The organism is Tahibacter harae (genome assembly GCF_024437735.1).
GTDB lineage: Bacteria > Pseudomonadota > Gammaproteobacteria > Xanthomonadales > Rhodanobacteraceae > Tahibacter > Tahibacter harae.
On record NZ_JANFQO010000002.1, the window covers coordinates 173,015 to 230,685 of the forward strand.

Sequence of the window (57,671 nt, forward strand, 5' to 3'; positions counted from 1 at the left end):
TGGAAGCTGACCGTGGCACCGCTGAGCGTGCAGATGCTGCTGGCGCTGGCGTCGATGCTGAGGCTCACCGTCAGGCCCGAGCTGGCCGTGGCCGCCACCGTATACGTCGCCCCGGCGACTGCCGCGGCAGCAGGCGCGGTCGAGGTGAAGGTCAAGGTTTGATTACCCTTGCCCACCGCGAAACTCTGCTGGATCTGCGGCGCGGCGCTGTAGTTCGCATCGCCGGCCTGGTTGGCGTTGATGACGCAGATGCCCACGCCCTGGAATGTGACCGAGGAACCCGCCAGCGCACACACGCTGCCCGCGCTCGCGTCGATGCTGAAATTCACGGCCAAACCCGACGTCGCAGTCGCCGCGACGGTGTAGGCCGCACCGCCGAACTGCGCATTGGAAGGCGCGGTCGAGGTGAAGCTGACGGTCTGGCTGGCCTTGCCCACGGCGAAGCTCTGCTGCACCTGCGGCGCCGCGTTGTAGTTGGCGTTGCCGGGCTGATTCGCGTTGATGACGCAGGTGCCCACGCCCTGGAATGTGAGCGAGGAACCCGCCAGCGCACACACGCCGGCCGCGCTCGCGTCGATGCTGAAACTTACGGCCAAACCGGACGTCGCAGTCGCCGCGACGGTGTAGGCCGCACCGCCGAACTGCGCATTGGCCGGCGCGGTCGAGGTGAAGCTGACGGTCTGGCTGGCCTTGCCCACGGCGAAGCTCTGCTGCACCTGCGGTGCGGCGTTGTGGTTGGCATCGCCGGCCTGGTTGGCGTTGATGACGCAGGTGCCCACGCCCTGGAATGTGACCGAGGAACCCGCCAGCGCACACACGCCGGCCGCACTCGCGTCGATGCTGAAATTCACCGCCAGACCGGACGTCGCAGTCGCCGCAACGGTGTAGGCCGCACCGCCGAACTGCGCATTGACCGGCGCCGTCGAGGTGAAGCCGAGCGTCTGATCCGCCTTGCCGACGGCGAAACTCTGCTGCACCTGCGGCGCGATACCGTAGCTGGCGTCGCCGGCCTGGTTCGCGTTTATCACGCAGGTGCCCACCCCCTGGAACGTGACCGAAGCGCCTGCGATGGCGCAGACGCCGGCCGCGCTCGCGTCGATGCTGAAACTCACCGGCAAGCCCGAGGTCGCGCTGGCCGCGACCGTATAGGCCGGGCCGCCGAACTGCGCATTCGCCGGCGCTGTGGAGGTGAAGCTGATGGTCTGGCTGGCCAGGCCTATGCTGAAGCTCTGCTGGGCCGGCGCGGCCGCGAGCCAGTTTGCGTCGCCGGGCTGGCTCGCATTGATGACGCAGTTGCCGGTGCCCTGCAGCGCAATCGTGCTGAAAATGCCGTCGAAACCGGTGATGGCGCAGACGCCGCTGGACGCGGCGGCGATGGCCACCGTCACCGGCAGGGCCGAGGTCGCGCTGACGCCGAGCTGGTACGGCGCGCCGCCGACCTGGGCGTTCGCCGGCGGCGTGGTGCTGAAGTTGATGCTCTGGCTGCCCTGGGCCACGCTGAGCGGATAAACGCGGCCGCCGCTGCAGCCGGCGCTGTCGGTCGCGGTGACGGTAATCAGATAGTTGCCGGCCAGCAGCGGCTTGCCGGACAGCTGGCCGTTTGCGCTGCCCAGCGTAAGGCCGCTGCCCGCAGGCAGGCCGCCGGTGACGGCGTAGCTGAAAGGCGGCGCGGTGTTGCTGTTGGCGGCGCTGAAACTGTGCGTATAGAGCGCGCCCACCATGGCCGCCGGCGGCGCGGTGATCGGCGCCAGCGACGTGGGTGGACAGTTGGCGGCCTGGGCGGCGCCGGTGCCGGCGAGCAAGGCGAGTGCGGCGAGGCGCAGGAGACTAGGGGTCATGATGCGTCCTCAGTCGACGGAGAATTGCAGCAGCTCGACCGGCGTCGTGCTGTTGAGTACGAGCAGGAAATGGTCGAGGTCTACCGCGTAGCCGGCCTGGCTGGCTGGGGCGCCGGTCTGGCGCAGGTAGCCGCGTATCTGCACGCTGGCGGCGGTGACGGGCGCGCCCGGCGGCACGAAGCCGCTGTCGGCCAGGCGGTTCCAGCTGCCGGCGACTACGCCCGGCGCGCTGAGGCTCTGCCCTTGCGTGCCGCCGGCAATGAAGCCGTTGCAGCCCGCGGCGGAGAACAGGCGTACTTCCACCGTGGCCGCGACAGCGCCGTCGGCCGGCGTGCCCGCGGGCAGGCGGAAGGCCATGCCGTAGTTGACGAAGCTCACCGGCGCGGGACCGCCGGCGAAGTCGAAGCATTGGGCAATGCCCGAGGCGGCGTTGGCCGCCGGCACAGTGGTCGCGATATGTATGAGGCTGGAGCCCGAGGCCGGGTTGCCGTCGACATCCGGTGCGGCCTGCCACAGCGGCGCGTTGCCGCTGCCGGCGGGATCCGGCGCGGCGGAAACGAAGCTCGCCCACGGCGTCAGCGCCGTATCGAGGTGGGCGTTGGGCACCACTGTCTGGGCCTGTGGGCTGGACATGCCGGCAAGCAACAGCAGCGCCGCCGCCGTCCCTGCGCCGCGGCGCAAGCTCGAAGACAGGCCGCCGCGACGGCGGTCAGGACTGGACATCGTGGTTTCCCCTATCCCATGGAAGCGCAAGCGGAGGCAAGAAATGCGCCATGCTGCAGAACGGCGGACATAATCTTCCCCTGCCGGCAGTAGCGCGAATTCGGGTCTTTGCCTATCAGGCTGGCGTCAGGGAATGGACGATACGGAATCGGCGCGGCGCGGCGGACGGCAGGTTTGTACGGCGGTCTGTCGGCCAGGAACAGTGCGCCGAAGAAGCAGCGCAGCAGCACGCGCGACTGCGCGGCCGATCGCCACGGTGCGCGCCGCGGCGGTGTGCGCGCGAGGCCGACGCTGCAAACGCTGCGGCGGCCCGGCCCTTGCGCCGCGCATCCCGCGCTACTGCAGATCCGCCGCCTGCGCCGTGGTGACGATCAGCCAGTCCACCACATGGCGCAGCGCCTCGGTGCGGCTGGCGCCGCGGGCACGGTGGCGGTGGTAGATCGCCAGTTGCGCATCGGCGCTGGAACCGGCGCGGGCGAGCTGGCGCAGATGGCGGATTTCCGCGGCGCAGTCCAGCGCGGCGATATCCGGTTCGATCAGCGCGATCAGCCGGTCCACGCTGTCGGCGAAGGAAACGCAGCGCCCCGCCGCCTCGTCGATGAACTGGGCCGCGGTGCCGTAGCGCTTGGCGCGCCAGCGGTTCTCGTCGATCACGCGCCGCGTCAGCGGCGTCCATTCCCGCGCCAGTCCGGGCCGGCAGGTGTAGGCGCGCACCAGGCAGCGGTAGGCCGCGGCAATGGCCAGGCTGTCGGCCAGGCGCGGGCAGGAATCGGCGATACGCAGTTCCAGCGTCGGATAGCGCTGCGAAGGCCGTATCGCCCACCACAGGAAACTGCCGTCCGGCACCGCACCGCAGCGCGCCAGCAGGGCGACAAAATCCGCATATTCGCTTTCGTCGCGGAAATGATCCGGAATGCCGGTGCGCGGCCATTCGTCATAGGCCGCCTGGCGGTAGCTCAGCAGACCGGTGCGCTGGCGGTTCCAGAACGGCGAGGACGTGGACAGCGCCAGGAACAGCGGCAGCCAGCCCATCAGCCGGTTCATCAGCACCACCCGGTCCACGCCGGCCGGCACCGCCACGTGCACATGCAGCGCGCACAGCAGATTGCGCCGGCCTATCATCTGGAAATCGTCGATCAGGGCATCGTAGCGCGGCTTGTCGGTATGGCGCTGCTCGTGCCAGCCCGCCAGCGGATGCGTGCCCGCGGCGACCACGCGCAGATCCATGTCCTCGGCCACGCGCACCACGCCGTGGCGCAGCCGCTCCAGCGTGGCGCGGGCTTCGTCGGCCGAGCCCAGCACCGGCGTGGAGATCTCCACCTGCGATTGCAGCATCTCGTGATGCACATGCGCGCCGTAGCGCGCCTGGCAGGTGCGCACCAGTTGCTTGGGCACCTGCGGCACGGCGTTGCGGGTGATCGGATTGACCAGGAAGAACTCTTCCTCGATACCGAAGTGGTAGGCGTAGCGCTGGTAGGGCATCGCTTCTCGCTGTTCGGGCGGACCGGCGGACACGTGCGCGCGCCGGCATCCGCGGGGCGGACGGCAGTACAGACGGCCGGAAGAATGAGTCGACGCGGCGACTCGGCGTGAACCCCGATCATTGTCGATGGCGTGTTCCCGATTCGTTAAGCACGCCGCGTGCGCAGCGGCGCACAGCGAACGCAGGCGTTGCGCGCACGGCGGGAATACACCGTTGCGCCAGGCCGGAAATCCGCGGTGCACATCCGCCACATTGTGATGGTTTGTGCAATTCCACCGCCGCGTTCGCGCCCGCGCCGGATCGTCGCCAGCGCAGGCTTGAGCGCCCCGCAGCGAACTGGCAGCATCGCCCGATGACCCGGCACGCCGACGCCACCGTACTGCGCGACCTCGCCCGCCTGCGCCGCGTGCGCGATCGCATCGACCGCGACTACGCGCGGCCGCTGGATGTGGAATCGCTGGCCCGCGACATCGGCATGTCGGCCGGCCACCTGAGCCGGCAGTTCCGCCTGGCCTACGGCGAATCGCCCTATTCCTACCTGATGACGCGGCGCATAGAACGCGCCATGGCCCTGCTGCGCCGCGGCGACCTGAGCATCACCGAGATCTGCTTCAGCGTCGGCTGTGCCTCCCTGGGCACGTTCAGCACGCGCTTCACCGAACTGGTCGGCGTCTCGCCCAGCGTCTACCGCCGCGACAGTGCGCAGGCGGCCGCCGGCATTCCTTCCTGCCTGGCCAAGCAGGTCATGCGACCGATCAGGAATCGAGAAGCCGCCGAGTCCTGACCCGGCTAGCATGCCTGCCGTCACCGCCAACCGCACAGGACCGCCATGGACATCACCATTCACGCCAGTTTTCTGCCGCACAACGATCCCGAGGCCGCACTGGGCTTCTACCGCGACGCACTGGGCCTGGAAGTGCGCAACGACGTCGGCTACCAGGGCCGGCGCTGGATCACCGTAGGCCCCGCCGGCCAGCCCGACACCAGCATCGTGCTGCACCCGGTCGACGCCATGCCCGGCCTCACCGAGGACGAGCGCCGCACCGTCACCGAGATGATGGCCAAGGGCACCCTGGCCAACCTGCTGCTGGCCACGCCGGATCTGGCCGGCGTGTTCGCCAAGCTGGAAGCCGCCGGCGCCGAGATCGCCCAGGAACCCGCCGACCAGCCCTACGGCGTGCGCGACTGCGCCGTGCGCGATCCGGCCGGCAACATGATCCGCATACAGCAGAAAGCCCGCTGATCCCCGCCGAGGACCTGCCATGAAATGGAACAAGTGGATAAGGCAGTTGCACCGCTGGCTCTCCGTCCTGTTCACCCTGAGCGTGATCGCCTGCTTCGCCGCGCTGGGCCTGGGCAAGCCGCCGGCCTGGGTGTTCTACCTGCCGCTGCCGCCGCTGGCCCTGCTCACTTTCAGCGGCCTGTACCTGTTCGCCCTGCCCTATTTCAGCCGCGGCCAGCGCGCGGCGGGCGGCGCCTGATTCCCTCCCGCCCAGTTCCGCCCGGCGCCGGCGCGGCGCCGGGCCTGGCGTGCCCGCCATTCCCTCCGCCGACGGAGCAGTCATGAGCAAGCCCAGGAAGACCGAAACACCGGCGGTTGCCGCGCACGCTGCCGACAGCCACGACCGCATCCGCGTGCACGGCGCCCGGGTCAACAATCTCAAGGACGTCAGCCTGGAGATTCCCAAGCGCCGCCTGACCGTGTTCACCGGCGTGTCCGGCTCGGGCAAGAGTTCGCTGGTGTTCGGCACCATCGCGGCCGAGTCCCAGCGCCTGATCAACGAGACCTACAGCGCCTTCGTGCAGGGCTTCATGCCGAGCATGGCGCGGCCCGAAGTCGATGTGCTCGACGGCCTGACCACGGCCATCATCGTCGACCAGCAGCGCCTGGGCACGGATCCGCGCTCCACCGTCGGCACCGCCACCGATGCCAACGCCCTGCTGCGCATCCTGTTCAGCCGCCTGGGCAAGCCGCATATAGGCCCGCCCAGCGCGTATGCGTTCAACGTGCCCTCGGTCAAGGCCGCCGGCGCGATCACGGTGGAGCGCGGCAGCAAGACCAGGACCGTGCGCGAGACCTTCACCCGCACCGGCGGCATGTGCCAGCGCTGCGAGGGCCGCGGCTCGGTCACCGATTTCGACCTGAGCCAGCTCTACGACGACAGCAAATCGCTCAACGAAGGCGCGCTGACGATTCCGGGCTACAGCATGGACGGCTGGTACGGCCGCATCTTCAGCGGCTGCGGTTTCTTCGATGCGGACAAGCCCATACGCAAGTTCAGCAAGAAGGAGCTGCATGACCTGCTCTACAAGGAGCCGACCAAGATCAAGGTCGACGGCATCAACCTGACCTACGAAGGCATCATCCCCAAGATCCAGAAATCCTTCCTGGCCAAGGATGTCGATGCGCTGCAGCCGCATGTGCGCGCCTTCGTCGAACGCGCCATGACCTTCACCACCTGCCCCGACTGCGGCGGCACCCGTCTCAGCGAGGCGGCACGTTCGTCCAGGATCAAGGGCATCAGCATTGCCGACGCCTGCGCCCTGCAGATCAGCGACCTGGCCGAATGGGTGCGCGGCCTGGACAAGCCGGCGCTGGCGCCGCTGCTGGCCAGCCTGGGCAAGACCCTGGATGCGTTCGTGGAAATCGGCCTGGGCTATCTCTCGCTGGACCGCCCCGCCGGCAGCCTGTCCGGCGGCGAGGCCCAGCGCACCAAGATGATCCGCCACCTCGGTTCCTCGCTCACCGACGTGACCTATGTGTTCGACGAACCGACCATAGGCCTGCATCCGCACGACATCCAGCGCATGAACGAATTGCTGCTGCGCCTGCGCGACAAGGGCAATACCGTGCTGGTGGTCGAGCACAAGCCCGAATCCATCGCCATCGCCGATCATGTGGTCGACCTGGGCCCCGGCGCCGGCGCCGGCGGCGGCACGGTCTGCTTCGAGGGCAGCGTGGCGGACCTGCGCGCGAGCAAGACCCTGACCGGCCGCCACCTGGACGACCGCACCCAGCTCAAGAAAAACGTGCGCAAGCCCTCGGGCAAGCTCGCCATCCGCGGCGCGAAAACCCACAACCTGCGCGATGTGGACGTGGATATTCCGCTGGGCGTGCTGACCGTGATTACCGGCGTGGCCGGCTCCGGCAAGAGTTCGCTGGTACACGGTTCGATTCCCGCCGACGCCGGCGTGATCGCGGTGGACCAGGGCGCCATCCGCGGCTCGCGCCGCAGCAATCCGGCCACCTACACCGGCCTGCTCGATCCCATCCGCAACGCCTTCGCCAAGGCCAACGCGGTCAAGCCCGCGCTGTTCAGCGCCAACTCCGAAGGCGCCTGTCCCAGCTGCAACGGCGCCGGCGTGATCTATACCGAGCTGGGCTTCATGAACAGCGTCGCCAGCACCTGCGAGGACTGCGAAGGCAAGCGCTTCCAGCCCGAGGTGCTCAAGTACAAACTCGGCGGCAAGGACATTGCCGAAGTGCTGGCCATGCCGGTGGCCGAGGCGGCGCAATTCTTCGGCGCCGGCAAGGCGCGCACGCCGGCGGCACAGGCCATCCTCGACCGCCTGGCCGACGTGGGCCTGGGCTATCTCAGCCTGGGCCAGCCGCTGACCACGCTGTCCGGCGGCGAATGCCAGCGCCTCAAGCTGGCCACGCACCTGGGCGACAAGGGCGGCATCTACGTGCTGGACGAACCCACCAGCGGCCTGCACCTGGCCGACGTGGCCCAGTTGCTCGCGCTGCTGGACCGCCTGGTCGATGCAGGCAAGTCGGTGATCGTGGTCGAACACCACCAGGCCGTGATGGCGCATGCGGACTGGATCATCGATCTCGGCCCCGGTGCCGGCCACGACGGCGGCCGCATCGTGTTCGAGGGCACGCCGGCGGCGCTGGTCAAGGCGCGCTCCACCTTGACCGGCAAGCACCTGGCGAATTACCTGGGCGGCTGAAGAGCAGAGCGGCAGCTTGCGGACGCGGCGTTTTTCTCGCAAGGCATCCACGCCGACTGCGGCTGCCGCGCAGCCCGCTGCAACCGCCGGCCGTGCCGCCGTATCTCCGGGGCCATCGACAACCCGCCCCAGGAAAGATCATGAAGCGCATCGCCCGCCTGCCCGCCCTCGCCGGTTTCGCCTTGGCCCTGTTCGCCGCCGCGGTCCAGGGCGCAGCACCATCGGCCGGTGCCGGCCCGCAGCAGCGGCTGCAGGCCGCACTTCCCGCGCTGCTGGCGCAGCAGCGCATCGCCAGCGTCTCCATCGCGCATATTGAAAATCGCCGGCTGGTTTTCAGCATTGCCCAGGGCGAGGCCGGCCCTGGCAGCGCTGCCACGCCGGCGACGCTGTACAACGTCGCCTCCCTGGCCAAGCCGCTCTCGGCCGAGACCGTGCTGCGGCTGGCCGCCCGGCAGAACGTGGATCTGGACGAGCCCATGTACACGCACTGGCTGGATCCGGATATCGCCGGGGATCCGCGCGCGCGCCTGCTGACGCCGCGCCTGTCCCTGAGCCACCGCACCGGATTTCCCAACTGGCGCGACGGCAAACTGGCCTTCCAGCAGCAGCCCGGCACGCGCATCGGCTATTCCGGCGAAGGCTTTGAATACCTGGCCCGCTTCGTCGCCAACAAGACCGGAACGCCGCTGGACCAATGGGCGCAGCAGCTGGTGTTCGGGCCGGCCGGCATGCAGGAGACCGCCTACACGCGCCAGCCCTGGTTCGACGGCCGCCTGGCCTTGCCTCACGATGGCGACGGCAAGGTGCTGCCCTTGCAGATCCGCACGCAGGCACTGGCTTCCGACGATGTGTTCTCCACCCCGCGCGACTACGCCCGCTTCCTGATCGCGCTGATGCAGGGCCAGGGACTGACGCCCGCGCTGGCAGCGGAACGCGCGCGCATCCAGTCCGACCGCCGCGCCGACTTCTGCAAGCCGCCGCGCGCGAACGACTGCCCGCAGGAAATAGGCTTCGGCCTGGGCTGGGAATCCTTCCTGATCGACGGCCGCCGCTACCTGCTGCATACCGGCAAGGACGAAGGCACCTTCACCCTGGCCTACTTCTCGCCGGATAGCGGCAACGGCACGGTGATCTTCACCAACAGCAACAACGGCGCGCAGGCGGTGCTGCCCGTACTCGACCTGATCGGCCAGGATGCGGCGTTCGTGGCGCTGCTGCGGCGCATGGCGGGTTGAGCCGGGATCCGGGATTCGTGGAAGCCCGCAATTCACGGCGCTTTTGCCAATCCCGGATCATGAATCCCGTCGCTGCCGCAAATCCCGAATCGCCAATCCCGAATCCCGTCGCTCACTGCTACAGTCTCCGGCCCAGCCAGCCCTCAGCGAGCGACCCAGCCCATGACCGAACACGCTTTCTATCCCATCGGAACCCCCGGCCAGCCCTGGGGCGCGGCGGAAAAGGCCGAATGGCTGTCGCGCCAGCAGCGCCAGCGCAGTTATGCCGAGGATGTGCTGGCCGCGATCGAGCCGCTGCGCGCACGCTTCGATGTGAGCGAATACGGCCGCCTGGATTACGCGCCCGACACCTATCCCCTGCTCGCCGTGCGCAGCCGCGACTGGCGCGAGGAACTGCCCGTGGTGCTGGTCACCGGCGGCGTGCACGGCTACGAGACCAGCGGCGTGCACGGCGCGCTGCGTTTCCTGCGCGAGCATGCGCAGGACTATGCCGGCCGGGTCAACCTGCTGGTCGCGCCGTGCATCAGCCCCTGGGCCTATGAGCGCATCCACCGCTGGAACCGCGATGCGGTCGATCCCAACCGCTCGTTTCGCCCCGATAGCCCGGCCGGCGAATCCGCGGCGCTGCTGCGCCTGGTCGCACCGCTGCAGGGCCGCGTGCTGGTGCATATCGACCTGCACGAGACCACCGACAGCGACGAGAGCGAATTCCGCCCCGCCCTGGCCGCCCGCGACGGCAAGCCCTATGAGCCGGACAGCATTCCCGACGGCTTCTACCTGGTCGGCGACACGGACAATCCGCAGCCCGAGTTCCAGCAGGCGGTGATCGCCGCCGTTGAAAAAATCACCCATATTGCACCGGCCGATGCGGCCGGCCAGATCATTGGCTCGCCGGTGGTCGCGCACGGCGTGATCAACTATCCGGTGAAACAGCTGGGCCTGTGCGCCGGCATCACCGACGCGCGCTATACGACGACGACCGAGGTCTATCCCGACAGCCCGCGCGCCAGCCCCGAGCAGTGCAATGCCGCCCAGGCCGCGGCCGTCTGCGCGGCAATCGACTTTGCGCTGGCGCGGCAGGGCTAGCGCCCACGCCATGGAAACCACCGCGGCGGCGGCCATCCGATACCGCCGCCGCGACGCCAGGCAATCCGTGCCGTCACAGCATCGCATGCCGGCGGACTGAAACCCGCGCAACACCAGGCAGGCCGGCGACCGCCGCATGCCCCGGGGCGCGCAAGCGCCGGAGAACAGCGTGCCTGGGATGGCCGTCGCGCCGGCGCGGCCCTGCCCTGGCCGCGCGCAACTACGGCGCCGCCTGCCCCAGCTTTGCGCACAACAGCGCCAGCGCCTGCTCCAGGCACTGCTGCGCCGCGCAGGCGATATCCGGCGTCACGCCGCGGCCTTCCCAGTTGCCGCCGGTCAGGCGATGGCGCGGGCTGAGGTAGGGCACGCTCAGCGCAAATCCCTGCGGCAGTTCCAGCAAGCGCGTGGGATTGGCCGCACCGCCGCTGGTCTCGCCCAGCAGCACGGCGCGGCCGTAGGCCTTGAGATCGTAGGCCAGCGCCTCGCCGCCGGAAAACGTCTGCGCGGAAATCAGCACCGCCATCGGCGCCGGTTCGGGCAGATGCCAGCCGGGCCGGTCGCTGGCGATGCGGTTCTCGCCGACGACCTGGCCGCGAGCCAGGAAATCCATGCTGACGAAGGCCGGCCGCGCGAACAGATAGCCCTGCAACTGCGCCACGCTGAGCGGGTCGCCGCCGCGGTTGCCGCGCAGGTCGATCAGCAGCGCGCGTGCGCTGTGCAGGCTGGCCATGGCGGCCGCGTAGGCTTGGCGGCTCTGCGCCGTATCGGCCGGGAAATGCGCCAGCACCAGCCGGCCCACGCCGTCGCCGTCGACCCGCGCCTCCAGGATGCCGCTGGCCGCGGCCGCGCCGGCTTCCTCCGCCGCGGCGGCGGGCGCGCCTGGCGCCGGCGCCGCGGACGGTGCCAGATCGGCTTCGCGCAGGACGCGGAAATGGCGGTCGCCGCTGATCTCGCGCAAGGTGGCGGTCAGGACGCGGCTCAGCCCGGCGGCGTCGAAATGCTGCTCCGGCCGCGCCGCCTGCCAGGCCTGCAGCGCCGCGGCAATGCGGCGGCCCTCGTCCGTATCGAAATGGTTGCCGCGGATCTGCGCGGCGGCGGCGTTCACGACCTCAGCCACCTGGGCCGGCGTCAACGGCGGCTCCGCCTGCACCGGCGGCAACAGGCCGGACAAGAACACGCTGCACAGGAGGACGCTGCCGCAACGGCGCAGCAGCAGGGACGAAAACAGACGCATGACGGCTCGCAGGACAAAAACGGGGCGTGAACTGTCGCCGCGCCGCGGCACGGCGTCCTGACGGAATGCTTACGAAAAGCTCCGTGCGCGGCGCGGCCGCCGCACGGCCCGGGCTCCGCCCGCCTGCTACACTCGCCCGCCGCCGTCAGGTGCCTGCACTGCGCCCGGCGGTACTTGCAGAGGGATGCCCCATGAGCGGATTCAGCCGGCGTATCCGCGCCGATGTCGAGCACGAGCTGGCCCTGGCGCAACAGGCCGAACAGGCCGGTGCGGCGGCACGCGCCTTCCGTCATCTGGAGCGCGCCCATGTGCTGGGACAGGCCTCCACCCGCCATCACGTGCGGGTGCACTGGCGCATGCTGTGCTGGGGCTGGCGCCGGCGCGACTGGCGCGAATGCTGCGGCCAGCTGCTGCGTCTGGCCGGCGCGGCGGGCAAGACCGCGCTGGGCTGGGTGCCGCGCGGCAATACCGGCGGCGCGAACATCAGCCCGTTCAAGCCGCTGCCGGTGCCGGCGGATCTGGCGGCCACAATTGCGCGGGCGCGGCGGCGCTGAGTCCAACGCCGATTGCATTTCGCCAACGGTGGGCGATGCGATGCGTACCGGTCCGGTATCAGGCCCGCGCCATGGGCATGCCCGCTACGGCGCTATCCGCGTTATCTGCACCGCCACCACGCGCCATTCGCCGTTCTCGCGCACATAGGTATCGATATAGCGGTAATGGCTGGTGAAGGGCTTGCCGTCGTAGCGGCCGGTCATGCGCGTGCTGCCGCTCAGCAGCGCGGTGTCGCCATACTGGCGGACTTCCAGATCGGGCACGGTATACGGATCGATCTGCAGCCGGGCATCCAGCAGCGAGGCGACGAATTCGGCGCGCTCGTGGCGCGTGCCCTCGCCGTCGATCTGGAAGAAACGCGCGTGCAGGTTGTTTTCCACTGCCGCGCGGTCCTTGCGCACGATGGCCTCGTCCCAGGCCGCGGCCTGGGCACGCAGCGCAGCGGCCGCGTCGTCGGCCCGGGCCGGTACCGCCGCAGCGAACAGGACGGGCAGGAACAGCAGGCGTCTTGCAGACATGGCAGGTTTCCGTAAAGGGCGGCCGGCGGATTCTTCCACGCCGTCGCCGCGCCGGCCATGCAATGGCGGCGAACGCGCCAGCACGGAGAAACCGGCGCGATCCTGCGTATACGGGTTCATCACCGGAGAACGCCCATGTCCGCACCGCTGCCCGCCGCAACCACCCTGCTGCTCGCCCTGCTCTGCACCCCGGCGCCGGCACAGGAACCGTTCTGCGGCCGCGCCACGCCGCATCCCATTGACCGCGAACTGGCCGAAGCCTCTGCCCGCAGCGGCGGCGTCACGGTCGATCTGCGCGATGCCCAGTCCGCCGCCTACGCCGCCTGGGACAAGGAACTCAACCGCGTCTATGCCGAACTGCTGCGGGCCGCGGCGCCGGCCGACCGCGAGCTGCTGCGCAAGGCACAGCGCGCGTGGCTGGCCTTCGACCAGGCCCAGGCCGATTGGGATGCCAGCGGCTCGCGCCACGGCAACGAAGGCACCTCGGCCGCGCTGAATATCGCCGACGCGGCGCTGCAACGGCGGCGGGCGCGGGTCTGCGACCTGGAAGGCGATCTGCACGGCCTGCGCGAAATGGCCGAATGAAACCGGCGCGGCGCGAAATCCGTGTCAGCTTTGCGCCGCAAGCGCGCAAGTCCGTCGCAGGACCCTGCCTGCGGAACCCACCATGCGCCGCCTCGCCTTCTGCACCCTGCTCGCCCTGCACAGCACCGCGGCGCCGGCCGCCGCACTCCTGGTGGATACGACCAGCGACAACGGCAGCGCGCCGTTCCAGCTCTGCGACGGCGACGGCAGCAACGGCAACGGCTCGCTGCGCGGCACCACCCTGCGCGCGAATGCGAGCAGCGGCGCCGACACGATCACCTTCGCCATCCCGGCCGCCGATCCCGGCTATGTCGCCGCGACCGCGCACTGGGCATCGCCCCGGCCAGCAGCCTGCCGCCGATTTCCGACGACCTGAGCATCGACGGCTACAGCCAGCCCGGCGCGCTGCCAAACACCCTCGCGCCGGAGGCCGGCGGCAGCAATGCGCAGCTGCGCATAGAACTGCACGGCTACGGCAACACGTCCCAGGCCGGGCTGGACGTGGGCAACGGCAATCCGCGGCTCAGCCTGCGCGGGCTGGCGATCAACAATTTCCGCACCAACCTGCAACTGCTCTCGGCCGGGCCGCACCGGGTCGAAGGCTGTTTCATAGGCACCGACATCCGCGGCCAGCTGGGCATCAGCGCCAACGCCACTGCGAACGGCATACGCCTGCGCGGCGCGGCGCCTGCCGCGCCGCCTACGAAGCCGGGGGCTGCAATCCGTCCTTGAAGATGCGGTCGCCGGCTGCAGCGAAACTGCCGCTGTTGGGGTCGTATTCCTCGGTCGCGGCGATGGCGATGGTGCCGGTACTGCGCCGGCCGCCCACGATCAGCACGCGGCCCGAGGCAAGCAGCGTCGCCGTATGGTTGTAGCGGCCCAGCGCCAGCCCGGCGACATTGCGCCAGGTTGCCGTCGCCGGGTCGTACACCTGCGACAGGATGGCGCCGTCGCCGCCGGCGATCAGTACCTTGCCGGAGACCAGCAGCGTTGCCGTCTGGATCACGCGCGTGGTGGAAAGCGAACTGGCCGCGCTCCAGCTGTTGATGGTCGGGTCGTAAAGCTCGGCCGACGACTGCGGAATGACATTGGAACCGGCCACGGCCAGCACCAGCCCCGAGGGCAGCAAGGTAGCCGTATGGCTGGCGCGCGGGCTGATCAGGTTGCCTGCCGCGTTCCAGTTGCCTGTGGCAGGATCGTACAGCTCGGCCGTGGCCAGCGCGGCGGTGTTGCTGCCGCCGCTGCCGGTGCGGCCGCCGGCCACCAGCACGCGGCCGTTGGCAAGCACGGTCGCAGTGTGCTCGTAGCGCGCATTGGCGAGCGAGCCGGTGGTGTTCCACTGGCCGGTGGCCGGATCGTACAACTGGGCAGTGGCCAACGCCGTGCCCGAAGCATTCGCGCCGCCGGCCACCAGCACGCGGCCGTTGCCGAGCAAGGTCGCCGTATGCGCCGAACGCGCCGTGGTCAGCGAACCGGTCGCGCTCCAGCTGGCGCTGGCCGGGTCGTAGAGTTCGGCGCTGGCCAAGGCACTCTGGTTCTCATTGAAGCCGCCGGCGACCAGCACCTGGCCGGACAGCAGACGGGTCGCGCTGTGATTCTGCCTGGCCGTAATCAAGGCCTGTGCCGCCGCCTCGCCGGCTGCGGCCGCGGCGAACAACCACAGCGCCAGCGCCGCGGCACCGCGGCGCAATGGAATCCGCACTAGGGTAATCGCTTTCACATCGGCTCCCCTGGACGCGGCGCGTCCGCAAACTGCGCATCAGCCGGGGAGCAAAGCGGACAAGTAGCCGCTGGACAATCATCGCCGGCCACCCCCGGCACTCCGGTGCGGCGACAGCGCATGCCGTGCAAAGCCGCGGAGGGTACCGGACAGGAATGGACGCCTCTTGCCACGCGGTGCAGCACCGGTGCGAGCGGCGGCGCCGCCGCATGCACATCGCGGCGCCATTGTGCCGCGGCGGCAACGGCACGGCGAATGCGCTGCCGCGGCGCCACCGCCGCCGCGAGGTTACTTGGTGGTATAGCCGCCGTTGATCAGGATGGTCTGGCCGGTGATCCACCAGCCCTCCGACACCAGGAAGCGGATGAAGGGCACGACGTCCTCGATATCGGTAAGGCCCGTGCGCGAGAAGGCCGACAGCGCCGCCGCTGTCCTGTGATAGGCCACCGCATCGGCGCCTTCGGCCGGATAGAAGAACGGCGTGTCCATCGGCCCCGGGCCTACGGCGGTGACCGAGATGCCGCGCTCGCCGAACTCCTTGGATGCGGCGCGGGTGAAATGTTCCACCGGCGCCTTGGTGCCTTCGTAGGCAGCGTAGAACGGCGTGAACGCACCCAGCAGCGAGGTGACCAGGGTGCAGACCTTGCCGTTGTCGTTGACATGGCGCCCGGCCTCTTTGAGAAAGAAGAAGGCCGACTTGGCGTTCACCGCCGCCATTTCGTCGTACTCGGCCTCGCTGATCTCGACCAGGGGCTTCTTCAGCACCTTGCCGACAGTGTTGATCGCGATATCCGGCCGGCCCACCGCGGCGACCGTATCCTTGAACAGCTTCTCCACTGCGCCGGCCGAGGTCAGGTCGGCCTGGAACGCGACTGCCTGTGCGCCGGCGGCCTGGATCGCCGCGACCGTGGCTTCCGCGTCGGCGCGGCTGGACGCGCTGTTGTAGTGGATGGCCACGGCCCGGGCGCCATGCCTGGCCAGATCGCGTGCGATCAGTCCGCCCAGATTCTTGCCGCCGCCGGCAATCAGCACAACCTTGCCAGTGATGGAATGATTGGCCATGCGCGTCTCCTCGGTTCAGTAGGAGCCGCATGCTAGCAACCGGCATGATCGCGTTTGACTGGCTGTGGCGGGATGGATCGTCCAGGAATTCTTATCAATCGGGATTGGAGATTGGGGACTCGATGGCGGGACCTCGCCAGGCGGCGGCCGCAAGCGGCCGCTGCGCCGCGCGAGCCAGCGGCGCAAGCTGCTTTCGCGCGGCATACGGCCGCGTCTTGACCCGCCGGCCGTTGGGCATTGTGATTATTGGAAAAATTTCAATGCAACGTCCGGGAGCGGCAGGATTTACTTTGGCAGCGCCCGGGATGGAATTCGTGCCGTTGCAACGCTGCCGATCCGCAGCGAGTGCGGCATCTGTCGTCATGTGGGGCCGCCGCGGGACTGCGGCGGGACCCGCGCGGCCGCTGCACCGGCCATTGCTCAGTCGCCGCCGAAACCGGCAATGGACAGCGAATCGCCGCGCAGTTTCGCGGCGTCCTGGTCCAGCGCATGCGCTGGCCGGGCGCTGGTACGGTGCGCGGAATCCAGGCTACCGCGGCGGTGCCAGGCCCGCTCCGCACCGCGGCCATGCGGTCGCGCCGGCCTTCCGCGAGCCGCAGCAACGCCGCGGCGCAGCCCGCCGCGCCGCGGGCGGGATCAGACCAGCCAGTCCGCCCGGCGCCGCTGGCGGTAGCCGGCGATATCCGGCTGCGCGCAGTCGATCGTGGCGATATAGCTGTTGCGTTCGTCCCAGAACACTTCCAGGTCGTACAGGCAGAAGGAATAGCGCGACGGATCTTCCACCCAGCCGTCGCCGGTCAGCACCGACACCGAGTTGAACAGCTCGTTGTCGTTGGCCCACCAGGCCAGGATCAGGTAGTGGCAGGAAGCGCCGTGATGGAAAATGGCAAAATGCGGCGTTGTCGGCCAGGGGACGGCGCGCGCGGCCTTGACCGCGGCCAGGCGGGCGCGGAACACCGCCTGCGCCACCGGCTCGGCCGAGGTGGAGATCGTATACAGCTTGATGCCGTCGTCGGCCGGCCAGTCCCGGGAGGTGCGCACGGTGCGGGGAACGAACATGGAGGTACTCGCTGGGGAACGGATGCATGCGGCGGCCGGCGCGGCCGCCGCGCGGCTCAGGCTGCCGGATGGCTGTGCGCGCCAGCCATGCCGACGAGGATCTTGCGCTCGCCGGAGAACGGCTGGCGCCCGTGGGTGTAGAGCATGTTGTCCAGCAGCAGGATGTCGTCCTTCTGCCAATCGAAGTGATATTTCTCCGCATCGTAGACGGCGCGGATACAGTCCAGGTCGGCCGCATCGATGGCCGAGCCGTCGCCGAAATACACGTTGCGCGGCAGCTCTTCCTCGCGGTAGGCGGCGAGCAGATCGCGCGCCACGTCCTGGCCCAGGCCGGAGACATGGAACAGGTGCGCCTGGTTGAACCACACCCGCTCGCCGGTGACCGGGTGCTGCGCCACCGCCGGCGTGGTCTGGCGCGTACGCAGGCCGTTTTCGCCGATCCATTCGAAGGCGATGCCATGGCTGCGGCAGAAGGCCTCGACCTGGGCGCGGTCCTCGGTCTGGAACACTTCCGACCAGGGCAGATCGATGCTGCCGTAATTGCGCACGTACTGCAGCTGCTTGCGCTCGAACTTCTCCACCAGCTGCGGCGGCAGCCGGCGCAGCACGGCGCGGCTGTCGGCGATGGGCGTGGCGCCGCCGGCGCCGGGCGCCGGCGCGATCAGGCAGAAAAAGCCGATGCGCATGGCCCAGACGCTGGCATACGAGGATTCGTTGTGCTGCGGAATGGTCTCGCTGGGGTGGTATTCCGTCGCGGTGTAGACATTGCCGCCCAGCTTGGTGCGCGGCGTGGAGCGGTAGCTGTACTCGGCAAGGCCCTCCTCGAACAGGGCTTCGAGGAACTGTCCGAACTGGCGCGTGCTGTGGAAGCGGAAGCCGCGCAGCAGCAGCGCGCCGCGCTCATGCAGCAAGGCCTCGACCTCGCCGCGGTGCTGGCGCGCCCAGTCCAGCGGGCGCAGCGGGGAGTGCTCCAGATTGAGCAGGATGTCGCGGCCGGCGACGGCGCCGAGCGCCGCGGCGATCGGCCTTTCCAGGGTTGCGGTGTCCATGTCGGTGACCTTTGGTAGGAGTTCGCTGGGAACGCTGTGGCCGGCGCCGCTCAGCCGGCTTCGGCCTGCGCCAGGCCGGTGCGCGGCGCGCGGAGGCCGATCGCGCCCAGCAGTTCTAGGATGCGCAGCTTGTGCGGCTGGATGAAGAAATGATCGCCGTCGAAGACGTGCTCGTCGTAGCCGTTGCCGGCGAGGCCGGCCCAGGCGTGCAGGTCCTCCAGCGTGACCTCGGCATCGCCGCTGCCGCCCAGGGCGGTGAGCGGGCAGGCCAGCGGCGCCCCGGCGCGCCAGGCATAGGTCTCGCAGATGGCGAAATCGTCGCGCAGCAGCGGCAGGTAGAGCTGCATCAGCTCGGCGTCCTGCAACAGCTCCCTGGGCGTGCCGTTGTACTCGCCTATGCGCTGCAGGAACTCGGCATCGGCCAGGCCGTGTATGGGTTCGCGCCGGCGCGGCTGCGGCGGTGCCTGCATGCCGGAGACCACCAGGTGGAACGGCGCGGCCCCGCCGGCGGCCTGCAGCCGCCGGGTCAGCTCGAACGCGGCCAGCGCCCCCAGGCTGTGGCCGAAAAAAAAGAACGGCTTGTCCGCCAGCGCCAGCACGGCGCCGCGCACTGCCTGCACGTAATCCTCGATGCGGTTCAGGCGCGGCTCGGAGAAGCGGTTTTCGCGCCCCGGCGGCTGTATCGCCACCAGCTCAATGCTGCGCGGCAGGTAGCGCGGCCAGTCGCGGAACGCCGAAGCGCCGGCGCCGGCATAGGGAAAACAGAACAGCCGCATTGCCGCGCCCGGGTTGGGCGCGGCGATGCTGGTCCACTTGTCTGACTTGATTGCCACGTTGGTTTCCTTGCTCTGCGCCGCGGTGGCGGCACGCCGCGGGGCGCCCTGCCCCGCGACTTCCAGGACGTAATCCGGCGGCGCGTCCGCGCAGCTCAGTCCTGCACTTCGTACACGATGGTTTCCTGCGCACCCTTGGCGGAATTGATGATGCCGTTGCCGCTGTTGCGCAGCATCAGGCGCAGCCAGCAGCCGCCGTAGCTGCGGCCGAAGCCGAACACGCCCCAGATCACGTCGTGCTCGGCATAGCCCTCGTCGCCGTACTGGCCGTAGAACGGCAGCGAGGCGCAGTATTCCTGCGCCAGCCAGGCGCCCTCGCCCAGCGCGCGCGTCACGATGCCGCGCCAGTCCGCGTCGCTCTGGTAGCGGCCGACGAACACGTCGTTGCCCTGGGCGCCGTTGGCGATCTTGACCACGAAATCGGCGCGGCGCTGCAACAGCAATTGCTCCATGTCCCAGCGCCGGCCATCGAAGTCGACGCTCTGCGCACGCACGGTTTCGCACCAGGGCACGAATTCCTCGATGATCGCGCGCTCCTGCGGCGTGAACAGGCCCGTGTCCCGATGCCGGTAGACAATGGCCAGCGCGCGCTTGTCGCCGAGCACGGAAACGAAGGGATTGTCCGGCCAGTACACCTGCCCGCGCAGGTAGGCACGGTACAGTTCGTGCGGCAGCACCATGTCGGTGTTGAAGTGGTAGGACACCAGGGTGCTCAGGCGCCGGCCGCGCAGGAATACGCCGCTGTGGCGGTATTCCACCGCGCCGATGCCGACCTCGAAGAAGATCTCGCCTTCCACGCCCGCATCGGCCAGGGCCTGGTAGTAGAGCTTGCGGAAGGTGTCCTGCATGGCGTCGTTCATGAAGCCGTCGTCGACGCTGAACATCACGTTGACCCGGCCCTCGTCCAGCGCACCGCCGGCGATGGACTGGTCGACCAGATGGCGCATGTAGCCCAGCGGAATGTTCTTGGAGCGGCACTCGTTCGCCTCGAAGAACGGCATCAGCTCGGGCTGCTTGCGGTACTGCTGGTCCATCCACTGGATCTGCCAGCCGCCGATGTTGGGACCGGCGTTGACTTCCATGATCTTGAGGCCGCGCGCGGTCATCACCGCATCCATGCGCAGCATGACGTGGTCCAGGTTCAGGCCCGAATCCAGGAAAATGCCGGCGAGGATCTCCTGCATGCGGAAGAAGGCGGCGAAGCGCGCCGCGTCGTCGCGGAACTCGGCGCGCAGCGCCCGGTAGATCAGTTCCGGCACGCGGCAGGCGCAGTCCTGCAAAGTACGGCGCATGTCAGCGGCGATGAACCAGGGCCAGGCGTGCAGCGGGTACGGGTAGTTGCGGAAATAGACCGGCAGCGAATCGTCCAGCAGCGGCAGCCGCTTGAGACAGCGCTGCTGGTTGACGGAATAGTCGAGGAAGCGCACCGCGCTGCGGGAGGTGGCCAGGTGGTTGTTGACGATTTCGGGGTTCATATCCATTGATACCTGCGAACCGGTGGGGCGGCGCGGCGCGAACAGCCGCACCATGGAAAAGCCGGCGGCCGCGGGCGGCCGCCGGCGCGGGCTCAGGTGGTGCGCAATGCCGCGTTCGGATCCAGGCGGCTGGCCCGGGCCGCCGGCAGCCAGCAGGCGGCCAGCGAGACGGCCAGGAACAGGAAGGTCACCAGGACAAAGGTGAACACGTCGGAAGACGAGATGCCGTAGATCAGGCTGGCCAGCAGGCGGCCCAGCAGCAGGCTGCCGACCATGCCCAGCACCAGGCCGACCGCCACCAGCACCAGGCCCTGGCCCAGGATCATGCGGCGCACGGCGTGCGGTTCGGCGCCCAGGGCCATGCGGATGCCCAGCTCCTTGGTGCGCTGGCTCACGGTGAAGGCCAGCAGGCCGCTGACGCCGACCATGGAAATCGTCAGGGCGAGGAACGAGAACAGGCTGAGCACCTGCGACAGCATGCGCGGCGTGCTCAGGGTGTCGGACATCACCCGCGCCAGCGTGGTGACCTTGGTCACCGGCTGGTTGGCGTCGACGCGCGCGACGGCGGCCTTGACCAAAGCGCTGACCTTGTTCGGCGCGGCCTTGGTCCTGAGCAGCACGTTGACGCTCTGGCTCGGACTCTGCGCATAGGACACGTAGTACTCGTCGATCGGCGGCTTGTCGAAGCCGGCGCCCTTGATGTTCTGCACCACGCCGACGACGGTGAGCCAGGTCTTGCCCTGGTCGGGCGAGATGCGCTTGTTGAGCGGGCTTTCGCCGGGCCAGTACTTCTCCGCCATGGCGCGGCTGAGTACGGCCACGGGCGTGGCGTTCTCGTCGTCGCTGTCGCTGATGTAGCGGCCGGCGACCAGCGGAATGCCGAGCAGCTCGAAATAGTTGCCGCTGACGGTACGGAAATTCACCCGCTTGCCGCCGCCGGCGTCCGCGGCGCGGTCGTCGAAGCTGATTACCGCCGTGCCCAGCGATACGCCGATGCCGCTGCCGAAAGGATAGGCCGTGGTGAACGCGACGCCCTGCACCTCGGGCGAGCCTGACAGGCCGTTGCGCAGCTCGCGCACGAAATTGCGGATCGCACCCGGATCGTACTTGTTCCAGTCCAGGGGGATCGTTGCGATGGCGATATCGTCGCTCCTGAAACCCGGATCGATACGCTGCAGCGCCACGAAGCTGCGGATCATCAGGCCGGCGCCGGTGACCAGCATGAAGGCAATCGCGATCTGGCCGACGATGAGCAGCTTGCGCACCTTCTGCCGCTGCCGGCTCAAGGTCGCATGGGCGCCGCCTTCCTTGAGCGCGGTGACGATGTCCTGCTTGCCGAATACCGGTGCCAGGCCGACGATCAGGCCGGTCGCGACCGAGACCACCAGGTTGAACGCCAGGGCCTGGCCGTCGATGGAAACCTCGCTGGCGCGGCTGGTGAACGTGGCCGCGAAGGAAGTCAGCAGGTCCAGGCTGAAGTACGCCAGCAGCAGGCCGCCGGCACCGCCGGCCAGAGCCAGCATCATGCTTTCCACCAGCAGCTTCTTGGCGATGTCGATGCGGTCGGCGCCCAGCGCCGCGCGCACGGCCAGCTCCTTCTGCCGGCGCGACTGCTGCGCCAGGGTCAGGTTGACCACGTTGGTGCAGGTGATGAACAGCACCAGCAGGCTGGCTGCGAGCAGCAGCAGCAGCGAGGGCCGGATATCCTTGGTCAGCTCGTTCTGCAGCGACAGCACCTTCACGCCGAACCCGGCTTCGGCCGGATAGTCGGCCGGATAAGTGGAATGCAGGCGCTTGGCGACCATGTCGAGGTCGCTGCCGGCCTGCTGCAGGCTGACGCCGGGCTTGGTGCGGCCGTACATGCTCATCATGCGCGAGCTGCGCGTGTTGATGAACTCCGCGTCGCCGCGGGTCGGACAGCCCGAGGTCGGCATGTAGATGTCGTTGACCTCCGGGAACTGCGGCATGCGCGGCAGCACGCCGACGACGCGGTTGGCCTTGCCGTTCATTTCAAGCGTCTTGCCGACCACGTCCGGATCGGCGCTGAAATGGCTGTTCCAGAACTCGTGGCTGAGTATCACCACGGGCTCGGCGCCGACCGCGTCGTCGCTGGCGACGAAGCTGCGCCCCAGCGCCGGCTTGACGCCGAGGAAATCGAAATAGTTGGCCGAGACGATGCCGGACTTCACCAGCGCCGGCGACTGCCCGGCGATGAAGAAGTACATGAAGTGATATTCGATCACGTCTTCCAGCGAGCGGTTCTGCTCGCGGAAGTCCTTCACGTCCAGGGCCGAGGCACCGGTGTTGTCCACGCCGGCCTTGATCGCGGTCTGGCGGATCTCGACGATGTCGCCGCCGCGCTTGAACGGCAGCTCCTTGAACAGCACGCCGTTGACCAGCGAGAAGATCGACGTGTTGACGCCGATGCCGAAGGCCAGGGTGAGAATGATGATGAGCGTGGATCCGGGCTGCGCCAGCAGGCGCCGGAACGCATAGCCCATGTCGCGGATGAGGGCTTCCATCAGGCGGCTTCCACCTGGGCGGCCAGACTGTCGGTGACGACCTTGCCATCGAGCAGCTTGACCACGCGCTTGGCGTAATTGGCGTAGCGGCTGTCATGGGTGACGATGCAGATCGTCACGCCTTCGCCGTTGAGCTGGGCCAGCAGGTCCATCACCGCGTCGCCGTTCTTGGAATCCAGGTTGCCGGTGGGTTCGTCGGCGAGAATGATCGAGGGCTTGCCGACCAGCGCGCGGGCCACCGCCACGCGCTGCTGCTGACCGCCGGAGAGCTGCGCCGGATAGTGCTCCGCACGCTGGGTCATGCCGACCTTTTCCAGGCAGGCCATCACGCGCTCGCGCCGCTCGGCCTTGCCCATGTCGCGGTGGGTCAGCGGCAGCTCCACGTTCTGCGCCACGGTCAGGTCGCCGATCAGGTTGAAGTCCTGGAAGATGAAGCCGATCTCCTTGTTGCGGATCCTGGCGCGCTGGGAGGCGTCGAGATTGGCCACATTCATGTTGTTGAGCACGAATTTTCCGCGGGTCGGGCTGTCGAGCAGGCCGAGGATGGACAGCAGGGTCGACTTGCCGCAGCCGCTGGGGCCGGAGATGGAGACATAGTCGCCGCGGTTGATGGTCAGGTTGAAATCCGACAGCGCGTGGGTCTCCATGCGCTCGGTCTCGAATACCTTGCTCAGGCCTTCGATGGTGATGACGGCAGACTTTTCCATGGTGGTGTGCTCGCAAAGAAGTCGGCCACGCCGGCGGCCGGACATGAATGAATTTTTCCCGCGGAATTCAACCCGGCCGCGCGCCGGTCCCTGTGGTCACTTGAGCTGGAATTTTTCGACGCCGGACAGCTCCGACACGTCGGAAAGCACGATGCGGTTGCCCTCCAGCAGGCCGCCGACGACTTCCACCGTGGAAGAGGAGGTACGCCCCAGCTGCACCTCGGTCAGCGTAGCCACGCCGGAATCGTCCACCTTGAACAGCCTGACCTGCGCGTTTTCCTGGGCCTGGGCCGGCTTGGCGATGTAGAGCACATCCTTGAGGCGGTCGATCTCGATGGTGCCGTTGACGCGCAGGTTGGTGCGCGCACCCTGCGGCAGCTCCCCGTCGAAGGTCACGTCCACGATGACCGTGCCGTTGATCACCGAGGGGTCCACGCGCGCGACCGTGCCGGCCTCGGTACGGTTACCGACGTCGATGGCAACCTTCTGCCCGACCACGACCTCGCGCGCCTGGCTTTCGATGACGCGGATCTCGGCCTTGAGGCGGTCCTGCCGCGCGACCAGCGCGAGGATCTCGCCCTGGTCCACGCCCTGCCCTTCCTTGACCCGTATCTCCTGCACGATGCCCTCGATGCCGGCCTTCACCGCCAGCGACTGCACCAGCTTTTCCTGCAATTCCATCTGGCGCTGCAGCAGCGAGATCTCCGCCGCCTTGGCACTGCGCTCGGACGCATTGAGCTGCGGGATGGCCTGCTCGCGCTTGATCTCGATTTCGAGCTGGGTCTTGAGCTGCTCGGCGGTGAGCTTGGATTTCTTGTGCTGCAGCTCCGAGACAATGAAATCCTTGATCAGCTTGGATTCGTACTCGACCTGCAACTTGGCCGCCTCGTACTGCGAACGCACCGTGGCGACCTGGGATTCCTGGTTGAGCAGGTTGTCATTGAGGCGCTCTTTCAGCGCCTCCAGTTCCGCCAGCGCGACCTGCAGCTTGAGCTTGGCCTCGTCGTACTGCTGCATGATCAGCGGATTGCTCAGCTGCAACAGCACCGTGTCGGGCTTGACCACGCTGCCGGGCTGGATCAGCACGCGCTCGACCTGGGCCTTGGGCAGGATCGACGGTATCAGGCGGTTCTCCACCGCGACCAGCACGCCGGGGCCGCTGATCTTGCGGATCATTTCGCCGCGCTTGACGGTATCGATCAGCACCGAGTCCGAGGTGACCTTGGGCAGGGCCGGCGCCATCTGCCAGATGCCCAGGATGCCGGCCGCGGCCAGCGCGCCGAGGCCGATGAACTTCTTGTTGTTGCCCCAGCGCTTGCGGGCAGGTTCGCGCATTACGTCCATACGAAACGCTCTTGATGAATTGAATTGCAAAGATCCCGGCCGCGGCCGGGACATAGCTACCAGTCCTGCACGATCTCCGCCGCCGCGCTGCCGTGCCGCACCGCCGGCACGCCGGCCTGCTCGACCAGCATGCTGGCGAGGAAGCCCGGCGCATATGCCTGCAACAGGTAGAGTCCGGACGCCGCCGGCACGGCCGCGCCGGCCAGGAAACCGGAAAAGTTGATCAGCGGATCGCCGCACAGGCAGTGGCCGATCTCCGGCGAGAGATCGGTGTAGAGCTGGTCCTCGGCCAGGCCCAGCGTGGCCGCGTTGAACTTGGCCAGCGGCCTGAAGAAATTGGTCGCGAACACCTTGCGCACGTTGGCCAGGGCGACGCCGCCCTGGGCCAGCACGTCGCCGGTCACCTTGCCCAGCAGCGCGCGGCGGCTGGCGAAGTCGTCGCCACCGCGCATGCCGGCGAGGTCGGAACGGTGGGCATAGCCGCGAATGCGGAATTCCAGCGGCAGCTCGGCCGAGACCACGCAGGCTACGGCCGCATCGCTGATCACGCCGAAGGACTGGATGCGCTGGGCCTCGCTGCGTGCCTTGTCGTAGCAGACCACCAGCACATTGCGGAAGGCGCCGCCGGCGACATAGCGCCGCGCCATGTCGATGGCCGAGAGCAGGCTGGTGCATTCCTGCGAGGTGACGGTCATGGGCAGCGCGGCATCGAGGCCGCACTGATGCAGCAATTCGGGGATCAGCTTGCGCGCGGCGAGGTAGTCCACGTCCGCCGCGGCGATGATGAACAGGTCCACATCGGCGGCGGCGAGGCCCGTATCGGCCAGCGAGGCGGCGATGGCGCGGCAGATCGGCTGTTCCGCCGGCTCGGTGCATTCATGGAAATGGCCGTAGCCCAGCAGGGCCGGGTTCATCGGCAGCTTCTGCGCGCGGAACTGCGCGGCGGCGTCCTCTATCGATTCGACCGCGCGCTTGCGGTCGCCGAGTTCGATGCGTATGCCGCCCCAGCCCGGAGCCCTGTCGACCTGTGCGTCTGCCATGACCATCACTCGTCCCACCGCCTTTCGTCGCGAGAGCCACTTCCTGCGACCGCTGCCGGATGCCGGCACACGCAGGCAAGAGCGCGGTCGCGCAGGCCCGGCACGCAGGCGCGCCGCAGCACGAGCGCGGCGCCGCTGGCGCCGGAGACGGCCGTTGCTTGTTGCCCGTATGCGGCAGGACGCGCCCCCCGGCGCCATCGTGCCCGGACCTTGCCGCAAATCCCTTCCCGCCTGCCGCCGGCGCTGCCGGCGGCGCTCCGTGCCGGCCGCACCGGCCGCCGTTCGCGGTGGCGAGCGGAAGCGGAGTCGGCGGCTACGAAATTGCAAAATTTGGATTGCGTGCCGGATAAAACAAAATGAGCTAATCCGACAAACGAGTATAAGGATTTTTCCATACCAGGTTCAATTGAAATCTAGTGTGCCTTGGGAATGCTGCAAAACGATAAACCCGCGCCCCGGGCCGCCCGGAACCGCAGCGGCCGGGGCGCGCCGGATCAGACGCCGCAGGCCTCGGCCACGCCGTCGTACATGCCGTAGAACAGGTCGCAGGTGCGGCGCACGGCCTCCAGCGCCTCCTGCTGCATCTTGACCGTGTCGCAGATATGTGCCACCAGGCTGATGCCTTCCTTCACGTGGCCGACGTCTTCCTTCTGGTGCACGGAGAAGAACTGCAGGTCCGTCTCGGTCAGGTTGTACAGGCGCGGCAGCAGGTCGTGGCGCGCTTCGCCCGCGGCGGTTTCGAGGTTCTGCCCTTCGCTGGCGATCATCACGGCGGCCGCGCCCATGTGGAAGGTGCGGCGGTCGCGTACCAGGTCCATGCGGTAATCGATCAGTTCCCGGGTCCGCGGCAGGGCGACGGCGCGGTCGCGCTCGGCGTCGCTGATGCCGATGGCGCGGATGAAGTTCTCCATCAGCGTGACGTGGTTGTCGGTCTTGGAGAAGCGGCCGGTCTCCTCCTCGAACATGTTGAACAGCAGGCGGCGCTTGTGCTTGCCGCGCGGGCAGTGGTGGTAGAGGGTCTCGATGTATTCGAGGAAATGCTTGGTCAGCTGGTAACCCTGCAGGGTCATGAAACGCAGCAGATCCCACTTGGGCTCGTCGGCGAGCAGGGTCTTGACCAGCGGATGGGTCAGCGTGATGCGGCTTTCCAGTTCCTCGCGCAGCTTCAGGCGGAATTCCTCGTTCGGCAGGAAGCGCGGTGCCGGCTGCGGCGCGGCAGGCGGTGCGCTCAGGCGCTGCTTGAGTTCGGCCGTGGGCTGGTACATGAACACGCCCGGGTGCGAGACACCGTCGACCCGGGCGTAGTCGCCGAGCACGCCGTAGGGCTTGAAGCCTATGCTGCTCCAGATCTGGTGCGGCACCGAGTTCTCGCGCACGTCCAGCGTGATCAGGTCGTGGCCTTCGCGCTCGCAGTGCTCGGCGATGCTCAGGAACGCGGTCTTCATCAGGCCGCTCTTCTGGAAATCCGAGCGGATGATTCCCTTGGACAGATTGGCGATGTGCTTGCAGTTGGGCATCTCGCTCGCCGACAGAATGGCCATGCCGACCAGATCGTCCTCCTTGCGGATCGCAAACAGCGAGATTGCGTTCTTGTCCAGCGAATCGCGCAGCGCATCGACAACCTTGCCGCCCGCCTCCTCGTCCAGCGGCGCGGTGTAGCCGATCACCGTGGTGGACTTGATCGCATCGTTGTACAGCGCGACCACACCGGCGCCGAGCTTGGCGTCGATGGACTTGGGCCAACTGAATTCAACATTCATTGCTTGCTATCTCCCTAGCGTTGGTTTCGTGTCGTGCGGCCTTGGCCGTTGAAACAGGGTGCTGCGCCCGCGCCGGCAGCAGGCTTTCGATGGTGCCGGCGAGGATGGCCTCGACCGCCGGGCGCGGCAGCCGCGCCAGCGGACCGCCCTCCTCCAGCAGCCCCGCGGTCATGGCCTTGAGATCGTCCTTCATGGAAAACACCGGCCAGTCGCTGCCGAAGATGATCTTGTGGTTGATGCCCTGGGCGAACAGGTCGGCCAGGTGCGCGCGCCAGCCGCCGGGTGCCATCACCGCGGGAAAGCCGGAAATGTCCAGGTACACGTTCGGCCGGTAGTTGCACATCAGCTTGGCCTGCTCGACGAAGTTCACGCCGCCGTGGGCCAGGATGAAGTTGACCGCGGGGAAGCGCCGCGCGGCGCCGTCGATAAGGCTGGGGGCGGCGGTGTCGAACTGCAGCGTCGGCGTGGTCGGCCCGGTATGCAGCAATACCGGCAGGCCCTTCGCGGCGCAGATCTCATACAGCGGGAACAGCACGGCGTCGCTGGGCGAATAGCCGCAGGGCGGGTAGATCTTGAGCCCTTCGAAACCGTACTCGTCCACCGCCTTTTCGAAGTAGTCGCAGCCCTGCCGGCCCCAGCGCGGATCCACGCCGAGGAAGACATGAAAGCGCCCCGGATGACGCGCGCGCACGGCGGCATGCTGCCGCGCCACGTCCTCGTAGCTGTACTGGGCGTCGAACACGTGGCTGAAATCCGGCGCCAGCAGCACAGTGCGTTCTATGCTCGCCTCGTCCATCTTGGCCACCAGCTTGTCCGCATCGTGATCCTCGTACTGCGAGATCAGCATGCGGGTGAGCTTGTCCAGATCCGGCGGCGGCGCATGGCGCGGCATCTTGCGCGCGATGTTCTGCGCCACGCCGAGAAAGAAGCCGTGCGGTATGCAGCGGCTGGAGGCCAGATGGCAGTGACCGTCGATGACCCGCGGCAGCGGAACCATCTCAGCGGCCAGCCCGCAGCGAACCGATGAAGCGCGCGGTGTCGCCCACGGTCTGCAGTTCGATCAGCGCCGGCATGTGCTGCTCCAGGCTGACGCCGAACTCCTGCTCGACCAGGGTCATCAGCATCAGCCGGTTGACCGATTCCAGGCCCAGGTCTTCCACGAAGCGCGAACCGGCCGAGATCGCGTACCCGGCGGGCAGGTCGTAGGCGACCTGCTGCACCAGGCCAATGAGCGCCGGCAGTTCCGCGGCGTTGTCTTGTATCGTCGTCATGGATTCAGCCCTGCTGTTCGATTTCGGCCTGGAACAGGCGGTAGACGCCCTTGCGGTCGTACTTGAGATTGCGCGTGAGCATGCCGTTCTCGATGCTGGGCAAGGTCTCGGTCAGCACACGGCGGTGGATGCTCTTGTAGCTGGGCGCGGCGGCGTTGATCGCCTGCACGCCGTCGTCGACCAGGCGCGTCGCGGCAGCGTCCTTGCTGTCGGGCACCACCAGCACGGCGACCAGGCGGTTGTCGTTGCGCGACATCAGCACCACGGCATGGCGCACCACCTCGATGGAGGCCAGCGAACGCTCTATTTCCTCGGGATGGAACTTGGTGCCGCCGCTGGTGACGATGATTTCCTTCTTGCGTCCGCTGAGACTGAGATAGCCGTCGGCGTCCAGCGCGCCTATGTCGCCGGTGGCGATGGCGCCGTCGGCGAGGAAGGTATTGCTGCTGTCGCTCTCGCTGCTGTCGAAATAGCCCTTGGACAACGGGTGCGGACGGCGGATCACGATTTCCGATTCCGGCGTGAAATGCAGCTGTTCCGGATGGATGGGCAGGCCGACCGAGCCTATGCGCTGGTTGCGCGGCGTGTTCCAGGCGATCATGCCGGTCTCGGTCACACCGTAGGCTTCGAGCAGGCGCAGGCCGAGCTGGTTGAAGGCCGTGAGTATGGCGCCGCGGATCGGCGCCATGCCGGTGATCATGAAGCGGATGTTGCCGCCGAGGAAGGCGTTGAGCTTGTCCTTCGCATCGGGGCCGCGGCCGTACTGCGCGTAGATGTTCTCGTAGATCGCCGGCGGTGCGACGATGAAGCTGGGCTTGTAGCGGCCCAGCTCCTGGAATACGGCGGTGTGCCGCACCAGCTTGAACGACGCGCCGGACCACAGGCAGCCGTATACCGACAGGCGCTGCTGATAGTTGGACAGCGGCAGGAAGATCAGGTGCGAGTCGCTGGCGCACAGGCCGAACGCGGCGACGAAGTCGGATACCAGCACTTCGGTGCCGCGGCGGCTGATGTTGAGCCCTTTCAGATAGCCCGAGCTGCCCGAGGAATACACGCGCGAATGCAGGTCGGCGTCGGCCAGCGCGGCGGCGGCGGCATCCAGCGGCAGCGTGCTGCCGTCCAGCGCCGCGGCCAGCGGCACCGCATTGGCCACGCCGGCGAAGTTCTCCGCCTTCTCGTAGACCCACAGCGCGACGTCGCGCTTCTCCACCAGGCCCGCCACCTTGTCTGCCGGCAGGTCTTCCGGCACCGCCTGCAGCACGGCGCCCAGCGCGACGGCGGCCAGGTCCCAGACCAGGTATTCGTAAACATTGGGCGCCTGCAGGCCGATCTGCATGCCGCGCACCAGTCCGGCCGCACGCAGCCGGCCGGCCAGCCGTTCGGCGCTGTCGATGAAATCGGCGAAGCCGACGGCGATGTCCTCGCCGTCGCTGCGGCGGGCTTCGATGCGGCCGCCGGCATGGGCGCGCGCGGTTGTCAAAAGCGTTGTGAATTCCACGGTGCGGATTCCGTTGTCAATTGAAAGATTCGGCAGGCAGCGCGGCGGCCGCGGACGGTGCGGCCGCCAGCAGGCTGCGGTGCAGCTGGTCCAGGGTGGCCTCGATATGCGGCGCGGCCAGGATGTCGGCGTCGTCGGGCAGGCCCGGCGCGTGTTCGAACACGCGCAGCCGGCCGCTGGTGAGGCTGTTCCAGTCGCACCATTCGCGCGGGGCGAGGGCAACGGCCGCGGCCGAGCGCACCTGCTTGTACAAATCCACGCCGACGCGGGATTTCGGCGCGCGGTAGCGCCGCGTCGCGCTGCGCGTCATGCACAGCGATTCCAGCGAGCGGCGGATCCAGGCCGTATCCGTCTGGCTGGACACCAGGCCCAGCGCCACCAGCTCCGCCACGATGCGCGCGCTGACTTCGGCCAGCGGCAGCGCCTCGAACGCGCTCCAGTCCAGGTGGGCCAGATTCACCTCGAAGCGCCGGTGGAGGTAATCGCACAGGAACAGGTATTGCTCGCGCTCGGCCGGATCGAAACCGACCAGCCCGTGCGAACCGAACATCACCACCTGCGCTGCGTCGCCGTCCAGGCTGAGCTGGCAGGCAGTCTCGTAGGCGATGGGGCCGCCGGAGCAGGAACCGAACAGGAGATAAGGCCCGGCGGGCTGTACCGCGCGGATCACTTCGACATGGAATTCCGCCAGCGCCGGCAGACTGGAAAACGTTTCGCCGGCGTGGATCAGCGGATCTTCCAGGCCGTACAGCCTGGCGCTGCCGGCGAGTCTCTGCGCCAGCAGTTCGTAGGGCTTGAGGCCGCCGCCGGCCGGATGCAGGCAGAAGATGGTCAGGTTGGCGGTCGACTGGTTCAGTTCGACCAGGGTAGGCAGGTGAGGCATGGTCTGGCTCATGTCAGTGGGTCCCGTAGTGCAGGACGGAATGTGTACAGCGCCACAGTCATGCCTCCTGCGCCGCGGCGACCAGCTGCCGCGCCCGCTCATGGATACGATTCCACTCCGCCACATCGACCAGTGCCGCGTTGGCCGCCAGCAGCACGCCTTCCGCCCGTCCTTCCTGCAGCAGCAGTCCGGCGCGGAAAGGCGCGCCGGCCGCGGCTTCCGCCTCGCGCTGCAGCGTTTCGGCCAGGGCTGCGCGCGCCGCCTGTGCGTCCTCGCCCGGCGCGAGCTGCTGCACGCCGACGATGCGCCTGAGCGCGTCGCGGTCCAGCTCGGCGGCGCGCAGCACCAGGCGGCCGTCGATGCGGTCGGACTGCTGCGCCAGCGCGGGGAATTCCCGTCCCAGCGTGCGCACCAGATGACGCAGCTGGGTCTCGGTGAACTCCGCCGCCGGGGCGAGTTCGGCCCGGTGCGCGCCCTGCTCGCCGCCCTCGCCGCCCGCCGCCGTCCAGGTCGCGCCGCCGGAGCCCGCCGCCAGCGCGGCCGCGCTTTCCTCGGCGTTGCGCAGCGCCAGCTCGGCCAGGCCGGCAATGGTCGGCGTCTTGAACAGCTGGCCTACGCTGATGGTGATGCCTGCACTGCGCGCAGCACCGACGATCTGCACCGTGCCCAGCGAATTGCCGCCAAGTTCAAAGTAGTTGTCGTGGATGCCGATGCGCTCCAGCCCCAGTACCTCCTGCCAGATGCGGCAGAAGGTCTGCTCCCACAGCGTGCGCGGCGCCACGTATTCGCGCCGCTGCACATCGGCGCCGGCCGGGCTGGGCAAGGCCTTGCGGTCGGCCTTGCCGTTGGCGGTGACCGGCATCTGCGCCAGCTCGACGAAAATGGCCGGAATCATGTATTCCGGCAGTTTTTCGCGCAGCTGGCTGCGGTAGCGCGTCTTGCGCGCATCGGCATCCGCGGCATCGACCGGCCCGGCCGGCACCACGTAGGCGACCAACTGGCGCGCCGCGCCGGCGCGTGCATCCAGCGCGCGCGCCAGCACCACCGCCTCGCGGATCTCGGGGCATTCCATCAGGCGGCTTTCGATCTCGCCCAATTCGATGCGCAGGCCGTTGAGCTTGATCTGGTTGTCGATGCGGCCGAGGTACTCGACCTCGCCGCGCGCGGTCCAGCGCGCCAGATCGCCGGTGCGGTACAGGCGCGGGCCGGGCAGCCCATGCGCTTCGCCCAGGTGATTGGGCACGAATTTCTCGGCGCTGAGCTGGGCATTGCCGATGTAGCCGCGGGCCAGCCCCACGCCGCCGATATACAGTTCCCCAGCCACGCCAGTGGGCGTCGGCTCGCCGTGAGGATCCAGAATGTAGATCTGGATATTGTCGATGGGCCGGCCGATGGGAATGGTGTCCACCTCGGCATGCCGCGCGCAGTCCCAGAAGGTGACGTCGATCGCCGCCTCGGTCGGGCCGTACAGGTTGTGCAGCTTTGCCGTGGTGCCGCTGCGCCAGTAATCGGCCACCAGGCGCTTGTCCAGCGCCTCGCCGCTGCAGAACACCTGCCGCACGCTGCGGCATTCGGCCCAGTCCACCGCGGCCAGCATGCCGGCCAGCATAGAGGGCACGAAATGCAGGGTGGTGATGCGCTCGGCGATGATGACGTCGCGCAGGTAAGCCGGATCGCGGTGGCCGCCGGGCCGCGCCATGACCAGGGCCGCGCCCTCGCCCAGGGTCCACCAGAACTCCCACACCGACACGTCGAAGCTGTACGGCGTCTTCTGCAGCACGCGGTCGCGCGGCTCCAGCGCGTAGGCCTTCTGCATCCAGTGGATGCGGTTGACCAGGGCCTCATGCTCGACCATCACGCCCTTGGGCCGGCCGGTGGAGCCGGAGGTGTAGATCACGTAGGCCAGGCTGCGCGCGTGCAGGCCCAGGCTGGCCGCCGCAATATCCGTATCCGCCTGCGCCTGCAGCTGCGCCGCCGTGGCGGCAGCGTCGATCTCGATGACCTGGACCTGGTCGAAGCGCTGGCCCGGCAGCAGCGCCGCGGTCTTGATCAGCAGCGGCGCCTGCGCGTTCTCCAGCATGTAGGCAATGCGCTCGGCCGGCAGTTCCACATCCACCGGCAGGTAGGCGCCGCCAGCCTTGGTCACCGCGACGATGGCCACAACCATGTCCAGCGAACGTTCCAGACACAGCGCCACCGGCGTATCGGCGCGCAGGCCCAGTGCCAGCAGGTGGCGGGCCAGCTGGTTGGCGCGCCGGTTCAGTTCCGCATAGCTCAGGTGCTCGCCGGCGCAGACCACGGCGATCGCGTCGGGCTGCTGTGCCGCGCGCGCCTCGAACTGCTCGTGGATCAGGCGTCCGCGCGGGAAATCCGCCGCCGTGGCGTTGAATTCACGCAGCAGGCGCGTGCGTTCGGCCACATCCAGCAGCGGCAGGCGCGCGGCCGGTTGCTGCGCATCGGCCACCATGGCATGGAGCAGGTTGAGCCAGTAGCCGGCCCAGCGCTGCACCGTGGCAGCGTCGAACAGGTCGCTGGCGTAGTCGATGCTGCCGGCCAGGCCGTCGCCGGCGGCGCCCAGGGCCAGGGAAATGTCGAAATGGGTGCTGCGCCGCTCCAGTCCCAGCGGCTCCAGCTGCAGGGCGGTATCGGCCGCCGGTGCGGCCGGCGGCGTGTTGTCCAGCGTGAGCATGGCCTGGAACAGCGGGCTGTGGCCCAGGCTGCGCTCGGGCTGCAGCGCATCGACCAGTTGGTCGAACGGCAGATCCTGGTTGGCATAGGCCTGCGCCGCCGCGCCGCGGATCTGCGCCAGCAGCTGCGCCACGCTGACATCGCCGCCGCTGCGCACGCGCAGGGCCAGCGTGTTGACGAAAAAGCCGATCAGCCCTTCCAGCTCCAGCCGGCCGCGGTTGGCCACGGGCGTGCCGACGACGACATCGTCCTGGCCGCTCAGGCGCGACAGCAGCAGCGCCCAGGAACCCAGCAGCACCATGAACAAGGTGCAGTCGTGGCGCTGCGCCAGCGCGCGCAGGCCGGCGGCGAGCGCCGCCGGCACCTGCACCGGCACCTGCGCGCCGCGATAGCTCTGCGTGGCCGGACGCGGCCGGTCCAGCGGCAGGGTGAGCAGGCCGGGCGCATCGCGCAGGTGTTCGCGCCAGAACGCGAGCTGCCGCGCCAGCGCCTCGTCCTGGACGCGCTGGCGCTGCCAGGCGGCGTAGTCGGCGTACTGCAGCGGCAGCGGCGGCAGCGCCACGGCCAGTGCCGGCTGCGCGAAACCGGTGTACAGCGCGCTGACTTCGCGCACGAACACGCCGACCGACCAGCCGTCGGACACGATGTGATGCTGGGTCAGCAGCAGCACGTGCTCATCCGCCGCCAGCCGCAGCAGGCGGCCGCGTGCCAGCGGACCGGCGGCCAGATCGAAGGCCGCATCGCTTTCCTCGGCCATGTGCCGCTCCAGCAGGGCCTGGCGTTCGGCCTCGCCGAGCGTGCTCAGATCGGCCCGCTGCAGCGCGAAGGGCTGGGCCGGACGGATCACCTGCACCGCGCGGCCTTCCTGATTCAGGAACACCGTGCGCAGGCTTTCATGCCGCGCCACCAGCGCGTCCAGCGCTGCCTGCAATGCGGCCGCGTCCAGCGCGCCGCGCAGGCGCAGCGCGATCGGGATGTGGTAGGCACGGCTCGCGGCCGGATCCAGCTGCGCCAGGAACCACAGGCGCTGCTGCGCCCAGGACAACGGCAGGGACTGGCCGCGGTCCACCGGGTCGATGCGCAGCTGCTGCGCCGGCGCGGCGGCGGCGATCGCGGTGGCCAGGCCGGCGATGGTCGGCTGCTCGAACACCGCGCGCAGCGGCAGTTCCACCGCCAGCCGTGCGCGCACCTGCGAGGCCAGCTGCACCGCCAGCAGCGAATGGCCGCCGATCTCGAAGAAATGATCGTGCCGGCCGACCTCTTGCACGCGCAGCAGCTGGCGCCAGATCGCGGCCAGGGTTTCCTCCACCGCCCCCTGCGGCGCCGCGTAGACGCGGCTGGCCAGGGCCGAGCCGTCCGGCGCCGGCAGGCTGCGCCGGTCCAGCTTGCCGTTGGCAGTCAGCGGCAACTGCGCCAGGCTGACGTAGGCGCCGGGCAGCATGTGCTCAGGCAGCTGCGCGGCAAGCTGGGCGCGCAGGCTGGCCGCGTCGGGCGCCGCGCCGGGCAAGGCGGTCGTATAGGCGACCAGGCGCTTGTCGCCGGGGCTGTCCTCGCGCACGACGACTACGGCCTCGCGCACGCCGGGCAGGCTGCCCAGGCGTGCCTCGATCTCGCCCAGCTCGATGCGGAAGCCGCGCAGCTTGACCTGGAAGTCGCAGCGTCCGAGGTATTCGATGCTGCCGTCGGCGCGCCAGCGGCCCAGGTCGCCGCTGCGGTACATGCGCGCGCCGGCGCGGCCGGCGAAGGGATCGGGCAGGAAGCGCTGCGCCGTGAGTTCGTCGCGGCCGAGGTAACCGTGCGACACGCCGATGCCGCCGATGTACAGCTCGCCGCTGACGCCGATGGGCACCGGCTGCTGCAGTTCGTCCAGGATGTAGACGGCCACGTTGGCCAGCGGCCGGCCGATCGGCACGCTGCGCAGGCTCTCGCCGTTGCAGTCGAACACAGTGGAGCAGACCGTCGCCTCGGTCGGACCGTAGGCGTTGAACAGGCGGCAGCGCGCCGCCCATTGCGCAGCCAGCGCCGGTGCCAGCGCTTCGCCGCCGGCGATCACGCAGCGCAGCGCCGGCAATTCCGCCTGCAGCGGCAGCGCAGCCAGGGCCGAGGGCGACAGCACGACGTGACTGATGTCGCGCGCGCGCAGCGTCTGCACCAGCGGCGCGCCGGGCAGCAGTTCCTCGCGCGCGGCCAGGTGCAGGGTCGCGCCGGCGCACAGGGCCAGGCAGATTTCCCACACGCTCGCATCGAAACTGCACGAGGCGAACTGCAACATGCGGCTGTCCGGCCCCAGGCCGAAGCGGACGATGTTGTCCTGGATCAGGTTGCTCAGGCCGGCGTGGTGATTGACCACGCCCTTGGGCTGGCCGGTGGAGCCGGAGGTGTAGATCACGTATGCCGGCTGCGCTGCGGCCAGGCCGGATTGCGACGGCGGCACGGCGCTGTCGTCGAAAGCGGCGAGATCCAGCGTGTCCATCAGCAGCGAGGGGCCGGCGAAGCCCAGCGCGGCCTGCACCGAGGCCTGCGTGATCAGCAGCGCCGGCGCGCAGTCCTGCAGCATGTAGTCCAGGCGCTCGCGCGGATAGGCCGGATCCAGCGGCACGAAGGCCGCGCCGGCCTTGAGCACGCCGAGCTGGGCCAGCACCAGGTCCACGCCGCGCTCCAGGCAGATCGCCACGCGCGCACCGCGGCCCGCGCCCTGCTGCGCCAGCAGGCGCGCAAGCTGGTTGGCGCGGCGCTCCAGCGCGGCATAGCTGAGCCGGCGGGTCGCATCCACGACCGCCAGTGCATCGGCGCGCGCGGCGGCCTGCTGCGCGAACAGGTCGGTCACGAGCAGATCGCCGCGGTGCGGTGCCGCGGTCGCGTTGAACGCCGCGAGCGCGGCCTGCTCCTGCGCATCCAGCAGCGGAATCGTCGCCACGCTACGCCACTCGTCCTGCAGCATGCCCTGCAGGACGCGCTGCCAGCAGGCGGCAAAGCGCGCGGCGGTGGCGGCGTCGAACAGGTCGCTGGCATAGCCCAGGCTCGCGGCCAGACCGTCGCCGAAATCGGTCAGCGCCAGCGACAGGTCGAAATGCGCCGTCGCCGCTGGCGCCGCGACCGGTTCCAGCACCAGCTCCGGCAGTTGCAGCGCCTGGTCGCGCGGCGTGTTGTCCAGCGCCAGGGTCACCTGGAACAGCGGGCTGTGGCTCAGGCTGCGCGGCGGCTGCACGGCCTCGACCACCTGCTCGAACGGCAGTTCCTCGTGGCTGTAGGCATCGAGCAGGCTGCGCTTGACCTGGGCCAGCAGCTGGCCGGTGTCGGGCGCGCCGTCGAAACGCAGGCGCAGGGCCAGCGTGTTGACGAAGAAGCCGATCAGCGATTCGACCTCGGTCTGGCGCCGGTTCGCGACCGGCGTGCCTATGACGATGTCGTCCTGGCCGCTGAGGCGCGACAGCGCCACGCCCCAGGCGGCCAGCAGCACCATGTGCAAGGTGACGTCGTGGCGCTGCGCCAGTGCGCGCAGGCCGCGGTCGAGTTCCGGCGCCAGGGTGAAGTCGAAAGACGCACCGGCGAAGCTGCGCACCGGCGGACGCGGCCGGTCCGTGGGCAGATCGATCAGCACCGGCGCGCCATCGAGATGTTCGCGCCAGAACGCGATCTGCGCCTGCAGCGTCCCGCCCTGCAGCCACTGGCGCTGCCAGGCGGCGTAATCGCCGTACTGGATCGGCAGCGGCGGCAGCGGATCGGCCTCGCCGGCGACGAACGCGGTATACAAGGCCGCAACCTCGCGCACCAGCACACCCAGCGACCAGGCGTCGGAAACGATGTGGTGCTGGGTGATGAGCAACACATGCTCATCCTCGGCCAGGCACAGCAGGCGGCCGCGGATCAGCGGCCCGCGCGCCAGGTCGAAGCGCTGCGCGGCCTCGGCCGCGGCGTGTTCGGCCACGGCGCCGGCCTGCTGCGCGGGATCGAGTCCGCGCAGGTCGTGTTCGGCCAGGGCGAAGCCCTGCCCGGCCGGCGCAATCGCCTGGTAGGGCTGGCCTTCGTGCGTGGGGAAACCGGTGCGCAGCGCTTCGTGGCGGTCGACCAGGCGGTCCAGCGCGGCCCTGAGCTGCGGCCGCTGCAGCGCGCCGCGCAGGCGCAGGCCGGCGGGAATGTGGTAGGCGGCACCCGCGGCCGCGTCGAGCTGGTCGATGAACCACAGCCGCTGCTGTTCCCAGGACAGCGGCAGGCGGCCGTCGCGCGCAACCGCCGTGACCGGCGGACGCTGCGCCTGCCCCGCCCCGGCGATGGCCTGGGCCAGGCCGGCGACGGTCGGCTGTTCAAACAGGGTGCGCACGGCCAGCTCCACGCCCAGCGCGCGGCGCAGGCGCGAGACCACCTGCACCGCGCGCAGCGAATGTCCGCCGATCTCGAAGAAATTGGCCTGTATGCCGATGCGCTCGACGCCGAGCACCTCCTGCCACACCTGCGCGATCTGCTGCTGCAGCGGCGTGGACGGTGCGACGAAGGCTTCGTCGCTGTGGTAGTCGCCCAGGCCCGGATCCGGCAGGGCTTTCTTGTCGACCTTGCCGTTGGGATTGAGCGGCAGACGCTCCAGGCGCAGCAAGCGCGCGGGCTGCATGAATTCGGGCAGGCGCTGCTGCAGCGCCTCGCGCAGGCCGGCGAGGAAGGCGGCGTCGTCGGCCACATCCGGCGCGGCCACATAGGCGACGACGAACTTGCTGCCCTGCTGTTCGCGCACCACCGCGACCGATTCCTTGACGCCGGGCTGCAGGTTGAGGGCGGATTCGATCTCGCCCAGCTCGATGCGGAAGCCGCGCAGCTTGACCTGGTTGTCGGCGCGGCCCAGGTATTCCAGGCTGCCGTCGGGCAGGTAGCGCACCAGATCGCCGGTGCGGTACAGGCGCGCGTCCGGGTCCGCGCTGAACGGATCGGCGACGAATTTCTCGCTGCTCAGCGCCGGCTTGTTGAGATAGCCGCGGGCCACGCCGGCGCCGGCACTGTGCAGTTCGCCGATGGCGCCCGGCGGCATCAGCTCGCCATGGCGCGACAGCACGTAGTTGCGCGTGCCCTTGAGCGGGCGGCCTATCGGCACCGGGCGCTCGCCGCTGAAGCTGCGCGGCACGCGGTGGCAGCAGGTGAATACCGTGTTCTCGGTAGGGCCGTAGCCGTTGATGACGACGATGGCGGGATTGGCGCGGTGGACGCGCAGCACCGCCGCGGGACTGACCACGTCGCCACCGGCCAGCACCCAGCGCAGCGGACCGGCCACCGGCGTCTCGAAGCTCCACTGCTCGAACAGGCTGGCGGTCAGCCACATGGTATTGATCTGGTGGGCGGCGACCTGCGCGTTGATCACCGCCGTGTCGATATGCCGCTCCGGATAGATCACCAGCTTGCCGCCGTTGAGCAGCGCGCCCCAGATCTCGAAGGTGGACACGTCGAACGAGGGCGAGCTGGCGTGCAGCATCACGCAGTCCGCATCCAGCGGCACGTATTCGGGCGCGCTGACCAGGCGAGCGATGCCCAGGTGCGGCACCATCACGCCCTTGGGCAGGCCAGTGGAACCCGAGGTGTAGATCAGGTTGGCCAGGTCGCGCGCCGGGTCGGCGTCGGCGGGCAGCGCGAGGTCGGCATCGTCCTGGGCGGTCAGCAGGCCGGCTTCGGCGGCGCCGTCGAGCAGGAACAGCGGCAGCGCCGGCGCGCCCAGTTCCGCCACCAGGCTGCGCTGCGTCAGCAGCACGACCGCGGCCGAGTCGGTCAGCATGTAGGCGATGCGGTCGGCCGGATAGTTCGGATCCACCGGCACATAGGCTGCGCCGGCCTTCAGGATCGCGAGCATGGCCACGATCATGTCCAGGCCGCGCTCGGTGCACAGGCCGACCGCACTGCCGCGGCCCACGCCCTGCGCCTGCAGGTGGCGCGCCAGCCGGTTGGAACGGCGATTGAGTTCGGCGTAGCTCAGGCTGGCGTCGCGGCAGACCACGGCGATGCGTTCCGGTGCCGCCTGCGCCTGGCGGTAGAACAGCTCGTGCACCAGGCAGTCGCGCGGAAAATCCTCGGCGCCCGCGGCCCAGCCGTGCAGCAGCGCGCGGTCGGCCTCGGCCACCAGCGGCAGGCGGCACAGCGGCCGGGATGGATCGGCGACGATGCCGCGCAGCAGGCAATCGAAGCTCGCGCCCAGGCGCTCTATCGTGGCTGCGTCGAACAGGTCGGTGTTGTAGGTCCAGGTGAGTTCCAGCCCGCCGTTCCATTCCGCCACGGAAAGTTCCAGCTCGAACTTGGCCGCCGCGGCCGCCGGCGCGACCGGCGCCAGCACCAGGCCGGGCAGCTCCACTGCGCCGGTTTCATTGTTCTGCAGCGAGAACAGCACCTGGAACAGCGGACTGTAGGCCAGGCTGCGCTCGGGCTGCAGCGCCTCGACCAGGGCCTCGAACGGCAGATGCTGGTAGGTGAAGGCATCGACGATGGAGGCGCGGTTGTTGCGCAGCGCCGTCTCGAAGCTTTCCGCATCGTCGAACTGGCTGCGCAGCGCCAGCGTGTTGACGAAGAAGCCGGCCAGGCATTCCACCGCCTGGTGCGCGCGGCCGGCGATGGGCGTGCCGACGACGATGTCGTTCTCGTTGCTGTAGCGGCTCAGCAGCAGCGCGAACGCGGTCTCCAGCGTGATGAACAGGGTTGCGCCGGCGCGCTGGCACAGCGCGTTTATGGCGCCGCCGAGTTCCGCGTCGATGCGCTGGCTGTGGCGCGCGCCGGCGAAGCTCTGCTGGCGCGGACGCGGCCGGTCCAGCGGCAGCGCGTGCACCGGCGGCGCGCCGTGCAGGCGCGCGGTCCAGTAGGCCAGGTGGCGCTGCAGCACTTCATCGCGCAGCCAGTCGCGCTGCCACAGCGCGTAGTCGGCGTACTGCAGCGGCAGCGGCGGCAGCGGGTCGGCCCGGCCGGCGGCGAAAGCCGCGTACAGCTGCGAGAACTCGCGTATCACCACGCCGTAGGACCAGGCGTCGAACACGATGTGGTGGAAATTGAAGCTCAGCAGGTGTTCGTCCGCGGCGAGCGTGAGCAGGGCCACGCGCAGCAGCGGCGCCTGCCCCAGGTCGAACACCGCCGCGGCCTCCTGCTGCAGCCGCTCGGCCGCGGCCTGCGCACGCGCCGGCGGCGGCAGTGGGCTGAGATCGAACTCGCGCAGCGGCAGTTCCACCTGGGCGTGGACCTGCTGATAGACCTCGCCATCGGCGCTGTGCAGGCTGCTGCGCAGCACCGCGTGGCGCTCGACGATGCGCTGCAATGCGGCGCGCAGCGCCGCCTTGTCCAGCGTGCCGCTCAGGCGCACCGCGCCGGGCATGTTGTAGTGGCTGCTGCCGCTTTCGACCTGGTCGAGCACCCACAGGCGCTGCTGGGCGAAGGACAGCGGCGCGCGCTCCGGCGCGCCCGCGGCGACGATGGGGCTGAGGCGGAACTCCGGCTCCGCCGCGCGCCGCGCCACACCCTTGAGGTAGTCGACGATGCCCGCGCGGTGCTCGCGTATGCGCTGGCGCAGCGCGTCGGGGAGGCCGCCGCTGGGCGCCTTGTACTTGAGCGTGTCGCCATCCAGATACAGGTGCACGTCGCTGCGGCCGGCGGCGTCCAGTACGTCCTTGATCGTCATCAAACTTCTCCTTCCTCGACTTCCTGCAGCGAGCCCAGGTAGGCCTCGCGCTGCTGGCTGCGCCGGGCGAACTGGCGCGCCTGGATCAGCGCGGCCAGGGCCTGGATCGTGGGCATTTCAAAAAATTCCCGGATGGACAATTCCACCTGGTCGGCCAGGAAGGCCTCGCGCACGGCACTGAGCAGGCGCGTCATCAGCAGCGAATGTCCGCCCAGCTCGAAGAAATCGTCCTGCGTACCCACCCGCTCGACCTGCAGCAGCTGCTGCCAGATGGCGCACAGGACCGCCTCGACGTCGTTGGCCGGCGCGACGTAGCCGCCGCGCGGCCGCGCCGCCGTCTGCGGCGCCGGCAGGGCCTTGCGGTCGATCTTGCCGTTGGCGGTCAACGGCAGCGCGTCCAGCAGCTGGAAAATCGCCGGCACCATGTAGTCCGGCAGCTCCGCGCGCAGTGCGGCCGTGGCCTCGCGCACGCACTCGTCCAGCGCGGACGGGCTCAGCGCGGCATCGCCGGCGGCCACCACGTAGGCGACCAGACGCTTCTCGCCGTCGGCACCGGCCCAGTCGCTGACCACGCAGTCGCGCACGAACGGCAGCTGCAGCAGGCGCAGTTCGATCTCGCGCGTCTCCACGCGGAAGCCGCGGATCTTGATCTGCTGGTCCAGGCGTCCGCCGCATTCGAGCTGGCCGTCGGCGCGCCAGCGCGCGCTGTCGCCGGTGCGGTACAGGCGCAGCGGCGCGGCGGCCAGGCCGGCGACCGCGACGAAACGCTCGGCGCTGAGATCGTCGCGGCCGTGATAGCCCTTGGCCACGCCGGCGCCGCCGATGTACAGCTCGCCAAATACGCCGGCAGGCTGCAGCTGCTGCGCGGCGTCGAGCACGAACAGGCCGGTGTTGCGCACCGGGCGGCCTATGCCGATGGGCATGCCGTCGGCGTGGATGCGCGCGCAGGACGACCACACCGTGGTCTCGGTCGGTCCGTACATGTTCCACAGGCTTTCGGCGCGCGCGAGCAGGCGGTCGGCCAGGGTGCGGTCCAGCGCCTCGCCACCGCAGAGCATGCGGATCCGCCGCGTACCGTTCCAGCGCGGGCTGGACAGCATCAGCTTCCAGGTCGCCGGCGTGGCCTGCATCACCGTGATCGCCTGCGTCTCCAGCAGCCCGACCAGCGCCTCGCCGTCCAGGCATTCGTCGCGACTGGCCACGACCACGCAGCCGCCGCTGACCAGCGGCAGATGGATCTCCAGCACATGGATGTCGAAACTGACCGGCGTCACCGCGAGCAGGCGGTCGTCCGCGGCGAAGCCCGGCTCGGCCTGCATGCCGGCGAGGAAATTCACCACATTGGCCTGGCTCACCGCCACGCCCTTGGGCGTGCCGGTGGAACCCGAGGTGTAGATCAGATAGGCCGTGGCCGCCGCCTCCTGCGCCAGCGCGGAATCAGTATCGGCCTGCGCGGCCAGCGCGGCGGCGAATTCCGCCGTGTCCACGCACAGCGACGGTTGCGGCAACTGCAGCGCGTCGCGCACGGCCTGCGTGGTCAGGATCGCGGCAGCGCCGGCGTCGGCGATCATGTAGTGCAGGCGCGCCTTCGGATAATGCGGATCCAGCGGCAGGTAGGCGCAGCCGGCCTTGAGTATGCCCAGCATGGCCACGACCATTTCCGCCGAACGCGGCAGACACAGACCGACCACGGCGCCGGGCGCCAGCCCCTGCGCCTGCAGCTGGTGCGCGTAGCGGTTGGCGCGGGCGTTGAGGGTGGCGTAATCCAGCGTCTGCGCGCCGCACACCACAGCCTGGGCCTGTGGTGTGCGCTGTGCCTGCCGCTCGAACAGGCGCGCCACGGTCGCCGCGGCCGCCGGCGCGGCTTCGCCGCTGCACGACTGCGCGACAATGGCGCGGCGGTCCGCCTCGCGCAGCAGCGGCAGTGCCGCGCAGCGCTGCTGCGGATCGGCCAGCACGCCGTCCAGCAGCACTTCGAAGCTGCGCGCCAGCTGGTCGATGAAGGGCGCGGCGAACAGGTCGCGGTTGTAGGACCAGTTCAGCACCAGGCCGTCGGCGTCCTCGGCGCAGATCAGCTCCAGGTCGAACTTGATCAGGTCCGCCGGCCGCGCTGCCGGCGCCAGTTGCAGGCCCGGCAGCTCCAGCGCGGCCTGCTCGTTGTTCTGCAGGATGAACATGAGCTGGAACAGCGGCGCATGGCTGAGGCTGCGCTGCGGCTGCAGCGCCTCCACCAGCATCTCGAACGGCAGGTGCTGGTTGGAGAAGGCACCCAGCACGGTTTCGCGGTTGGCGCGCAGCAGATCGGCGAAGCTCGCATCCGCATCCACCCGCGTGCGCAGCACCAGGCTGTTGAGGAAGCAGCCGATCAGCGGCTCCACATCCTTGTGCGTGCGGCCGGCCACGGGCGTGCCGACGACGATGTCGGCTTCGCCGCTGAAGCGGCTCAGCAGCAGTGCGAACACGGTCTCCAGGAACATGAACAGGGTGACGTCGGCGCTGCGGCAGCAGGCCTTGACCGCCGCGAGCCGGGCCGCGTCGAGGCGTCGCAGCTGCGCGCTGCCGCGGTAGCTCGGGTGCGCGGGGCGCGGCTGGTCCAGCGGCAGGCTGTGCAGCGGCGGCACGCCGGCCAGCTGCGTGGTCCAGTAGTTCAGTTGTTCCGCCAGCACCTCGCCCTGCAGCCAGCGCCGCTGCCACTGGGCGAAATCGGCGTACTGCACGGCCAGCGGCGGCAGCGGATCGGTGCCGCCGCTGCGGAAAGCCGCATACAGCGCAGAGAACTCGCGCAGCAGCACGCCCATGGACCAGCCGTCGGAGGCGATGTGGTGCATGTTGAACAACACGCGGTGGCGCCGCGGCCCCAGCACGATCAGCTGCGCGCGCAGCATCAGGTCCTGGCGCAGGTCGAACGGCCGCGCCAGCTCCGCCTGCAACAGGCGCTGCGCGGCGGCGTCCTGTTCCGCCGCGTCCAGGCCGGCCAGGTCGGTGATGGTCAGCGGCAGCTCGAAGCGCTCGCTGATGTGCTGGAACACCTCGCCGTCGCGCTCGGCGAAGCGGGTACGCAGTACTTCGTGCCGGCGCAGCACGGCTTCCAGCGCGCGCCGCAGCGCGGCGACATCCAGCTCCCCTTCCAGCTCGAACACGCTGGGCATGGTGTATTCGAGACTGGCGCCGCCGGCCAGCACGTCGAGGAACCAGATGCGCTGCTGCGCATAGGACAGCGGCAGGTCGCCGTCGCGCCCGGCGCGCAGCAGCGCCGGCACGGCACTCGCGCGGCCCTCGCTGCGCAGCACGCCCGCCAGTTCGGCGATGGTCGGATGATCGAATAGCGTGCGGATCGCCAGCTCCGCGCCGAAAGCCTCGCGCACGTGGCTGATCAGGCGCAGTGCCAGCAGCGAATGCCCGCCGAGACTGAAGAAATTGTCGTGGATGCCGACGCGCTCGCGCTTGAGCAGCTGCGCCCAGATCGCGCACAGCGTTTCCTCGTTGGCGGTGCGCGGCGCGGCGTACTGCTGCTGCACCGTGTCCTGGCCGCGGGCCGAGGGCAGGCGGCGGCGATCGACCTTGCCGTTGTGGGTCAGCGGAATCGCATCGAGGAAGACCAGGGCCGCGGGCACCATGTAGTCCGGCAGCGCCTGTTCCAGGCCGTGGCGCAGTTCGCGCCGCAGTTCGGCCAGGCCGCGCCAGCGTTCGGCCTGCAGCGGCGGCAGCGGCTGCACCGGCTGCGGACGCCGCGCATACAGGTTGTACAGCTCGGTGCCTTCGAGATCAGCGTCCTGGTCCAGCACCACCTCGAAGCCGTGCGAGCGCAGCAGCCCGCTGACATAGGCGATGGCGCCGTCGGTGTCATGCACCTCGATCACGACCTGGCGTATCTTGGCCCAGTCCGCGGGTTCTATCCCCCGCAGCACATCCAGCTCGCTGCGCTCCACATCGATCTTGAGCAGGTCGATGCGTGCGATGCCGTGGCGGCGGATCTGCTCGGAAACGGTCGACAGCTGCACCTTGACCCGGCGCGTCTGCATGCGGTCGGCGGCGAGCACCTCGACCATCTCGTCGCTGAGGGCGTGGTCGGCGCTGCCGGCGACCGCCTTGTTGGCCAGGAAGGTACGCACGATGTCGATGTTCTCGGCCCTGCCCTTGTCCAGGCCCGAGTACAGCGTCACATTCGGGTAGAAGCTGAATTCGGTTTCCTTGGCGCAGTCGGAAAGGCCCAGGCAGTGCGGCACGATCTTGCCGGCGCCGAACATGCGGCCATTGGCCTGCAGACGGCGGTGCACGTCGGGGATCGGCTCGTAGCTGTAGACCGTGAGCTGCTCGAAGCGCGTGGCCAGGAACACGCTGAAAGCGCCAATGTTGGCGCCTACGTCAAACACGCAGTCGCCCTCGCGCACGCTGATGCCGTGGCGGTCATAGACCTTGTGCACGAAGATCTCGTCGTACAGGTATTCGGTCTCGGCCTTGTTCAGGCCGTACAGCTCCATGCCGTTGCCGATGCGGTACAGGTGCGCGGGCTCCAGCTGCTGCTGCGCGATCAGCGCCAGCGCCGCCGCCGCGGCCGGTGCCGCCGCCGCATCCAGCGTGGCGTAGGCGATCAGCTGGCGGTCGGCCGGATCGGATTCGTCCACGACGGCAACGGCGTCCTGCACCGCGGGAGCGGCGCGCAGCGCATTCTCGATCTCGCCCAGTTCGATGCGGAAGCCGCGGATCTTGACCTGGCTGTCGGCACGGCCGAGGAATTCCAGCTGGCCGTCGGCCAGGCGCCGCACCAGGTCGCCGGTGCGGTAGAGGCGGTCCTGGGCCTGGCCCGGCAGCGGACTGGCGACGAAGCGTTCCTGCGTCATCGCGGCCAGGTTCACATAGCCGCGCGCGACGCCGGCGCCGCCGATGTACAGCTCGCCGATGCAGCCGTCGGGCTGCAGCCGGCGCTGTTCGTTCATCACGTAGAGCTGGGTGTTGCTGAGGGGGCCGCCGATGGGCACGGCCACGCGCCGCGCCGCGTCGAGCACATCGCCCGGACGCACGAAGCAGGTGGAGCAGCCCACCACGGTCTCGGTCGGGCCGTATTCGTTGACGAAGGTCGCCCGCGGCAGCTTCTGCCGCCATTGCTGCAGGTTGTGCGTGGTCAGTTGCTCGCCGCCGACGACGATGCAGTGCGCCAGCGTCGCGTGCGTCGCCGACGGCAGGTGCGCCAGCGCCTCCAGATGCGCCGGCGTGATCTTGAACAGGCGCGCCGCGGCGGATTGGAACAGCCGCGCGGCCAGCGCTTCGAGCAGACCGTCGTCGCCGGCCAGCAGTTCCACCTCGCCGCCGGCGTACAGCGGCGCCAGCAGCGAGGTGATGGTCGCGTCGAAGCACAGCGGCGAGCTGACCACGGCGCCGCCGATGCCGGGCAGATACTGCGCCGCGGCGTAATCCAGATAATTGGCCAGGCCGCCGTGCGTGATCATCACGCCCTTGGGCCTGCCGCTGGAGCCGGAGGTGTACAGGATGTAGACCAGGTCCTGCGCCGCGCGCGCGGGCGGCGCCAGGCTGCCGCCGTCGGCATATTCGGCCAGCCACTGCGGATCGTGCGCGGCCTCGTCCAGCAGCAGCACGTCCACGCCTTCCACGTCCAGCGCGTTCAGCTGCGCGCTCTTGAGCAGCACCAATTCAACGCCGGCGTCGCGCACGATGTACTGCACGCGCTCCTGCGGATGGCTGGGCTCCAGCGCCACGTAGGTGGCGCCGGCGCGGGCTACGCCCAGGATCGCCACCAGCATTTCGCTACAGCGATCCAGATAGATGCCGATGCGCGCCCCGGGCCGGGTGCCTATGTCGAGCAGGTAGTGCGCCAGGCGCCCGGATTTCTCGCGCAGCTCGCCATAGCTGAGCTGCTGCGCGCCGCAGCGCACGGCAATGCGTTCGGGCCGGGCCTCGGCCTCGCGGTCGAAGCGGGCGATCAGATCGGGCTGCAGCGCCGGGTCGACGGTGGGGCCGCGCAGCACCAGCGACTGCGCCGCGTCGGTGCCGGCGATGTCCAGCACCTGCAGCGGCGCACGCGGGTCGGCCACCGCGCTGTCGAGCAGGCAGTGGAAGCTCGCGGCGATGCGCGCGATGGTCGCGGCGTCGAACAGGTCGCTGTTGTAGGCCCAGGTGAGGAACAGTTCGTCGCCGGCCTCGGTGACATTGAGTACCAGCTCGAAATGCGCGGTGGCCACCTCCTGCGGCAGCACCGAGAACGCCAGCCCCGGCAGCTGCATCTGCACTTGTTCGTTGTTATGCAGCGAGAAGGCCACCTGGAACAGCGGGCTGTAGCTCATGCTGCGCTCGGGATTGAGCGCCTCGACCAGGGTCTCGAACGGAATGTAGTCGTGGCGGAAATCCTCCAGGATGTCGCGCCGGCAGCGGGCGAGCAGGTCGGTAAAGGACGGATTGCCGGAGAGATCGGTGCGCAGCACCAGGCTGTTGACGAAGAAGCCGATCAGCGGCTCCACCTCGCGATGGCTGCGGCCGGCGACGGTGGTGCCCAGCACGATGTCCGTCTCGTTGCTCCAGCGGCCCAGCAGCACGGCCAGGGCGGTCTGCAGCAACATGGCCAGGGTCGTGTCGGTATCGCGGCAGAGCCGGCGCAGCTGCACGCCCAGGGCCGCCGGCAGCATCTGGCTGTGCGCCGCGCCCGCGTAGCTGGCCTTGGCCGGGCGCGGCCGGTCCAGCGGCAGGCCGTGCACGGCCGGGATGCCGTCGAGGCGGCGTTTCCAGTAATCCACGCCCTGCTCAAGCGCAGCGGCGTCCAGCCAGCGGCTCTGCCAGCGCGCGTAGTCGGCGTACTGCACCGGCAATGCGGCGAGCGCCGGCGCGCGGCCTTCGGCATCGGCGGCATAGCACTCGCCGAACTCGCGCACCAGCACCCCCATGGACCAGCCGTCCGAGGCGATGTGGTGCATGTTGAACAGCACGACATGGTCCTGCCCGCCGCGCCGCAGCACGGTCACGCGCAGCGGCAGGTCGCGGCGCAAGTCGAACGGCGTCTGCAGATCCAGGCGGCACAGACGCGCCACCTCGGCCTGGGCTTGGTCCGCCGGCAGCGCAGCCACGTCCAGCCACTGCAGCGGCAGTTCGTACTGCGCGCGCACGCGCTGAAACACATCGCCGTCGCGCTCCACGAACTCGGTGCGCAGGACATCATGACGTTCGAAGATCGCGCGCAGGCTGCGTTCGAAACGCGCGCGGTCCAGAGCACCGGCCAGGTGGAACGTGCCCGGCATGTTGTACTGGATGCTGCCGCCCTGCATGCGGTCGATGAACCACAGGCGGCGCTGGGCGAAGGACAGCGGCGCTTCGCCGCCCGGCACCGCCTTCTCGATCGGCGCGAGCAGGCGCGCACCGCCGCCGGCGTCGATCAGCGCAGCAAGGCCGGCCACCGTGGGCTGGGCGAACAGATTGCGCAGTTCCAGTTCAAAGCGGAATTCCTCGCGCACGCGGCCGATCAGGCGCAGGGCGAGCAGCGAATGGCCGCCCAGTTCGAAGAAGTTGTCGCTGGCGCCGATGCGTTCGCGCTTGAGCAGCTCCTGCCACAGCGCGCACAGGCGCTGCTGGGTCGGGCCTACCGGCGCGACATGGCTGTCCTGCGACAGGCCGGCGCCGTCCGCCGCCGGCAGGCGCTTGCGGTCGATCTTGCCGTTGGCGGTCAGCGGCATTTCCTGCAGCACCACGAACGCGGCCGGCACCATGTACTCGGGCAGAGCCGCGAGCAGGCGGCCGCGACAGCGCGCGGCGATGCCCTCGGCCGCGTCCGGCCGGGCCGGATCCAGCACGAGATAGGCAACCAGCTGCTTGTCCGCCGTGCCCTCGCCCGCCGCGGCGACCAGCACGGTCGCCTCGCGCACGGCGTCCACGCCGCGCAGCTGGCTTTCGATCTCGCCCAGCTCGATGCGGTAGCCGCGGATCTTGACCTGGTCGTCCGCGCGGCCGATGAATTCCAGGTTGCCGTCGGGCAGCCAGCAGACCAGATCGCCCGTGCGGTACAGGCGCGCGCCCGCCGCGCCGAACGGATCGGCGACGAAGCGGGCCGCGGTCTCGGCGGGAAGATTCACGTAGCCCTGGGCCACGCCGGCACCGCCGATGTACAGCTCGCCGACGCAGTTGAACGGCTGCAACTGGCGCTGCGCATTCAGCACGTACAGCTGGGTGTTGCTTATGGCCTTGCCGATGGCCACGGCCGGGCGCGCGGCCAGCGCGGCCCGATCGTACGGCGCGCCCACGCTGTAGATGCTGCAGCCGACCACGGTTTCGGTGGGGCCGTACTCGTTGATGAAGGTCGCGCCGGGCAGCAGCCGGTCCTTCCACGCCAGCAGCGTGGCCGAGGCCAGCTGCTCGCCGCCGACGACGATGACCGAGCTGCCCGCATGGCGCGCCGCCGGCCGCTGGGCCAGGGCGTCCAGGTGCGCCGGCGTGATCTTGAACAGCCAGCTGTCCGCACCGAACAGATAGGCGTCCAGCGCCTGCAGCGTGGTGTCGTCGTCGGGCAGCAGCACGACGGGCCTGGCCGCGAACAGCGGCGCAAGGAAGGTCGTCAGGGTCGCGTCGAAGCACAGCGGCGAGCTGACCACGGCGCCGCGCAGGCCGGCATGCAGGTAGGTTTCCGCAGCATACGAAAGGTAGTTGTATACGCCGCCGTGGGGCACCATCACGCCCTTGGGCCGGCCGGTGGAGCCGGAGGTGTAGAGCACGTACAGCAGCTGCTCCGCGGCCGGTGCATGCGCAACGGCAGGATCGCTGTCGGGATACTCGGCCAGCCAGCCCGGCGCCAGGGCGCCATCCATGTCGAGGATGTCGAAGCCGCCCAGGCTGACATGCTCCAGCAGTCCCTGGCCGGTCAGCAGCAGTTCTATGGCCGCGTCGTTGACGATGTAATCGAGGCGGTCGCGCGGATGGCTGGGCTCCAGCGGCACATAGGCCGCACCGGCTTTCATCGCGCCGAGCACGCCGATCAGCTGTTCGGTAGAACGCTTGAGCAGCAGGCCGATGCGCGCACCGCGGCCTATGCCGATGTCGCGCAGGTAGTGCGCGAGACGGTTGGCCTTGGCGTTCAGTTCCGCATAGCTCAGTACGCGGCCGCCTTCGATCACCGCTGCCGCGTCCGGCGCCTGCGACACGCTGCGCTCGAACGCGGTGTGGACCAGTTGTTCGCAACCGGCCGCCTGCGGGCCGGCGCCCAGCGCCAGCAGGTGCTGCCGCTGCGCGGCGTCCAGCAGCGGCAGCGCCAGGATCTCGGCAGAAGGATCGTCCACCACCCCCTGCAGCAGCTGCGCGAACGAGGCCGCCAGGGCCTGGATCGTAGCCGCCTCGAACAGGTCGGAATTGAACGACCACAGTACGCGCAGCGTACCGTCGGCCTCGGTAATGCTCAGTTCCAGATCGACCTTGGCCGTGTTCACCTCATTGGGCAGCAGCGACAGCTTGAGGTCCGGCAGCTCCAGCTGGCGGTTGTCGTTGTTGTTCAGGCCAAACACGATCTGGAACAGCGGCGCATGCGCCAGGTTGCGTTCCGGCCGCAGGCGTTCCACCAGCATCTCGAACGGCACGTGCTGGTGGTCGTAGTCGCCCAGCACGGCCTGGCGGTTGCGCTGCAGGTAGTCGCTGAAGCGCGGGTTGCCGCCCAGATCGGTGCGCAGCACCAGCGAATTGATGAAGAAGCCGATCAGGGCCTCGGTGTCCTTGTGTGGCCGCCCCGCCATGGGCGTGCCCATGACCACGTCGGACTCATTGCTGTAGCGGCCGACCAGCAGCGCGAACACGGACTGCAGCAGAATGAACAAGGTCACGTCCTGCTGCTGGGCCAGCGTCCTGAGCCGGCGCGTCAGCGCCGCGTCGATCTGCTGCGCGTGGAACTTGCCGCGGAAGGTCTGCTGCAGCGGGCGCGGCCGGTCCAGTGGCAGCGCATGCACCGGCGGCAGGCCGGCCAGGCGCTGGTCCCAATAATGGAGCTGGCGCGCCAGCAGTTCGCCGCCCAGCCATTCGCGCTGCCAGATCGCATAGTCGGCGTACTGGATCGGCAGCGGCGCCAGCGGGTTTTCCGCGCCGCGGCAGAAGGCCGCGTAGAGCGTGCTGAATTCCTGCACCAGCAGCGCCAGCGACCAGCCATCGGAGGCGATATGGTGCAGGTTGAACACGACGACGGTCTCGCTGGCCGAAAGCTGCAGCAGCATCACGCGCAGCAGCAGGTCGCGGCTGAGGTCGAACGAGGTGTTGGCGTCCTCGGCAACCCGCGCGGCGATCTGCGCGTCCTGCTGCGCGCGCGGCTGGTCGCGCAGATCGACACGGCGCAGGTCCAGCGCGAAGTCCTCGCGCACCTGCTGCCAGGTCTCGCCGTCGCGCTCGTGGAATACGGTGCGCAGCGATTCGTGCCGCTGCACGATGGCGTGCAGCGCGCGCTCGAACGCGGCCTGGTCCAGGCGCCCTTCGAGGCGGAACACGTTGACCATGTTGAACTGGCTGCTGCCGCCTTCAAAGCGGTCGATGAACCACAGGCGCTGCTGCGAGAACGACAGCGGCAGCGCCGCGCCGGGTGCGCGCGGACTGATCGGCGGCAGCTTGAGTTCGCCGGCCTGCCGCGCCTGCTCCAGCCCGCGCAGGTAGGCGGCCAGTTCATCCTTGTTTTGCGCGATCTCGCGCTTCAGAGCTTCCGGAAAGCTGCCGCCCGACGCCACGTAGGCGAGACGGTCGTCCTTGAGGTAAAGGACGACGTTATGGGCCAGCGCCTCGCCGACCAGTTGTTCGACTCGGCTCATCAGAACACACCTTCTTCAATTACGTGGTTTTCTTGCAGGATTTCGCGTTTCTTTTCGGCCAGCCGGTCGCGCAGGGAGGCCGCGGCGATCTTCCCGGCGGCGCCTGCGATGGTCGGCGCCTCGAAGAAGGCACGCATGGAATATTCGCCGTCGCGCGAAGGGAACTCGTCGCGGATGCGGCTGAGCAGGCGCGTGGCCAGCAGGGAGTCGCCGCCCAGCTCGAAGAAGTTGTCGTGCACGCCGATATCGGCGACGCCGGTCAGTTCCTGCCAGATTTCCAGCAGGCGCTGCTCCGCGGCATCCCGCGGCGCGGCGCGGCCGGCCGCGGCGCCGCGGCGCGAATACAGTTGCACCGCAGGCTTTTCCGGCGCGGCGAGCGCAATCCACTTGTCCAGGCGCGGCTTGAGCGGGCCGGTGGAATTGATCAGCTGCGCGGTGTCGCTCCAGGCCAGGGCCTGCTCGAACGCGGCCACGCCCTCGGCCGCGCTCATGCTGTAGGCGTCCGCACCGCGCGCTTCCGTGCCCGCGGCGGCGAACGACCAGCCGTCCCAGCCGACGCTGAGCCAGCGTTCGTCGCCGGCCGCGTGGCGCGCCTGGGCGAATGCATCCAGATAGAGATTGGCCGCGGCATAGGCCGAGAAACCCAGACCGCCGAGCACGCCGGACAGCGAGGACATCAGCAGGCAGAAATCGACAGCACGCCCTTCCAATGCCTGCGCCAGCGCGAGCACCCCGCCGGCCTTGGGCAGGAACTGGGCCCGCACCGACTCCGGCGTGGCCTCGCTGATCGCCATGGCCGCGCCCTGCGGATTGCCGGCGCAGTGGATCACGCCGTCGATGCGGCCGAAGCGCGCCTCGGCCTGGTCCATCGCCGCCGCAATCTGCGCGGCGTCGGCGCTGTCGGCGCTGCAGTACAGCACCTGCGCGCCCGCCTGCTGCAGATCCTGCAGCTGCTGCAGCGAACGGCGCAGCCCCGCGTCAGCCGCTTCATCGGCCAGCCAGCGCGCCCAGTCCTGCGACGCCGGCAACGCGCGCCGGGACACGATAACCAGATTGGCGGCGTAGTTGCGCGCCAGGTGCAGGGCCAGCGCCTGGCCTATGCGTCCCAGTCCACCGCTGATCAGGTAGGTGCCGCCGCGGCGCAGCGACCTGGCCGGGCTGCCGTCGGCGCTGCGCGCCTCATAGGCCGGCGTCCAGCGCCGCGCGCGGCGCAGGGCCACGCTGGGCGGCGGATCGGCCAGGCACAGTTCGTCCAGCAGCTGTGCGGATGTGGCGGCGATGAGGGCATCGCCGCCGGCGCCGGCGTCGGCGCTGTCCAGGTCGATCTGGCGGCAGCGCAGGCCGGCGTATTCCTGCGGCGCGACTTTGCACAGGCCGGCGAGGATCGCCGCTTCCGGCGCGATGCGCTCGGCGCCGGTGACGCGGCAGGCATCGGCGCTGACCACGCTGCACACGGCCGGCGTAGGCTGGCGCAGCGCCGCGAGGGCACGGACGGCATGCAGCAGGCTGAAATAGCCGCACTGCAACTGCTGTTCCAGCGCGGCCGCTGCATCGTTTCCGTGCGACAGCGCCAGGCCGGCCAGGTGCACCAGTTCGTCGATGCGGCCGTGCTCGGCCGCAATCTGCGGCAGCAGCGCTTCCAGCTGTGCCGGCTGCGCGGGCGAGTAGCGATAGTCGTCGCGCGCCAGACGTTCGCAGCCTGCACCGCTGCGCACGGCCACGGCGGTCTGGCCGGCTTGGCGCAAACGGTGCAGCAGCGCCTCGCCCAGCCCGTGCTCGTCGCACAGCAGCACCCAGACCCGCGTCTCGGCGGCAAGGTCACGCCTGGCGCGGGCGCCGCCGGGCACGAGCTTCCACAGCGGAAGCTGGAACCAGTCCGCCGGCGTGCCGCGCTTGGCCTGGCGCGCCGGCGCGGAGGCCGCCGCCGGTGCGTCGATCCAGTAGCACTGGCCTTCAAACGGGTAAGCCGGCAGCGGCACGCGGCGGCGGCGTTCGCCGGCGTGGTAGGCCTTCCAGTCCAGCGTGGCACCGGCCAGCCACAGCTGGCCCAGCGCCTTGGCGAACAGACGATTGTCGTCGCCGGCGTGATCCTGCGCATGGCGCAGGCTGGCGATTACCGTCGCGCCGGCCGCCGCCGGCTGCTTGCGCAGCAGGCTGCCCAGGGCCAGGCCAGGACCGGCTTCCAGCAGCACGCGCCGGCCGGCCGCCGGCTGCGCCAGCAGCGTCTGCGCGCCCTCGGCAAAGCGCACGCATTCGCGCAGGTGGCGCAGCCAGTACTCCACGTCAGTCGCCTGCGCCGCCTCGATGAAGCGGCCGCTCAGGTTCGACACGTACGCCCGCTGCGGCGCCTGCCAGCGCACCTGGTGCAGCACGCTGCGGTATTCCGCCAGCAGCGGTTCCATCATCGCCGAGTGGAACGCATGCGAGGTCGCCAGCGGCCGGTGCGTGATGCCCTGTGCCGTCAGCGTCGTGGCCAGTTGCTCGATCGCCTGCAGCGGACCCGAAGCCACCACCGACCGCGCGCCGTTCACCGCCGCGAGGCTGCACGGCGTGCCGGCGATCAGCGAACCCAGCGTCGCTTCGTCGCAGTCGGCCGACAGCATCGCGCCCGGCGCCATCGCCTGCATCAGCTGCGCACGCCGGGCCACCAGGTGCAGCCCTTCCTCCAGCGTGAACACGCCCGCCACGCAGGCCGCCACGTATTCGCCCAGGCTGTGGCCGATCATCGCCTCGGGCTCGAGGCCGTAGCTCAGCAGGCACTGCGCCAGGCTGTATTCCAGGGCGAACAGCGCCGGCTGCGCCAGGCGCGTCTGGTTCAGCGCCTGCGCCGCCGCCGCACGGTCCGCCCCCGCCGGCGGATACACCGCCGCACGCAGGTCCAGCCCCAGCAACGGCTGCAGCAGCTCCGCACAGCGGTCGAACTGGCGGCGGAACTCCGCTTCGCTTTCGTACAGCCCCTTGCCCATGTCCAGGTACTGCGACCCCTGGCCCGGGAACAGCAGCACCAGCGATACGCCCGCCTCCGATGCCTCGGCCGCGACCGCCTGGCCGCCGTCCTGCTGCAACTGCGCGATGGCGTCCTGCACCGAATCGGCCACCAGCGCACGCCGCTGCGCGTGGCGCGTGCGGCCCACCTGCAAGGTGTAGGCGATATCTGCCAGCGCCTGCGTCGCGCCTTCGCCCTGCAGATGCTGCAACAGGCGCGTACCCGCCGCCTCCAGCGCCGTCGGCGTCTTCGCCGACAGCAGCAGCAGGTGCACCGGCCGCTGCGTCGCCTGCGCCGGGCTCTCCGGCGCTTCCTCCAGCACCACGTGCGCATTCGTGCCGCCGATGCCGAACGAGCTCACCCCGGCGCGCCGCGGCGTCTCGCCCCGCGGCCACTCGCGCAGCTGCGTGTTGACGTAGAACGGGCTCGCCGCGAAGTCGATCTGCGGGTTCGCGTTCGCGTAGTTGATGCTCGGCGGCAGCTGGCGGTGCTTGAGCGCCTCCACCGTCTTGATCAGGCCGGCTATGCCGGCGGCGGCGTCCAGGTGGCCGAGATTGGACTTGACCGAGCCGATCGCGCAGCCGCCCGTCGGCAGCGCGCCGAAGGCCTGCTGCAGCGCGCGCAGCTCGATGGGGTCGCCCAGCACGGTGCCGGTGCCGTGGGCTTCGACGTAGCCGATGCTGGCCGCCTCCACACCCGCGGCGCGCAGCGCGCCGCGGATCGCGCGGGCCTGGCCGCCGACGCTGGGCGCGGTGAAGCCGACCTTGTCGGTGGCGTCGTTGCTCAACGCCGAACCCTTGATCACCGCATGGATGGTGTCGCCGTCGGCAATGGCGTGTTCCAGCCGCTTGAGCAATACCAGGCCGGCGCCGTGACCGCGGCGCGTGCCGCTGGCGGCGCTGTCGAACGCCCGGCAATGGCCGTCCGCCGAGAGGATGTCGCCTTCCTGGTACAGATAACCCGCCGGCTCGAACTGGGCGATGCCCGCGGCGCCGGCCAGGGCCATGCGGCACTCGCCCAGGCGCAGGCTGTTGCAGGCCTGGTGCAGCGCGACCAGCGCGGTGGAACAGGCCGTGTTCACGCTGACGCTGGGGCCGGACAGATTCAGCTTGTAGGAGAGGCGCGTCGCCGCGTAATCGCGGCTGTTGGCATGCAGCAGGCCGGCGCCGAGGCTGGCGAAACGGTCCACCTGCGGCAGCAGGTGGTTGATGAAATACAGGCTTTCGCCCGCGCCGACGAATACGCCGACCGCGCGGCTTTCGGCCGCGTTGCCGTAGCCGGCGTGATCCAGCGCCTCAGCCGCGCATTCGAGCAGGCGGCGCTGCTGCGGATCGGTGACCTCGGCCTCGCGCGGGGTGAAGCCGAAATAGGCCGCGTCGAATTCCTTGAGGCCATCCAGCACCACGCCGGCGCGCACATAGTCCGGACGCGCCAGCAGTTCCGCCGGCACGCCGGCACGGCGCAGTTCCTCCTCGCCGTAGAACTGCAGCGATTCACGGCCCGCGGCAATGTTGCGCCAGAATTCCGCCGGCGCGCGCGCATCGGGGAAACGGCAGGCACTGCCGATGATCGCGATGTCGCCGCCGGCCGGCAGCGCGGATTCCGCATCGTCCGCGGCCGCGCCTTCGCCCTGCCCTTCGCGCAGGAAGCGCACCAGCGCGGCAATGGTCGGATAGGTGAACAGGTCGACCAGCGCGACCGGCCGCTGCAGCTGCTGGCTGATGCGCTTCTGCAGCTGTATCGCGCGCAGCGAGGTGCCGCCGACATCGAAGAAATTGTCCTGTACGCCGACACGTTCCAGGCCCAGCAGCTCCTGCCAGATTGCGCACAGGCGCTGTTCCAGCACATGCCGCGGCGCGACGTATTCAGGCTGGCGCGCAGCACCGCTGCCCGCCTCGGGCAGGGCCTTGCGGTCGATCTTGCCGTTGGGCGAGAGCGGCAGCGCGGCCAGGAACACGAACTGCGCCGGCACCATGAACAGCGGCAGCTCGCGCTGCAGGAACTGGCTCAGCGGCGCGGCCGGCGTACTGCCCGCCTCGGCCGCTACCACGTAGGCAACCAGGCGACTGTCGGCGCCGGCGCCGCGCGCCACCACCACGCATTCCCTCGCCAGCCCCGAGGCCATGATCTGCGCCTCGATCTCGCCCAGCTCTATGCGCAGGCC

At 69.4% G+C, this 57,671-nt stretch carries 33 protein-coding genes (2 of these 33 running past the window's edge); 10 read left to right on the top strand and 23 right to left on the bottom strand.

Annotation, left to right across the window (positions count from 1 at the left end):
* From NM961_RS02495 to NM961_RS02505, 3 genes are all read right to left on the bottom strand, one after another.
* Nucleotides 1-1,838, bottom strand: partial view of a beta strand repeat-containing protein gene (locus tag NM961_RS02495; RefSeq protein WP_255910909.1) — the start only. Its footprint begins 2,872 nt before the window's first position; 1,838 of the gene's 4,710 nt are visible here — the first part of the coding sequence; the start codon lies at nt 1,836-1,838; its stop codon lies off the left edge, out of view.
* 9 nt (nt 1,839-1,847) lie between these two features.
* Nucleotides 1,848-2,561 carry a hypothetical protein gene (locus tag NM961_RS02500; protein ID WP_255910911.1) on the bottom strand — a complete coding sequence of 238 codons (714 nt, stop codon included), beginning with the start codon at nt 2,559-2,561 and terminating at the stop codon, nt 1,848-1,850.
* A 336-nt stretch (nt 2,562-2,897) separates the two neighbouring features.
* Nucleotides 2,898-4,076 (bottom strand): carboxylate-amine ligase, encoded by a 1,179-nt coding sequence (locus tag NM961_RS02505; protein ID WP_255910913.1) that lies wholly within the window; start codon nt 4,074-4,076, stop codon nt 2,898-2,900.
* A 320-nt stretch (nt 4,077-4,396) separates the two neighbouring features.
* Between NM961_RS02505 and NM961_RS02510 the strand changes: the two genes are divergently transcribed.
* From NM961_RS02510 to NM961_RS02535, 6 genes are all read left to right on the top strand, one after another.
* A complete protein-coding gene (locus NM961_RS02510) occupies nt 4,397-4,828 on the top strand; it encodes a helix-turn-helix transcriptional regulator (RefSeq protein WP_255910915.1) in 432 nt (143 codons plus the stop codon).
* Nucleotides 4,829-4,873: 45 nt separating this feature from the next.
* Nucleotides 4,874-5,287: a VOC family protein gene (locus tag NM961_RS02515; RefSeq protein WP_255910917.1), complete on the top strand. Its 414-nt coding sequence runs from the start codon at nt 4,874-4,876 to the stop codon at nt 5,285-5,287.
* A 19-nt stretch (nt 5,288-5,306) separates the two neighbouring features.
* Nucleotides 5,307-5,525, top strand: a complete 219-nt coding sequence (locus NM961_RS02520; protein WP_255910919.1) for a hypothetical protein — start codon at nt 5,307-5,309, stop codon at nt 5,523-5,525.
* Between the two features lie 82 nt (nt 5,526-5,607).
* A complete protein-coding gene (locus NM961_RS02525) occupies nt 5,608-7,998 on the top strand; it encodes an ATP-binding cassette domain-containing protein (protein ID WP_255910921.1) in 2,391 nt (796 codons plus the stop codon).
* Between the two features lie 140 nt (nt 7,999-8,138).
* Nucleotides 8,139-9,233, top strand: a complete 1,095-nt coding sequence (locus tag NM961_RS02530; protein ID WP_255910923.1) for a serine hydrolase domain-containing protein — start codon at nt 8,139-8,141, stop codon at nt 9,231-9,233.
* Between the two features lie 162 nt (nt 9,234-9,395).
* A complete protein-coding gene (locus NM961_RS02535) occupies nt 9,396-10,319 on the top strand; it encodes a M14 family metallopeptidase (protein WP_255910925.1) in 924 nt (307 codons plus the stop codon).
* Between the two features lie 220 nt (nt 10,320-10,539).
* Here NM961_RS02535 and NM961_RS02540 read toward each other — a convergent pair whose 3' ends face one another.
* Complete coding sequence (locus NM961_RS02540; RefSeq protein WP_255910928.1) at nt 10,540-11,553, bottom strand: S41 family peptidase; 1,014 nt, start codon at nt 11,551-11,553, stop codon at nt 10,540-10,542.
* A gap of 191 nt (nt 11,554-11,744) precedes the next feature.
* On the opposite strand from NM961_RS02540, the gene NM961_RS02545 reads away from it, so the two are divergent.
* Nucleotides 11,745-12,107, top strand: a complete 363-nt coding sequence (locus NM961_RS02545; RefSeq protein WP_255910930.1) for a DUF3703 domain-containing protein — start codon at nt 11,745-11,747, stop codon at nt 12,105-12,107.
* Nucleotides 12,108-12,191: 84 nt separating this feature from the next.
* Here NM961_RS02545 and NM961_RS02550 read toward each other — a convergent pair whose 3' ends face one another.
* A complete protein-coding gene (locus NM961_RS02550; protein WP_255910932.1) occupies nt 12,192-12,626 on the bottom strand; it encodes a nuclear transport factor 2 family protein in 435 nt (144 codons plus the stop codon).
* Nucleotides 12,627-12,761: 135 nt separating this feature from the next.
* Here NM961_RS02550 and NM961_RS02555 point away from each other — a divergent pair, with 135 nt between their 5' ends.
* The 3 genes from NM961_RS02555 to NM961_RS02565 all read left to right on the top strand — a co-directional run bounded on the left by NM961_RS02555 (nt 12,762) and on the right by NM961_RS02565 (nt 13,943).
* Nucleotides 12,762-13,211: a lysozyme inhibitor LprI family protein gene (locus tag NM961_RS02555; RefSeq protein WP_255910934.1), complete on the top strand. Its 450-nt coding sequence runs from the start codon at nt 12,762-12,764 to the stop codon at nt 13,209-13,211.
* A gap of 82 nt (nt 13,212-13,293) precedes the next feature.
* Nucleotides 13,294-13,587 (top strand): hypothetical protein, encoded by a 294-nt coding sequence (locus tag NM961_RS02560; protein WP_255910936.1) that lies wholly within the window; start codon nt 13,294-13,296, stop codon nt 13,585-13,587.
* A 125-nt stretch (nt 13,588-13,712) separates the two neighbouring features.
* Entirely contained in the window at nt 13,713-13,943 is a 231-nt protein-coding gene (locus tag NM961_RS02565) for a hypothetical protein (RefSeq protein WP_255910938.1), read from the top strand.
* On the opposite strand, the gene NM961_RS02570 is transcribed toward NM961_RS02565, so the two are convergent.
* From NM961_RS02570 to NM961_RS02655, 18 genes are all read right to left on the bottom strand, one after another.
* Nucleotides 13,912-14,931 carry a Kelch repeat-containing protein gene (locus tag NM961_RS02570; RefSeq protein WP_255910940.1) on the bottom strand — a complete coding sequence of 340 codons (1,020 nt, stop codon included), beginning with the start codon at nt 14,929-14,931 and terminating at the stop codon, nt 13,912-13,914. The two genes, NM961_RS02565 and NM961_RS02570, sit on opposite strands and share 32 nt — an antisense overlap.
* A 288-nt stretch (nt 14,932-15,219) precedes the next feature.
* The gene (locus NM961_RS02575) at nt 15,220-15,993 is read right to left on the bottom strand and encodes an SDR family oxidoreductase (protein ID WP_255910942.1); all 774 of its coding nucleotides are present in this window, start codon (nt 15,991-15,993) and stop codon (nt 15,220-15,222) included.
* A gap of 636 nt (nt 15,994-16,629) precedes the next feature.
* A complete protein-coding gene (locus tag NM961_RS02580) occupies nt 16,630-17,052 on the bottom strand; it encodes a hypothetical protein (RefSeq protein WP_255910944.1) in 423 nt (140 codons plus the stop codon).
* 56 nt (nt 17,053-17,108) lie between these two features.
* Nucleotides 17,109-18,101, bottom strand: a complete 993-nt coding sequence (locus NM961_RS02585) for a TauD/TfdA family dioxygenase (protein WP_255910946.1) — start codon at nt 18,099-18,101, stop codon at nt 17,109-17,111.
* Nucleotides 18,102-18,151: 50 nt separating this feature from the next.
* The gene (locus tag NM961_RS02590; RefSeq protein WP_255910948.1) at nt 18,152-18,934 is read right to left on the bottom strand and encodes a thioesterase II family protein; all 783 of its coding nucleotides are present in this window, start codon (nt 18,932-18,934) and stop codon (nt 18,152-18,154) included.
* A gap of 95 nt (nt 18,935-19,029) precedes the next feature.
* A complete protein-coding gene (locus NM961_RS02595) occupies nt 19,030-20,415 on the bottom strand; it encodes a hypothetical protein (protein ID WP_255910950.1) in 1,386 nt (461 codons plus the stop codon).
* Between the two features lie 86 nt (nt 20,416-20,501).
* Nucleotides 20,502-22,931, bottom strand: a complete 2,430-nt coding sequence (locus NM961_RS02600; protein ID WP_255910952.1) for an ABC transporter permease — start codon at nt 22,929-22,931, stop codon at nt 20,502-20,504.
* Nucleotides 22,931-23,638 (bottom strand): ABC transporter ATP-binding protein, encoded by a 708-nt coding sequence (locus NM961_RS02605; RefSeq protein ID WP_255910954.1) that lies wholly within the window; start codon nt 23,636-23,638, stop codon nt 22,931-22,933. Before NM961_RS02605 ends, NM961_RS02600 begins: the two co-directional genes overlap by 1 nt.
* A 96-nt stretch (nt 23,639-23,734) precedes the next feature.
* Nucleotides 23,735-24,973, bottom strand: a complete 1,239-nt coding sequence (locus NM961_RS02610; RefSeq protein ID WP_255910956.1) for an efflux RND transporter periplasmic adaptor subunit — start codon at nt 24,971-24,973, stop codon at nt 23,735-23,737.
* A 65-nt stretch (nt 24,974-25,038) separates the two neighbouring features.
* On the bottom strand, nt 25,039-26,022 hold the full coding sequence (locus NM961_RS02615; protein WP_255910958.1) for a beta-ketoacyl-[acyl-carrier-protein] synthase family protein: 984 nt from the start codon (nt 26,020-26,022) through the stop codon (nt 25,039-25,041).
* Nucleotides 26,023-26,516: 494 nt separating this feature from the next.
* Nucleotides 26,517-27,782: an iron-containing redox enzyme family protein gene (locus tag NM961_RS02620; protein ID WP_255910960.1), complete on the bottom strand. Its 1,266-nt coding sequence runs from the start codon at nt 27,780-27,782 to the stop codon at nt 26,517-26,519.
* The gene (locus NM961_RS02625) at nt 27,772-28,779 is read right to left on the bottom strand and encodes an amidohydrolase family protein (RefSeq protein WP_255910962.1); all 1,008 of its coding nucleotides are present in this window, start codon (nt 28,777-28,779) and stop codon (nt 27,772-27,774) included. The genes NM961_RS02620 and NM961_RS02625 overlap by 11 nt, the downstream gene beginning before the upstream one ends.
* 1 nt (nt 28,780) lies before the next feature.
* The gene (locus NM961_RS02630) at nt 28,781-29,053 is read right to left on the bottom strand and encodes an acyl carrier protein (RefSeq protein WP_255910964.1); all 273 of its coding nucleotides are present in this window, start codon (nt 29,051-29,053) and stop codon (nt 28,781-28,783) included.
* A 4-nt stretch (nt 29,054-29,057) separates the two neighbouring features.
* Entirely contained in the window at nt 29,058-30,551 is a 1,494-nt protein-coding gene (locus NM961_RS02635) for an AMP-binding protein (protein WP_255910966.1), read from the bottom strand.
* A 16-nt stretch (nt 30,552-30,567) separates the two neighbouring features.
* Complete coding sequence (locus NM961_RS02640; RefSeq protein WP_255910968.1) at nt 30,568-31,434, bottom strand: thioesterase domain-containing protein; 867 nt, start codon at nt 31,432-31,434, stop codon at nt 30,568-30,570.
* A gap of 58 nt (nt 31,435-31,492) precedes the next feature.
* Nucleotides 31,493-41,752 carry a non-ribosomal peptide synthetase gene (locus NM961_RS02645; RefSeq protein WP_255910971.1) on the bottom strand — a complete coding sequence of 3,420 codons (10,260 nt, stop codon included), beginning with the start codon at nt 41,750-41,752 and terminating at the stop codon, nt 31,493-31,495.
* Nucleotides 41,752-52,521: a non-ribosomal peptide synthetase gene (locus NM961_RS02650; protein WP_255910973.1), complete on the bottom strand. Its 10,770-nt coding sequence runs from the start codon at nt 52,519-52,521 to the stop codon at nt 41,752-41,754. The genes NM961_RS02645 and NM961_RS02650 overlap by 1 nt, the downstream gene beginning before the upstream one ends.
* Nucleotides 52,521-57,671, bottom strand: partial view of a hybrid non-ribosomal peptide synthetase/type I polyketide synthase gene (locus NM961_RS02655; protein WP_255910975.1) — the end only. The gene runs 6,021 nt beyond the window's last position; only the last 5,151 of its 11,172 coding nucleotides appear in the window; its start codon lies off the right edge, out of view; the stop codon is at nt 52,521-52,523. The genes NM961_RS02650 and NM961_RS02655 overlap by 1 nt, the downstream gene beginning before the upstream one ends.

What these genes read in the sequence shown, in the direction of transcription:
- NM961_RS02650 (WP_255910973.1), bottom strand. Translation starts at nt 52,521, where the DNA reads ATGAGCCGAGTCGAACAACTGGTCGGCGAGGCGCTGGCCCATAACGTC.
- NM961_RS02605 (WP_255910954.1), bottom strand. Translation starts at nt 23,638, where the DNA reads ATGGAAAAGTCTGCCGTCATCACCATCGAAGGCCTGAGCAAGGTATTC.
- NM961_RS02580 (WP_255910944.1), bottom strand. Translation starts at nt 17,052, where the DNA reads ATGTTCGTTCCCCGCACCGTGCGCACCTCCCGGGACTGGCCGGCCGAC.
- NM961_RS02620 (WP_255910960.1), bottom strand. Translation starts at nt 27,782, where the DNA reads ATGAATGTTGAATTCAGTTGGCCCAAGTCCATCGACGCCAAGCTCGGC.
- NM961_RS02510 (WP_255910915.1), top strand. Translation starts at nt 4,397, where the DNA reads ATGACCCGGCACGCCGACGCCACCGTACTGCGCGACCTCGCCCGCCTG.
- NM961_RS02615 (WP_255910958.1), bottom strand. Translation starts at nt 26,022, where the DNA reads ATGGCAGACGCACAGGTCGACAGGGCTCCGGGCTGGGGCGGCATACGC.
- NM961_RS02645 (WP_255910971.1), bottom strand. Translation starts at nt 41,752, where the DNA reads ATGACGATCAAGGACGTACTGGACGCCGCCGGCCGCAGCGACGTGCAC.
- NM961_RS02540 (WP_255910928.1), bottom strand. Translation starts at nt 11,553, where the DNA reads ATGCGTCTGTTTTCGTCCCTGCTGCTGCGCCGTTGCGGCAGCGTCCTC.
- NM961_RS02560 (WP_255910936.1), top strand. Translation starts at nt 13,294, where the DNA reads ATGCGCCGCCTCGCCTTCTGCACCCTGCTCGCCCTGCACAGCACCGCG.
- NM961_RS02610 (WP_255910956.1), bottom strand. Translation starts at nt 24,973, where the DNA reads ATGCGCGAACCTGCCCGCAAGCGCTGGGGCAACAACAAGAAGTTCATC.
- NM961_RS02500 (WP_255910911.1), bottom strand. Translation starts at nt 2,561, where the DNA reads ATGTCCAGTCCTGACCGCCGTCGCGGCGGCCTGTCTTCGAGCTTGCGC.
- NM961_RS02555 (WP_255910934.1), top strand. Translation starts at nt 12,762, where the DNA reads ATGTCCGCACCGCTGCCCGCCGCAACCACCCTGCTGCTCGCCCTGCTC.
- NM961_RS02595 (WP_255910950.1), bottom strand. Translation starts at nt 20,415, where the DNA reads ATGGATATGAACCCCGAAATCGTCAACAACCACCTGGCCACCTCCCGC.
- NM961_RS02515 (WP_255910917.1), top strand. Translation starts at nt 4,874, where the DNA reads ATGGACATCACCATTCACGCCAGTTTTCTGCCGCACAACGATCCCGAG.
- NM961_RS02640 (WP_255910968.1), bottom strand. Translation starts at nt 31,434, where the DNA reads ATGCCTCACCTGCCTACCCTGGTCGAACTGAACCAGTCGACCGCCAAC.
- NM961_RS02575 (WP_255910942.1), bottom strand. Translation starts at nt 15,993, where the DNA reads ATGGCCAATCATTCCATCACTGGCAAGGTTGTGCTGATTGCCGGCGGC.
- NM961_RS02550 (WP_255910932.1), bottom strand. Translation starts at nt 12,626, where the DNA reads ATGTCTGCAAGACGCCTGCTGTTCCTGCCCGTCCTGTTCGCTGCGGCG.
- NM961_RS02520 (WP_255910919.1), top strand. Translation starts at nt 5,307, where the DNA reads ATGAAATGGAACAAGTGGATAAGGCAGTTGCACCGCTGGCTCTCCGTC.
- NM961_RS02545 (WP_255910930.1), top strand. Translation starts at nt 11,745, where the DNA reads ATGAGCGGATTCAGCCGGCGTATCCGCGCCGATGTCGAGCACGAGCTG.
- NM961_RS02625 (WP_255910962.1), bottom strand. Translation starts at nt 28,779, where the DNA reads ATGGTTCCGCTGCCGCGGGTCATCGACGGTCACTGCCATCTGGCCTCC.
- NM961_RS02525 (WP_255910921.1), top strand. Translation starts at nt 5,608, where the DNA reads ATGAGCAAGCCCAGGAAGACCGAAACACCGGCGGTTGCCGCGCACGCT.
- NM961_RS02535 (WP_255910925.1), top strand. Translation starts at nt 9,396, where the DNA reads ATGACCGAACACGCTTTCTATCCCATCGGAACCCCCGGCCAGCCCTGG.
- NM961_RS02585 (WP_255910946.1), bottom strand. Translation starts at nt 18,101, where the DNA reads ATGGACACCGCAACCCTGGAAAGGCCGATCGCCGCGGCGCTCGGCGCC.
- NM961_RS02530 (WP_255910923.1), top strand. Translation starts at nt 8,139, where the DNA reads ATGAAGCGCATCGCCCGCCTGCCCGCCCTCGCCGGTTTCGCCTTGGCC.
- NM961_RS02600 (WP_255910952.1), bottom strand. Translation starts at nt 22,931, where the DNA reads ATGGAAGCCCTCATCCGCGACATGGGCTATGCGTTCCGGCGCCTGCTG.
- NM961_RS02630 (WP_255910964.1), bottom strand. Translation starts at nt 29,053, where the DNA reads ATGACGACGATACAAGACAACGCCGCGGAACTGCCGGCGCTCATTGGC.